Below are 55,860 nucleotides of genomic sequence, written 5' to 3'. Positions count from 1 at the left end.
TGTATTCCAGGTGGTAGGGGTTGGAGATGCGGGCCCGGCGCAGCACCTCCCCCGTCTCCGGCTTCACGAAAAAGACCTCGTTCCCCCCGCTATCCGCGATGACGAGTTCGGACCCGTCCGGCGTCAGCACCAGGTGGTGCGGTTCGCGCAGCACGGGAATCCGCCGCACTTCCTGCCGCGTCACGGCATCGAGCACGGTGATCGAGGCCTCCCCCGAATTGAGGACATAGACCAGGTCGGCCCGCGCGGCGGGCGTGATGGCCAGCAGGATCGGCAGGACCAGGGAGGGAAGGCGCCAGCGCAATGGAAGGGACTTTCGGGTGGCCGTGATCCACCCCAAAATCGGGGCGGGCCACCCGAATGTCCAGCGGGCGTGAGGCTAAACTAAGGTCATTCCGCCGCCGGCTGCCCGGCCGGGACGAAGGCCAGGGACACGCCATTCATGCAGTAGCGTTCCCCGGTCGGCGGCGGCCCATCCGGGAAGACATGGCCGAGGTGCCCGCCGCATTGCGCGCAATGCACCTCCGTCCGCGTCATGAAGAAGCTGCGGTCCGTGGTGGTGGCGATGCCGCCGGGCAGCGGGCGGAAGAAGCTCGGCCAGCCCGTGCCCGATTCGAACTTGGTGCCGGCGTCGAACAGCTCATGCCCGCAACCCGCGCAGGCGAAGATGCCGGGGCGCTTTTCCCCGTTCAGCGGGCTGGTGCCCGGCCGTTCCGTGCCATGGCCGCGCAGCACGCGGAAGGCCTCCGGGGAGAGGACTTCCCGCCATTCGGCGTCCGTCTTCTCCACGGGGAAGTTTTCCGCAGTCTTGGTCTTGCCGAAGATGGACATTTCTTCTGGTTCTCCTTCAGGCCGCGGCCGACTTCAGGCGATCGGCGAAGGTCTTGCGGAACTTCGCGACCTTCGGCGCCACCACCACCCGGCAATAGCCGGACCAGGGGTTGCGCGCGAAGTAGTCCTGGTGCTCGGCCTCCCCGGGCCAATAGTGCTGGAAGGGGAGCAGTTCCGTCACCACCGGGCCGGGATAGAGCCTGGCGGCCTCGATCTCCGCCATCACCTGGCGCGCCGTCGCCTCCTGCTCCGCGGAATGGAACAGGATGATGCTGCGGTACTGGGGGCCGACATCGTTGCCCTGGCGGTCCTTGGTGGTCGGGTCATGCAGGGTGAAGAACATCCGCAGCAGATCGGCGTAGGAGATGACGGCAGGGTCGAAGACCACCTGCACCACCTCCGCATGCCCTGTCTTCTTGCCGCAGACTTCCTCATAGCTCGGGTTGGCGACATGGCCGCCGGAATAGCCGGAATGGACGCTGGCGACGCCGTTGAGGTGCCGCAGCGCGCCCTCGATGCACCAGAAGCAGCCGCCCCCCAGGGTCGCGGTCTCGGTCGCCATGCTCTCTCTCCTCATGTTGCCGACGAATGTGGGCACTTCGCCGCCCGGTGTCAGGGGGTTATGCCGGCCTTCGCCGGGGGGTTCCGCTAACCGCGGCGCGGGGGCACCCTGCGCGGATGACCGAACCGTCCCTGTCCGATGCCGTCGCCTTCGCCGAAGCGAACGAATCCCCCTTCCCGCGCGACCTGCTGGCGCATCTGGAGGCCGGGCATTTCGACCCGCCGCCCCACAACGCCGTCATCGGCCCCGTCTTCCCCCGCGGCGCCCCCAACGGGCTGATCGAACAGGGCGGCCGCCGCCTGGCCGGCTGGGGCGACACGCGCCAGGCAGACATGACCTTCAGCGTGGCGAAATCCTACCTCAGCCTGCTGGCCGGCATCGCCCATGGCGACGGCCTGCTGCCGGACCTCGACGAGCCCGTCCGCCGCCGCGTCCATGATGGCGGGTTCGAGAGCGACCAGAACGGCAACATCACCTGGCGCCACCTGCTGACGAATACCTCGGAATGGGAGGGCGAGCTTTTCGGCAAGTCCGACCTCATCGACCGCGGCCGCGACCTGGCGCGGGAGGGCGCCGGCCCCAAGGGCGTCGCGAGGCCGTTGCAGGCACCCGGCACCCACTGGGAATACAACGACGTCCGCGTGAACCGCCTGTCGCTGTCGCTGCTGCATTTGTTCCGCCGCCCGCTGCCGGAAATCTTCGCGGAGCGGATCATGGACCCGATCGGCGGCAGCCGGGACTGGGTCTGGTACCCCTATGACAATGCCTGGGTGGAGATCGATGGCCGCCGCCTCCCCTCCGTCCCCGGCGGCACCCATTGGGGCGGCGGCATGCGGATCGGCGCGGAGGACCAGGCCCTGGTCGGCCGCCTGGTGCTGAATGACGGGGTCTGGGCGGGGCGCCGCATCCTGCCGGAGGGCTGGGTGAAGCAGTCCCTCGCCCCCTGCCCGCTCAACCCGAGCTACGGCTTCCTGTGGTGGCTGAACGGTGCGGGGCGCTGGCCCGGCGCACCGGCGGACAGCGTCTTCGCCATGGGCGCGGGCGGCAACGTCACCTGGATGTGGCCCGGCGCCGATGTGGTCGCCGTGCTGCGCTGGGTGAACCCGGACAAGGTCGGCGCCTTCTGCGGAATGGTGGCGAGGGCGCTGGCCCGCTGATCAATCGGGCCTGATGCGGGTGATCTTGGTGCCCTCCAGGCTCAGCGTCGCCATCAGCCCCTGCTGCCCGAAGGTCACGGAATAGACGGACTGGCTCATGGTGGAGGAGGTCAGGCTCCCCGCCATGCCCGCATCCAGCGCGACGACGGAGGGTCCGGTCCCGATCTCCCACCCCTCCGTCCGGCGGAAGAAGCTGAAGGCGGCGTCCGTCATGAAGAACATCGCCAGTCCATAGGCCTGCGCGCCGATCTGCAGGCCGAAGCTGGCGCCCGCGAAATTGTAGTAGCCGAGGTGGGACCAGGGCTCCGGCGCCGGGGTCTCCACGCGGGAGGCCGGCGGCACCGGCACGGGGGGCGCGAGCGGCGTGCCCGGCGGCTGCGGCCGCGGCAGGGGCGCGGGCACGCGTTCCACCCGCGCATGGGGCGCGCCACCGGCGAACAGCGCGCCATTGCCATACTGCCCGCCGATCGCGAAGCCCGCCCGGATGATGCGGGGGAAGACCAGGATCGCCCGCGCATTCTCCGACAGCACCCGCGTCGCCTCCCCCTCCCGCATCCGCCGCAGGGCCGGGGTGGCGGCGTCATCGATCTCCCGCCGCGTCACCGCATGGGCAGGACGCGGCGCGAAGGGCAGCGCGGCAAGGGGCAGCAGGTGGCGGCGGCGGATGGTCACGGCGGTGTATCCTTGCGGCTGGCGTCCATTCTCGGGGCGAAGCGTGGCAGCGCGGTGGCGCGTTTCCTCACGAATCAGCGATGATGCGCGTCAGAGATAGTGTGGGGGCACCAGCCCCTTCGCCCGCGCCTCCCGCGCCAGCCCCTCCCGGTAATCCGGATGCGCCAGGCCGATGATCGCCTTCGCCCGCTCCGCCACCGACCGCCCCTTGAGGTTCGCGATCCCGTATTCCGTGACGACAAACATCATGTCCGACCGCGGCGTGGTGACGACATTGCCCGCCGTCAGTTCCAGCACCACCCGGCTCCGCCGCTCCCCCCGCTTCTCATAGGTCGAAGCCAGGCAGATGAAGGATTTCCCGCCGCGGGATGCATAGGCGCCGCGCACGAATTGCAACTGCCCGCCCGTGCCGCTGATGTGGCGGTGGCCGTCGCTTTCGGAACTGGCCTGGCCCTGCAAATCGATCTGCGTGGTGTTGTTGATGGCGATCGCCCGCGGGTTGCGCGCGATCACATCCGGCATGTTGGTGAAGTCCACGGGATGGCAGATGAAATCCGCATTATCCGTGATGGTGTCGTAAAGCTTCTTCGTCCCCAGCGCGAAGCTGTAGGCGATGCGCCCGGGGTCCGTGACCTTCTGCGCCCCCGTCACCAGCCCCGCGCGGTACAGATCGACCAGCCCGTCATTCAGCATCTCGCTATGGATGCCGAGGTCCTTGACCCCCGCCTCCAGCAGCAGCGAACACACCGCGTTCGGCATGCCGCCGATGCCGATCTGCAGGCAGGCCCCATCCTCCACCTCCTGCGCGATCAGCCTGGCCACGGCGCGGTCCACATCGGTCGGCGTGGTGCTCGGCAGTTCCGGCGTCGGCGTGGCGTCGCCCTCGATCAGGTAGTCCACCTCCGTCGCATGGATGCGCACATCGCTGCCGTGCACGCGGGGCAGGCTCGGCGTGATCTCCAGCACGATGGTCTTCGCGCGTTCCATGACCGCGCGATGCCACAGGCTGGTCGGGCCGAGGTTGAAGAACCCGTCGGCATCGGGCGGCGTCGCCTTGATGATGGCGATGTCCACGCGATCGATGAACCGCCGGTAGTAGTCCGGGATTTCCCCCAGATTGCAGGGGATGTAGTGCGTCCGCCCCGCATCATGCTGGCGCCGGTCATAGCCGGAGAAATGCCAGTTGAAGATGGTGAAGACCCGGCCTTCGGGATCGGCATCCAGCACCGCGCGCGGGCGCATGGACAGGCAGTTGCGAATGGTGATGTCGCGGAGTTCGCCGACGCGCTTCGCCAGCGCCCGGTCGAAGGCATCGGGCTGGCTGAAGGTGATGCCGTAATCCAGCACGTCGCCCGGCTTCACCAGCAGGGCGGCCTGTGCGGCGGTGATCATCCGGGCGCCGCCCGGGTTGCTCGATTGCGGCATCTTGGTCCTCCTGATGCCGAAACTAGGCCGCGCGGCCGCGTCGCGCCAAGGGCGCGCCTAAGAGTCGCGCCAAGGGCGCGCCTCGGCGTTATGCCAAGGGCGCGCCTCGGCGTTATGCCAAGGGCGCGCCTCGGCGTTACGCCAAGGGCGGCGGGGTCTCCCCCGCCGCCCCGCGCCCGTCAGTCCTTGAAGGGGTCGAACTCCCCCTCCCCGGCCATGGCCACCGCGAAGGGGCGCAGGCGATGGCGCACCACCACCGTACCCTCGTGATGGGCCAGCACATCCGGCAGGCGGCGATAGGCCATCGGGCTTTCGTCCAGCTCCCCGCCGGAGAGCAGCACGCCGCGTTCCTTCAGCCAGGCCTCCATCTGGGCCTGGCTGAAGCGGCGCTTCGCCTCCTTCCGCCCGAAGACGCGCCCCGCGCCATGGATGGTGGAATAGAGCGCGCGGCGTGACGCCTCGCTCTCCACCCCCTCCACGATCACGGCGTCATCGCCCATGGACCCGCCGACGAAGCCCCGCTGGCCCGGGAAGGCCGGCGTCGCCCCCTTCCGCACCACCCAGACCGACCGGCCGCCATGCTCCTCACGCCAGGCGTAGTTGTGATGGTTGTGGACGCTGTCCGTCACCACGCCGCCGATGATCCGGCGCACGCGTTCCACCACCCATTCGCGCCCGGCATAGGCGTAGCGCCCGGCCAACTCCATCGCGGCGAGATACCGCGCGCCAAGCTCCCCATCCTCCGCCACCACGGTCGGCGGCACATGCATGCCATCCTTCCCGCCCGCGATCTTGAGGAAATGCGTGGCACTGGAATGGCCAAGGCCACGGCTGCCGAAATGCACGCCGATCCAGACGAAGCCCGCCTCGTCCCGCATCAGGTCGACATAATGGTTGCCGCCCCCCACGGTGCCGAGCTGCGCGGCTGCCTTCTGGCGATAGTCGCGCATGCCGGACGCCTCCCACGCCGCGTCGTCATCCAGCACGGCGTGCTCCACCCTTTCCCCATTCGCGCGGCCGACGCCGAAGCTGACGGCGGCGCGGATGTCGGACAGGATCTGCGGCACCCGCGCCTCGATCGCCGTGAAGGGCGTGTCGAGCCGCACGGCCATGTTGCCGCAGCCGATGTCGAAGCCGACGCCGGAGATGCTGACCTGCCCCTCATAGGCAATCACGCCGCCGACGGGCTGCGCGTAGCCGAGATGCCCATCCGCGCAGAGCACGCCCGCCACCGCATGGCCGACGCGCATGCAGTTGCGCATCTGCCCGATGGTCGCTTCCTCATGCTCCCCGAAGATCGCCAGCGGCGAGTCACGGAATCCCTCCGGCTGATGCGCGATATTCGCCGCCGCCTCCGCCATGCGCGCCTGGTTCAGCGCATCGCGCGCGGCATCGCGGAACAGCGTCCATCCCGGCATGGTCTTGTCGGGCTTCAGCGGGTTCGGCACCCGGGCTTCGGGATCCTGCCCGGCTTCGAGGGCCAGGGCGCGGGCGCGTTCCTCCAACGGGTCGGGACGGCGGGTCACGGTGGTGGTTCCTTCGAGGTGATCGCAGGCCAGGCCTGCCATGGCCGCGCCGACAAGACGCGGGGCGCGCGCTCTACACGCGATTTCGCGCGGGATGCAACGAAATTCCGCGCGCATTCCCAGCACCGCGCCGACGTCCTAGCCTGCCGCCAACACCCGGAAGGAAACGCCATGCCCCGCTTCATCGTGCTGCCCGGCGACGGCATCGGGCCGGAAATCACGGACGCCACCCTCCATGTGCTCCGCGCCGCCGATGCGCGCTTCGGCCTCGGCCTGACCTACGACTTCCACGACATCGGCCTGAAGACGCTGGCCGCCCAGGGCACAACCCTGCCGCCTTCCGTCATGGAGGCCGCGAAGTCCTGCGATGGCGTCATCCTCGGCCCCATCAGCCATCTCGACTACCCGACCAAGGACAAGGGCGGCGTCAACGTCTCCGCGGCGTTCAGGGTGGGCATGGACCTCTACGCCAATGTCCGCCCCGCGCGCACGCGCCCCGGCCTCGGTCGCGGCCACCAGCCGCTCGACCTCGTGATCATGCGGGAGGCGACGGAGGGCTTCTACCCCGACCGCAACATGTTCATGGGCAGCGGCGAATTCATGCCCACGCCCGATGTCGCGATCTCCATGCGGAAACTCACACGCCACGCCTGCATCCGCATCGCGGAGCGCGCCTTCGAACTGGCCCGTATCCGCCGCCGCAAGGTGACGGCCGTGCACAAGGCCAACACCTTCATCGTGACGGACGGCTTCTGGCTGCGCTGCGTGCGCGAAGTGGCGGAACGCTTCCCCGATGTGGTGCTGGACGAGATCATCGTCGATGCCTGCGCCGCCATCCTGGTCCGCGACCCCCAGCGCTTCGACGTGCTGGTGGCGACGAATTTCCACGCCGACATCCTCTCCGACCTCGCCTCCGAACTCTCGGGCGGCCTCGGCCTCGCGGGTTCCACCAACGAGAATGAGTTGCTCTGCTGCGCCCAGGCCCAGCATGGCAGCGCGCCGGACATCGCCGGGCAGGACAAGGCCAACCCGGTGTCCCTGATCCTCTCCGCCGCGATGCTTCTCGAATGGCATGAGAAGCGGCGCGGCAACGCGCAGGCTGGCGCCGCCGCACGCGCCATCAACGATACGGTGGATGCGCTGCTGGCGGACCCCGCCACGCGAACCGTGGACCTCGGCGGCCCGATGGGCACGCGGGCCTTCGGCCAGGCCCTGGCCGCCAGGCTGGCCGGCTGAGATGCGCCGCCGCGCCCTCCTCGCCCTGCCCGCGCTGCTCCTCACGCGCTGCACCGGCGCGGCGACGGGCGGCACGGCCTTCACCTTCGCGAACGGCATCGGCACGCGGGCGGGCGGGCCGAACCTCGCCCTCTACGCCCAGGCCGATGGCGGCTTCACCCGCGCCACGGCGCGCAACTGGGTCCAGCCGGCGACGGTGGTGGATGGGCTGTCCCGCGCCGACGAACTCTTCCCCGCCAACCCCATCCCCGCCGGCACGGCCACGCCCTGGCGCCGCGCCCCCTCAGAGCCCTCGATCGGCTATGAAGGCGCCGCCGTGCTGGGCGGCGGGCGCTACGACATCGATGGCTACCTGGACCGCAACCCCGCCACCGGCCTGCTGGTCGCGAGGGGCGACACCATCCTGGTGGAGCGCTACCAGTACGCCCGCACCCCCGCGCACCGCTTCGCCAGCTTCTCCATGGCCAAGACGATGACGGCGCTGCTGGTCGGCATCGCGCAGGCCGAGGGTGCGATCGGCAGCCTCGATGCGCCGGCCTCGGCCCATGTGCCGATGCTCGCCGGCACCGAATACGGCGCGACGCCGCTCCGCCACCTGCTCACCATGTCCTCGGGCGTCCGGTTCCGGGAGGATTATGACGGCACCGACGACAGCGCCATTCTCGGCCGCAACACCATCGGCCGCGCGACGCCAGGTGGCGCCGTCGCCGTGGCCCCCTTCAACGACCGCATCGCGGCCCCCGGCGCGCGCTACTACTATGCCTCCGCCGAGACCTATGTGCTCGCCCTCGTCCTCCGCGCCGCCCTCGCCCGCCCGCTTTCCGCCGTGCTGGCGGAGAAGGTGTGGGGCCCGATGGGCGCGGAGGCCACCGCCACCTGGATGACCGACGCATCCGGCACGGAGCTCGGCTACATGGGCGTGAATGCTGTGCTGCGGGACTATGCGCGGATCGGCCTGCTGATGGCCCGCGGCGGCGCCACCCCTTCCGGCCGCCAGGCGGTGCCGGAGGCCTGGATCGCCGCCATGACCCGCGCCCATGTGGCGCAGGCCGGCCGCTTCTATGGCTATGGCTACCAGACCTGGATCTTCCCGGACCGCGAGAGCTTCGCCCTCCAGGGCGTGCGCGGCCAGGTGATCTTCGTGCATCCCCGCAGCCAGTTGGTCATGGCGCATACCGCTGTGCGGCTGGCGTCGCGCGACCAGGGGGGCGCGGATGCGGTGGCGCTGTGGAACGGGGTGCGCCGCGCGGTGGGGTGAGGCGGGCTTAACGGTCGAAGTCGGTGAAGTTGCTGCGATCCGGCCAGCTATAGGTCGCGCTGGTCACCTTTGCCTTCCGCAGCGCATCCCGCACCTCGACGGAAACCCACAGGCGATACCGGTTCACCTCGTCCCGGAACAGATGCTGTCCGGCCACGACCTCATCCCGCAGGATGATGCGGTCGTAGTCGGGCGGCAGGTAGCGGCTTCCGTATTCGGTGTTTACCACCTCAAGCCCGCTCGCCGCATGGTCATAGGCGGGCAGGATATTGACGACATCCACCATGGCGTAGTCGCCGGCCGGCAGCACGGTGCCGTCGCCCAGTTGCACCTCGACCGGCAGGATGTCGACCGCTTCCGGCTGCAGGCGCGCGAAAACCGCGGCGCAGCGCGCCGAGGCGAGCAGCCACCAACTGCTTTCGAACTCGCAAAGATCTGCCAGGTTGGACGCCTTGCGGCTGCGCGTGCGGAAGCGCGGCGTTGGCGCATCACGCATGGGATCAGCCGTCCAGCCACGGCCCTCGCCAAGCGAGTGGTACCCCTCCGGCCTGTTGATCCACTCGACGCCCGGCCACCGCCGCGCGGGATTGCAGTTGAACCGCAGGAAGCGCCGGTTGGCCGTGCCCGCGAAGGCAGCGTCATCGGCCTGGTTCTGGCGGAAAAGCGCCGAAATGCGTGCGAACCTTTCGGCGGACAGGGATGACGGGGATGGCGTGTCATCTGTTGCCATGTCGCGCCGCCTCCGCTTCGAACGTCCGGGCCTTCATTGCCACTTCGGCATCGCCACCCGCAAGCGATGCGCCCGTCAGGCAGCCCTCCGCCCGAACCGCGCCCGCCAGGCCGTCGGGCTCGTCCCTGTCCTCGCCCGGAAATGCAGCCGCAGCGTCGCCGCCGTGCCGAAGCCCGCCTGCATCGCGAGGGCCTCCATCGGCAGGTCGCTCGTCTCCAGCAATTCCTGCGCGCGCGCCACGCGTTCCGCCAGCAGCCAGGCGCCCGGCGCCATCCCCGTCGCCTCCACGAAGCGGCGATGCAGGCTGCGCAGGCTCATCGCGCCCTCCGCCGCCATCCGTTCCAGCGGCCAATCCTGATCCAGGGTGGCGCGCATCGCATCCAGCAGCGGCGCCAGTCGCGTGCCCGGCCGTGGCGGCACCGGGCGGGGGATGAACTGCGCCTGCCCGCCCTCCCGCTGCGGCGGCACCACAAGCCGCCGGGCCACGCTGTTCGCGGCCTCCGCGCCGAAATCGCGCCGCACCAGGTGCAGGCAAAGATCCAGCCCCGCCGCGCTGCCCGCCGCCGTCAGAACGCTGCCGCCATCCACATACAGCACCGCCGGGTCCACCCGCAGCGCCGGGAAGCGCGCCGCCAGCGCTTGCGCGTAGCGCCAATGGGTCGTGCAGCGCTGGCCATCCAGCAGCCCCGCGGCGGCCAGCACGACGATGCCCGAACACAGCGACATCACCCGCGCGCCCCGCCCATGCGCCGCCCGCAGCGCCGCGCAGACTGCGTCGGGCACCGGCGCCTCGATCCCCCGCCAGCCCGGCACCACCACCGTGCCCGCCTGCGCCAGCAGATCGAGCCCCGCCTCCGCCGTCACGGTCACGCCGCCCGCCGCGCGCAGCGGCCCCGCGCGCTCCCCCGCCACGGCGAAGCGGTACCAGCCCGGCCCCATCTCCGGCCGCGCCAGCCCGAAGACCTCCACCGCCAGGCCGAATTCGAAGGTGCAGAGCCCGTCATAGGCCAGCGCGACGACCAGCGGATTGTGCGGACCATTTGGCATGATCCTGACGATAGCTGGCATCCCTGCCAGTCGCCAGCACGGACCCCAACCGCCACCCTTCGGCCACCCCAACCGCAGGAGGCCCCGATGCCCAACCCCGTCACCGAAACCCAGGCCGCCCCCTCCGACCAGGCCGCCCGCCACTTCGCCGCCAAGCTCTCCTTCGAGACCGATTGCGACGACGTCCACACCGCGATGCGCGGCCCCGATCCCGGCTTCGTCCTGCTCGACGTGCGCGGCCCCAACGCCTTCGCCCGCGGCCATGTCCCAGGCGCGCTGAACCTGCCGCGGCGGGAGATGACGCCCGAACGCCTGGCCGCCTGGCCGCCAGCCACCCTCTTCGTCGTCTATTGCGCCGGCCCCCACTGCAACGGAGCGGACAAGGCGGCGGTGCGCCTGGCCTCCCTGGGTCGCCCCGTGAAGCTCATGATCGGCGGCTGGACGGGCTGGCTGGCTGAGGGGTTCGAGGCCGCCCACTGAAGCGGGGCGCTGAAACGGGGTGGCGAAGCGCGCGGCCACGCGTTACCTCGGCCCCAACAACCACACGGAGGCCGTCCATGCTGCGCCGCGCGCTGCTCGCCACCCCGCTCTTCCTGCCGGCCCTGGCCCACGCCCAGGACAACTGGCCGAACCGCCCCATCACCCTGGTCGTCCCCTGGGCGCCGGGCGGGTCGAACGACGTCACCGCCCGCCTCGTCGCGCCGATGCTGGCGGAACGGCTCGGCCAATCCGTGGTGGTGGAAAACCGCGCTGGCGGCGGCGGCTCCATCGGCATGGGCCAGGTCGTGCGCGCCCGGCCGGATGGCTACACGCTGCTGATCTCCTCCGCCTCCAACCACGTCTTCCACCCCCTCGTCTCGCCCGACCTCGGCTATGATGTGCGCCAGGTGCTGACGGGCATCGCGATGATGGTGGATGTGCCGAACGTGCTGGCGGTGAACCCCGCCACCGGCATCACCAATGTGCCGGAACTGCTGGCCCGCATCCGCGCGACGCCCGGCGGCCTCTCCTTCGGCTCCTCCGGCACCGCCTCCTCCAACCATCTGGCCGGTGAGCTGTTCAGGATGCTGAACAACGTCGAGATGGTGCATGTCCCCTATCGCGGCGGCGGCCCCGTCGCGACGGACCTCATCGCCGGCACCATCCCCATCGCCTTCATGAACCTGCCGACCGTGATCGGGCCCGCGCAGTCCGGGCGCCTTCGCATCATCGGCGTCGGCACCAGCGAAAGGGTGCGCTTCCGCCCGGACATCCCGACCATCGCGGAACAGGGTGTGCCAGGCTACTCCGTCCGCAGCTGGACCGGCCTGTTCGGCCCGCGCGGACTGCCGCGCCCCATCGTGGACCGGCTGTCGGAGGAGATGCGCCGCATCCTCGACAGCGATGCGATGAAGGCCCGCCTCGTGGACCTGGCCAGCGAGCCGATCTGGATGGACCCCGCCCGCACCGATGCCTTCGTGCGGGAGGAATTCGACCGCTGGGGCCCCGTGGTGCGCGCCGCGAAGGTGACGGCCGACTGAAGACCCTTCTCGGTGCCCTCAGGCGCCGGGCGCGGCCTCCGGCCGCTTGGCTCGCCGCACTGGCGGCGGGCCGCATTCGCGGCCTCGGCCGGCGTGACGCCGGCCGCTGACTGGCGCACCATGTCAGCGCCTTCCACGGAGAGCGCCAGCCTTGCCCCGCATCGTGACCATGGCCGCAGCCCAGCTCGGCCCCATCCCCCGCAGCGAAAGCCGCGCGCAGGTCGTCGAACGCCTGCTGGTGCTGATGCGGGACGCCGCCGCGCGCGGCGCCGACATCATCGTCTACCCGGAAGCCGCGCTGACCGCCTTCTTCCCGCATTGGTGGATCGAGGATGAGGCCGAACTCGATTCCTGGTTCGAGACGGCGATGCCGTCGAACGAGACCGCGCCCCTGTTCGCCGAGGCGAAGCGCCTGAGCATCGGCTTCCACCTCGGCTACTGCGAGCTCGTCCATGAAGGCGGCCGCAAGCGCCGCTTCAACACCGCCATCCTGGTCGACAAGTCCGGCGCCATCGTCGGCAAATATCGAAAAATCCACCTGCCCGGCCATGCCGGGCACGAGCCCTGGCGCCCCTTCCAGAACCTGGAGAAGCGCTACTTCGAGATCGGCGACCTCGGCTGGCGCGCCTGGCGGACCATGGGCGGCATCATGGGCCTGATGATCTGCAACGACCGCCGCTGGCCCGAAGCCTGGCGCGTGCTGGGCCTGCAAGGGGCGGAGATGGTGATGCTGGGCTACAACACCCCCCAGCACGACCCCGCCATGCCGCAGACCGACCCGCTGCAGGATTTCCACAACCACCTCTCCATGCAGGCGGGCTGCTACGCCAACGGCACCTGGGCGGTCTGCGTGGCCAAGGCCGGGGTGGAGGAAGGCATCATGCAGATCGGCGGGTCCTGCATCATCGCCCCCTCCGGCCAGATCGTCGCCCAGGCGCTGGGGCGCGGCGATGAACTGGTGATGGCGGCCTGCGACCTCGATGCCTGCACGCCCTACAAGGAAACGATGTTCAACTTCGCCCGGCACCGGCGACCCGAACATTATGGGATGATCGTCGAAAGAACGGGTTCCGTGTCGCCAGACTGAAAATGATCCTGTTCGGCGTGCCCGGTTTTGTGGCACTGCTGCCAGTGCGGTGGACGTTCTGCCGCCGGTGCATGCCGACTCAAGGAAACCTCCCCCAATGACAGATGCAACGGACTTCGTGGAGCTTGCGCGGATATGGCGCGGGCCTGCGGTTGAAAGCGTGCACAGCGGCGCGGTTGTCGTCACCAACATCGACGGCCGCCTGGTCGGCTGCTGGGGCGATGCCGGGACCGTCACCTTCCCGCGCTCCTCGCTCAAGCCCTTCCAGGCCATCGGCCTGATCGAGAGCGGCGCGGCGGATGCGCTGGGCCTCAGCGACGAACACATCGCCATGGCCTGCGCCTCCCACGGCGCGGAACCCTTCCAGGTGGCGCTGGTGCAGGATTGGCTGGGCCGCCTCGGCCTGGATGAATCCGCCCTCGTCTGCGACCCGGCCCTGCCGCGCGCGCAAGGCGACATCGTCGCGGCCTGCCAGGCCGGCGGCCCCCGCCGCATCTTCCACAACTGCTCCGGCAAGCATTGCGGCTTCCTGTCGGTGGCGAAGCAGCTCGGCGCCGGGCTGGACTACGCCAACCCCGCGAACCCCGCCCAGCAACTCTACATGGACGTGCTGAGCGAATACCTCGGCCGCGATGCCCGCAAGCTGCCGATGGGCTATGACCATTGCGGCCTGCCCGCCGCCGCCGTGCCGATGCGGGACATGGCGACCGCCATGGCACGCCTGGCCGTCGGCTGGTCCGCCAACAGCGCACGCCGCGCCGCCGCCAAGCGCGTGGTCCGCGCCATGACGAACCACCCCGACCACCTCTCCGGCATGGATGCCGCCACCTCCCGCCTCGTCCGCGCCGCCAAGGGCAAGGTCGTGCTGAAGGGCGGCGCCGAAGGCTACCTGCTGGCCGCCGCGCCGGAACGCGGCCTCGGCTTCGCGATCAAGGTCGCGGACGGCGGCAGCCGCGTGAAGTGGGGCGTCCTGGCCCGCATGCTCGGCCATTACGACGTCATGCCGGAAGCAGAGGCCGAGGCCCTGATCCAGCTGGTGGAACCGCCGGTGCCCAACAGCAACGGCGCCGGCGGCAACCGCACGGAAATCGTGCTGGAAGCCCCCGTCCCCACCACCCCCACCGAAGCCAGCCTGGCCTTCTGGATGGGCGGCGTGAAGGAAGCGCTCTTCCCGTAAGGGACAGGGCGCGAGGCCCGCACCCCCCCGGCCGTCCCCGTTGGGGAGCGAGGGCCGGACGGCGGGGGCGCGGGCCGTGTCGCGCTGGTGGCTCGCCAGGGGGCTTTGCCCCCCGGCACCCCCCACCAGGAGGCAGCGGCCTCCTGGACCACCGTTTGATGGGAACAGGAGAGAGGGGCTGGAACGCGCGCTGTCACAGCGGTCGCGCCGGCCCCTCTCTCCTGTTCCCATGAAGGGGGTTCAAAGGGGCCGCTGCCCCTTTGCGGGGGTTGGACGCATGCGTCCAACGAGGGGCAGCGCCCCTCGCCGGGCTACCCCATCGCCGGCAATGCGCGCCCCGCGGCCAGCCTCAGGATCCGGTGCGGGCGTTCGACGCCGATCAGGCGGTGCACGATCAGGATGACGCTGCGGCCCTGGGTGGCTTCGCCGAGCGTTTCCAGGAAGGCGCGTTCGGTTTCGGAATCGAGCCCCGCGGCGGGTTCGTCCAGGATCAGCACCGGTGCGTCGGTCAGCAGCGCGCGGGCCAGGGCCAGGCGGCGCGCCTGGCCGCCGGAGAAGCGGGCCCCGGCTTCCCCGCAGCGGGTCCCGAGGCCTTCCGGCAAGGCGCGCACCATCTCCCCGATCCCGGCGCGGTCCAGCGCCTGCCAGAGGTCGGCTTCGGGCGCGTCGGGGCGGGCGAGGCGGAGGTTGTCCTCGATGCTGTCGTCGAACAGTCGGGCGTCCTGCGTCAGGCAGGCGATGCGGGACCGGACGGCATCGGCAGACAGCGTCGCGATATCGACGCCACCCAGCGTGATCCGCCCGCCCTGCGGCGCGGCGAGTTTCAGCAGCAGGGAGGTGAGCGTGGATTTGCCGATGCCGGAGGGGCCGAGAAGTGCGATGCGCGCGCCCTCAGGCACATCGAGGTCGAGGCCGTCGAAGACCGGCGGCCGGTCCGGCGCCCAGGCGAAGGACAGGCCCTCCACCTTGATGGCGTGGCCCTTCGGCAGCGCGGCCGGTTCGGCCGGTTCGGCGACGGGCGCGGCCTGGTCGGCGGCTTCGAACAACCGGCGCGCGCTGGCCCCGGCGGCGGCGAGGGCAGCGCCGGCGCGGGGCAGCAGGCCGAAGGCCTCGGCGGCGGCGGTCGCCAGGAACAGGCCGAGCACCGCGGCGGCCACGCCGCCCTCCCCGGCCGCCAGGCCATAGGCCAGCGCGCCGAGCATCGCGGCCTGGGTCAGCAGCATCCCCGCCGCCCCGCCATAGGCCGCGCGGCGGGACAGCGCGCGCTGCGCGGCGGCCAGCGCCGTGCCTTCCTGGTTGGCGCGGGCGGCGGCGCGCCCTTCGGCGCCGGCGGCCAGCGTATCCTCGATGCCGGTCAGCGGATCGACCACGGCGGCGCGGAGCGACCCCTGCGCCACCGCCACCCGTTCACCGGCCGCGGCGGCGCCGGGCGCCAGCAGCGGCGGCAGCAGCAAGGCGAGGGCGAGTGGCACGCAGACCAGCGCCGCCAGCGGCAGCGACACCGCCCCCAGCACGACGGTGATGGCCAGCACCGCCGCCAGCGCCGCCACGCCCGGCACGATGGCACCGAGATAGACGCGGTCCAGCGCATCGATGTCCGACACCAGCCGCCCCAGCAGGTCGCCTGCCCGCCGGAAGCCGAGCCCGGCCGGCAGCCGTTCCGCCAGGCGCCGGAAGAACCAGACGCGGGTATCCGCCAGCGCCCGGAAGGTCGCGGCATGGGTGACCAGCCGTTCGAGGTAGCGGAACACCGGCCGCAGGATCACCACGGGCCGCAGCCAGAAGAAGGCCGCCGCGCCGCCGGCGAAGATGGCGGCGGGCGTCACGCCCTCCGCCACGCCGCGCCCGGCCAGGCCCAGCAGCGCCAGGCCCGCCAGCGACGCCGCGCAGGCCATGGACAGCCCCGCCACCAGCCACCAGGTCCGGCTGCGCCACAGGCCGAGCACGCGGAACAGGTCGGCGTTCATTCGCCCGCCATCCGGGCGCCCACGGCGCGCCCGCCCTCGATCTCCAGCACCCGGCCCAGCGTGCGCTGCGCCAGGCGGGAATGGGTGGCGATGATGGCGGTGCGCCCGGCACAGAGCCGCCGGATGCTCTCCAGCACCTCCGCTTCCGTCCCCGGGTCCAGATGCGCCGTCGGTTCATCCAGCAGCACGAGGGGCGCGTCGCGCAGGAAGGCGCGGGCGACGGCGACGCGCTGCGCCTGGCCGCCGGACAGGCCGAAGCCGCCCTCCCCCACCAGCGTGTCCAGCCCCTCGGGCAGGCCGCGCGCGAAATCCATCACCCGCGCGGCCTCCGCCGCCGCCTCCACCTCCGCCGGCGTCGCCTCCGGCCGGGCGAGGGCGATGTTCTCCCGCAGCGTGGCGCGGAACAGGTGGGCGCGCTGGCCGACATAGGCGGTCAGGCGCCGGAGTTCGGCGGGGGCGAGCAGCGTCGCGTCCTGCCCGTTGAAGGCGATGCGCCCGCTATCCGGCCGCCGGAAGCCCATGAGCAGCCGCAGGACGGAGGATTTGCCCGCCCCGGACGGCCCCGCCAGCACCAGCGTCTCCCCCGGCATCACGCGGAAGCCCAGCCCATCGAGGGCCGGCGGGCGGGCGGGGTCGTAGGTCAGCTTCACGTCCTGGAAGGTGACGACCAGCTTGTTCGGCACTTCCTCCAGCCGGTAGCCGGGCGACGCGCCATCGTCTTCCAGCAGCGGCGCCAGTTCGGCGGCGGCACCGCGGGCGGCGAGGCGTTCGTGATAGGCCTGGGAGAAGGCGCGCAGCGGCGCGAAGAAGGCCGGCACGAGCAGCAGGCAGAAGATCGCCCCCGCGGGGTCCGGATGCGTCAGGCCGAGGATCGCCCCATGCCGCACCGCGAGGCACGCGATCGCCGCCGCGGCCAGCGCCTCCAGCGACGCGGAGGACAGGAACGCCACCCGCAGCACCCGCATGGTCCGCCCGCGGAGTTCATCCGCCGCGGCCCGCAGCGATGTCGCCTCGGCTTCCTGCTGCCGGAACAGCACCAGCGTCGGCAGCCCCCGCATCCTGTCCAGGAACCTTCCCGAAAGCCGGTCGAGTGCGGAGAACTGCTTCCGGCTGGCTTGTGCCGCGCCGATGCCCGTCACCGCCATGGCGACCGGCACCAGGAGCCCCGCCACCAGCAGGATCGCGCCCGATGTCGCATCGACGGAAAAGGCCGCCGCCGCCACCAGCGCCGGCCCGGCCATGGCGAGCATCGCCGCCGGCAGCCAGCGCGTGAGAAAACCTTCCAGCGCCTCGATCCGGTCCACCACCAGGGCGGCGCGTTCGCCGACCGGGCGCTGGTCCTCCGCCCCCGTCGCCAGCAGCCGGGCGAAGGCCTGGTTGCGCAGGCGGGTCTTCGCGGCCTCACCCGCCGCGATCAGGGCGCGTTCCTGGGCGATGCCGATCGCGGCCGAGAGCAGCGCCAGCGCGCCGGCGGCGGCCAACTCGTTCCATCCGGCGTCGCCGATTCCCAGCAGCCGCGCGATCAGCAGCGCGATCAGCCAGGCCTGGCCGATCCCCACCGCGACCTGCCCGATGCCCAGCACCAGCGGCACGGCCAGATGGGCCCGCGCCGCGCGCGCCTCGCGCCGCAGCAGCGCCCCGGCCGCCCCCTCACCTTGTCTCACCCGTGCCATTGCCGCGGACCATAGGACACAAGCACGGAACGGTCATCCCACCCCCTGGCGCGATCTTCGGGGTTGCCGCCTGTCGCGAAATGACCCACCTCCGCCGCGATCCGCCGGAGTTCCCCGATGCTGCCCACCCATGGACGCTACGACTACGCCGCCTGGCGCGGCCGCACCCCCTATGCCTGGCCCAATGGCGGCAAGCTGGCGGTCTATCTCGGCGTCAACCTGGAGCATTTCGCCTTCGGGGAGGGCCTGGGCGCCGAACTCGCCCCCGGTGGACCGCAGCCCGATATCCTGAACTTCGCCTGGCGGGACTACGGCAACCGCGTCGGCGCCTGGCGGCTGCTGGAGACGCTGGACGAACTGGCCCTCCCCGCCACCCTCCTGCTCAACAGCGCCATGTATGACTACGCGCCGGACCTCATCGCCGCCCATCGCGCGCGGGGCGATGAGATGGCGGGCCATGGCCGCACCAATTCCGAACGCCAATCGGTGCTGCCGGAGGCCGAGGAAGCAACCCTCATCGCCGACTCGACCGCGGCGATCCTGGCCGCCGAGGGCACGGCGCCCCGCGGCTGGCTCAGCCCCTGGATCGCGGAGAGCCGCACCACCCCGGACCTGCTGGCCGAGGCCGGCTACCGCTACACCATGAACTGGTGCGCCGATGACGCGCCGGTCTGGATGCGGACGCGGGGCCGCCCCCTGCTGGCCATGCCCTACCCGCAGGAGGTGAACGACATCCCCTCCATCGTCGGCCGCAAGGATGGCGGCGATGCCTTCGCGCAGATGATCCTGGATGATTTCCACGAACGCCTGCGCCAGACCCGCGATGGGCTGCCCCAGGTGATGGGCATCGCGCTGCACCCCTACATCATCGGCCAGCCCCACCGGATGCGGCACCTGCGCCGCGCGCTGGCCGAGATCGCGCAGCACCGCGACACCGTCTGGATCACGACGGCCGGCGCCATCTTCGACCATGTGGCCGCGCTGCCGCCCGGGATCGTTCCCGGCGATCCCCGCGTTGCCGCTTGAGTCTCCAGGAGCATCGAAGCCCGTGATCCGCCGCCTGCTGCTCGCCCTGCCCCTGCTGCTCGCCGCCTGTGCGACGCCGCCTTCCTCCCCGCCCCCCGCGACGGTCGCCAGCGTGGACCTGGCCCGCTATGCCGGCACCTGGCATGAGGTCGCCCGCTTCCCCAACAGCTTCCAGGACCGCCCCGGCCGCGAATGCCGCGCCACCACCGCCACCTACACGGCGCGGCCCGACGGCACGATCGGCGTGGTCAACCGCTGCCAGGATCTGCGCGGGGAGGAACAGGTCGCCACCGCCAGCGCCTATGCCGTGGACGGCAGCGGCAACGCCAAACTGAGGGTGACCTTCTTCTGGCCCTTCTACGGCGACTACTGGGTGATCGGGCTCGACCCGGATTACCGCTGGGCCGTGGTGGGGGCTCCGGGGCGGAATTTCCTGTGGGTGCTGTCGCGGACGGCGGCGATGAGCGAGGCGGATTACGCGGCGGCGGTGGAGGTGGCTCGGGGGCAGGAATTTGAGGTGGGAAGGTTAAGGCGGGAGGAGAACCAGGCGGGAGCAAGGATGTGGTCGACGCGTAGCCCTTGAAGATCACCCGTCGCTCATCCGTTCAAGCGTCTGATCGTTTGCCTCAATCCATCGCTCAAAATTTTCAATTAGTGGCGGCCAAACCTCGTCATATTCGTGCAGAAACGTCTCCATGCACATTTGCAGTGCATCAAGATGTGTGCCGCCATAGAGCTCCATCCATCTATTAGCAAAAACAGTCTCATATTCAGAATAATTTGTACTTGAGTAACCAGCCATCATACCTTCATAATTTGGGTGGGCGCTCTCCGACATTCGGCCATACATCACCGCTATACCAGGATATCGTTTTTCGCATTTCTCAAGCACTGTCAGAATATTGACGGCTGCAAGGTGAGTGGACCCGTCGCGTGATCCAAGCAGCAATTTTGAAGTCGTTTCACCGAAGGCACTGAACGAAATTGCACCATCGATCACGCGCTGAATAATTTGATTTAGATATATGAGTACCGATAAGGTTTCTAATCCACTCCGCAGAAGAATCCGCGAGCCAAGCCCATGCCCCGCATTATGCAGCGAAAACGACTGCGATGCCAAGTCATGAAATCTCCAAAATGTTACTTCACGTAACATCCAAACACGAAACGGCGCTTTCCACTTATAAACAATAGGATTTCGCGAAATTAACCCAGCAACTGGAATATTTGGCACAAGACATTTTTTCCAGTCGGCGAGATTTATCTCAATTGGGTGCATCGCTAAACGTCTCCCATCGTATGCACCCGTTAGTGCAACTATCGCGCGCGCTCAACGACTTCCGCCCGAGCCCAACATAGCTGTCGTGACCCCCGACAGCCGCCCTGTTCTCAAGCTGGGCGCCAAGCCCGCCGTCATCTGCATAGTATCGAACGCCTCCCTCAACCCCATCCCCATCACGCACCCACGGCTCCCCTCAACCGGGCGCGCTGTCCCTCCCCCGCACCGACGGCAGCGCGCCATCCAGCACCGCATCCGCCATGGCGCGGACGGAGGCATGGCGCCCGCAGACCATGCGTTCCCCGATGTTCCGCCGCAGCCGGTCCAGCCGCCGCCGGATCGGCGCGCCGGACAGCAGATAGCGCAGCGGGCTGCCCGCGGTGGCGACCTGCACGGCCAGCCTTTCCGCCAGCGCGGCATCCGCGCCCAGGGGCGGCGTATCCCCGCCATGGCGGCGGCGCAGCACCATGGACGTGCCCTCCAGCTCCTGTCGGGTCAGCGCGGCGAAGCCCGCCTGCCACGCCACCATGGCCAGCGTCTGCGGCGTGAAGTTCCAGATATGCGCGGTGTGGAAGGTGTTCGCCGCCTGCTTGCGCACGCCCAGCAGGTTCGGCACCTCGATGAACAGCAGGCCGCCCGGCGCCAGCCAACCCTCGATCCGCGCCAGCGCGTCCCAGGGATCGGCCAGGTGCTCCAGCACATGGTTCAGCGTCACCAGGTCGAGGCTGCCGGGCACCACCCCCGCCTCCTCCAGCCCCCCGGTCTGCACCGCCACCCCGTAGGTCCGGCGCGCGAAATCGCCATAGCCGAGGTTGGGTTCGATGCCGCTCGCCGCGAAGCCCGCGCGCTGCATCACATAGGTGAACTCGCCGGAGGATGCGCCCACATCCAGCACCCGCGCGCCCGGCTTCAGCAGCGGCGCAAGGCGCCCGGCCCGCGCGATGGCGCCCCGCAGCGCCCGCAGCGCGTGCTTCCGCTTCGGCTCCCACCCCCCCTTGTAGGCGACGCGGTAGCGCGTGGCGTAGAAGGCGGCGACCTCCGCCGGGTCCGGCAGCGGGTGGTGGCTCACCAGGCCACAGCCGCGGCAGACCACGGTGGTCAGGGGCTCCATCCCCCGCCCGCGCGTCGCCAGCACCTGCCGTTCGGTGCCACCGCACAGCCGGCAGGGGCTTGCCGGGATGCGCGCGGCGATCTTCATGTTCTGGTAGGACATGCGCGTCCGGGTAGCAGTGCATGGCCCCGCGACGCTGACGCGCGCTGTCAGCGTGATGTCAGCCACGATGGGCTACGGCGGCATCACCCGGCCAGCGGCCAAGCGGGGGCGATACTGGTGGAGGGCGGGCGGGCGCGATGCGGGTTCTGGTGGTGGAGGATGAGGCCGGCATCGCGCAGGATCTGCTGCGCGCCCTGGCGGCCGCCGGCTTCGCGGCCGAACACGCGGCCGATGGCGCCACCGCCTGGCAGCGCGGCGGGGTGGAGCCCTTCGACGCCGCCATCCTCGACCTCGGCCTGCCCGGGCTGGACGGGCTGTCGCTGATCCGCCGCTGGCGCGCGGAAGGCGTCGCCTTCCCCATCCTGGTCCTGTCGGCCCGCGGCACCTGGTCCACCCGGGTGGAGGCGATCGACGCCGGCGCCGACGACTACATCGTCAAGCCCTTCGCGATGGAGGAAGTGCTCGCCCGGCTGCGCGCCGTGCTGCGCCGTTCCGCCGGCCGCGCCACCAACATGCTGCGCGCCGGCGACCTCGCCCTCGACCTCCGCGCCCGGCGCCTGACCAGGGGCGGGGAGGAGGTGGAGCTGACGCCCCTGGAATTCCGGCTGCTCGCCTACCTCATGCACCATCCCGGCCGCGCCGTGCATCAGACCGAACTCACCGAGCACCTGTATGCGGAGGAAGCGGATCGCGGCGACAATGCGGTGGAAGCCCTGGTCGCGCGCCTGCGCCGGAAGGTCGGCGCCACCGCCATCCGCACCCGGCGCGGCCATGGCTATGTGATCGGGGACGCGCCGTGACGCAGTCGCGCCGGGAGGGGCCGTGACGCGGTCGCTCCGCGCGCGCTTCGCCATCGTCGCGGTGGTGACGGCGCTGGCCGCCGCCGGCGCCGTCGGCGGCGCCGTGCAGGGGTTGTTCGAGCGGCATGTGGAGCGGGAGTTGCTGGCGGAGCTGGATGCGGATCTCCGCTTCCTCGCCCGCGGCGTGGCGGCGCGGGACGGGGCCGCGACCCTTACGGTGCAGCCGCTGCCCGACCCCCGCTTCCTGGAACCGATGTCCGGCCTCTACTGGCAGGTGCGGAACGAGGATACCGGCGCGGCGCTGCGCTCCCCCTCCCTCGCGGGGTTCGATATCCCGCTGGCGCCGGATGCGCTGCGCGGCGGCGAACGACAGCGCCACATCGTCACCGGGCCGGAGCGCGGCAAGATGATCGTGCTGGCACGATGGGTGGATGACGGGGCAGGCACGCAAGCCCGCTACCGCGTGGCCGTGGCGATGGACCGCAAGGTGATGGAAGCCGCCAACCGGGCCTTCGTGATGGATCTGCTGCCGGTGCTGGCCAGCATCGGCGCGGGGCTGATGGCCGCCTTCGCCCTGCAGGGGGCCATCGCGCTCTGGCCGGTGCGGCGCGCCCGCCGCGCGCTGCGGGACCTGCGGGCGGGGCGGCGGGACCGGCTGGGCGGGGCCCTGCCGGCGGAGCTGGAGGAACTCGCCGCCGATTTCGACGCGCTGCTGGACGCACAGCGCCACAGCACCCGCCTGGCACGCGAACGCGCGGCCGACCTGGCGCATGGGCTGCGCACGCCCCTCGCCTTGCTCGGCGCCCGGACGCGGGAATTGCGCGACCGCGGAGAGGCCGAGGCCGCCGCAGCGATCGAGGAGGTGACGGCCGGCATCGATGCGCGCGTCACGCGCGAATTGGCGCGCGCCCATATACGCGGCCCCGGCCCCCGCAGCGGCCCCACGCCCCTAGCCCCCGCCGTCGCGCGCATCGCCGGGGCGCTGGCCCGGATGCCGGCGGGCGGCGACCTCGCCTGGCGCCAGGACATCCCGGCGGCGCTGCTGGCCCCGGTGGATGAGGGCGACCTGACCGAACTGCTCGGCGCGCTGCTGGAGAATGCGGCGAAATGGGCGCGGTCCGAATTGCGCATCACGGGGGAGGAGGCGGATGGCGCGGTGGTGCTGCTGATCGAGGATGACGGCCCTGGCATCCCCGCGGAGCATCGCGCCGCCGCCCTGGCACGCGGCGTCCGGCTCGACCCCGACCGCAGCGGCACGGGCCTCGGCCTGGCCATCGCGGACGACATCATCCGGGCCTATGGCGGCGAATTGCGGCTGGAGGAAGCGGCGCAGGGCGGGCTGCGCGTGCGGATCACGCTGCCGGTCCCGGCGCGGAGTACCACCTAGGGCCTGTGGACACTTGGCCCGGGATGCGATCGGCGAGTGGATTTTCGTGCATGCCAAGGGGGCGCCGCAGCGGGGTCAGGGCGGCGATGGGGTTCCATCGTCGCCCTGACCCCAACGCCCCAGGCGCGGAAAGACGCCGCCGAGCGCGCCCGCAGCCAAGTGTCCACAGGCCCTAGCGGGCTGTGGAAGAACGCTACCGGCCCACCCGCAGCAACGGCGCCGCCCCCAGCGGCGCCAGGATGCCCGCCAGCGGCGCCTCCACCGAACAGCGCACGCCCTCCGCCTCGAAGTCGATCCGCGTCGTGCCGCCGAGGTCATGCGCCAGGCTGCGCTCGATCAGCCGCGTGCCGAAGCCTTGCCGCGCCGGCGGCGCCACCCGCGGCCCAACCGGCGGCCCGCCGCGTTCCGCCCAATGCAGGCGGAACACCGGTGCCGCGCCCGCATCGACGGACCACCGGATCTCCACCTGCCCGCCCGGCACCGACAGCGCGCCGTATTTCAGCGCATTGGTCGCCAGTTCGTGCAGGGCCATGGACAGCGCCACCGCCACCCGCGGCACCAGCCGCAGGGGCGGGCCGGTGACGCGGAAGCGCGCGCCATCCGCCCCGCCATGCGGCGCCAGCACGCCGGCCACCACCTCCTCCATGCTCGCACCCGTCCAGCCATCCCGCGTCAGCACGTCATGCGCCGCGGCCAGCGCCAGGATGCGCGCCTCCAGCCCCTGGCGGATGGCGGGGTCGGCGCCGCGCAGGCTCTGCGCCGCGATGGATTGCACGGTGGCCAGCGTGTTCTTCACGCGATGGTTCAGCTCATGCACCATCAGCTGCAGCCGGTCGGCATCGGCGCGCCGCGCCGTCACATCCTGCTGCGCGCCCCGCACCGCCGCCACGGCGCCCCCGGCATCGCGGACGAATTCACCGCGGCTGGCGATCCAGCGCGTCTCCCCGTCATCGGCGCGGCGGATGCGGAATTCGAAGGCGAAGTCGCCTGAATCCTGGTTGGCGATCGCCGCCAGGCGCCGGTCCCGCAGCCCGTCCTGGTCCTCGGGATGGATCAGGTCGAGATGCGGCCCCCCCAGCGCCATGGAAGGCGGCGGCAGCGCCGGGTCCAGCCCGTACAGGCGATACATCATCTCGGACCAATGGGTGTCGCCGGTCGCGAGGTCGCAGGAGAAGAAGCCGATGGCCCCGGCCTCGCTCGCCATGCGCAGCCGCGCCTCGCTCTCCCGCAACCTGGCCACGGCCTGGATGCGGGCGGTGATGTCGACCGAGGTGCCGATCAGGCCCACGACCTTCCCCATGGCGTTGCGGAACGGCGCCTTGGTGGACAGCCAGATCGCCGGCGTCCCGTCCGGCAGGCTCACCACTTCCTCCACCTGCTCGGCACTGCCGCTGTCCATGATGCGCTGGTCATTCGCCATCACGACCGCGGCCTGGGCGGGGTCGTCGATGAAGGCCGCATCCGTCCGGCCGAGGATGGCATCCAGCGGCTTGCCGATCAGCACGGCCACGCCTTCATTCGCCACCAGCATCCGCCCGTCCCGGTCCTTGGCGTAGACCACGCCGGGCACGGCGGCGACGAAGGCGCGCAGCAGCGCGGCGGAACGGTCGCGCTCCGCCTCCAGGCTGCGCCGCGCCTCGATGTCCAGCAGCACGCCCGGGAAGCGCAGCGGCGCGCCATCGGCGGCCAGGTCGACGCGGCCATTGGCCTCGATCCACCGCATCACGCCATCGCGGCCGCGGACGCGGTACTGGTGGGCATAGGGGCCTCCACGGCCGATCGCCTCCGCGATCGCGGCGCGCAGGCCTGGCAGGTCATCGGGATGGACGGTGGCGATCACCTGTTCCAGCGACAGCACGCTGCGGGCGGATGGCGTACCGAGGCCGAAATAGAAGGCGAAGCGCTCATCGATGATGAAACGGTCGGTCGTCAGGTCCCAGTCCCAGGTGCCGACGATGGCGCCGGCGGCCAGGGCCAGGTCCACGCGCTCCGCCTCCAGCCGCAGCCGCTCCTCCCGCCCCGCCATGGCGGATTCCAGCGCGACGAAGCCCAGGCGCAGCGCCTCCACCTCCGCCACCCTTGCCGGCGGGATGGCGGCGGCGGATTGATGGGGCATCGGCCCGCCATGTGCCGCCAGGGCGCGGGCATGCGCCTCCAGCCGCCGCAGCGGGCCCAGCACGGCGCGCGCGGCCAGCGCCGCCAGCCCGCAGCCGAGCAGCAGCGCCACCAGCGCGCCCGCGCCGAGGGTCAGCGCCGGAACCCGCCAGGCCGCATCGAAATCCGCGGCGGGCTGCGCGACGGCGACGATCCACCCCGGGGCGGCCCGCAGCCGGTGGAAGCCGAACACATGCTCCGCCCCACCGGAGGCGACGGCACGGTGGAAGCCGGATTCCGCGGTGGCGCTGCGCCGCCGGTTCTCCGGCGGGATCGGCTGGCCGAGGCGCCGTTCATGCAATTCGTCCGACCGCGCGACCACCGCGCCCCGCCCATCGGCGAGGAAGGCGAAGAACCCCGCCGGCAAATCCTGCGCCACCAGCAGCCGCCGGAAGGTGTCCGGCGCCATCCGCACCGCGATCACGAAGGCGATCCGGCCCTCGCGCTCCACGGGCACGCCGACCGCGGCCATGGGGCTGCCATCCGGGCCCACCGCCAGGTCCGCCACGACGGCCTGCCCCGCCTCCGCCGCCGGACGGAAGGCGGCCGTGCCGGTGGCGGGGGAAGGGGTGCCCGGCGCCACGGCCGTGTCGATCACGGGGCGCAGCGTGGCCGCCTCCAGCAGCAGCGCGGTGGTGCCGAAGGCGCCGGCGACGCGCCGCGCCTGTGCGCCAAAGCGCGCGAGGTCGGGATAGGGTCCATCCAGCGCCTCCGCCGCCGCCAGGCCGCGCACGATGCCGAGGTGCCGGTCGATCTCCCGGTCCAGCGCGAAAGACAGGCTGTGCGCCGTATCCAGCAGTCGGGCCGCCGCCGCCTCCTGCCGGTCCCGCACCGCCTGCCAGGCGGCGAAGCCCCCGAAGCCGAGGGAGGGCAGCAGCACCGCCAGCACCAGGCCCGACAGCAACGCGGCGAAGCGAAGCCGCGGCATCACCACCGCCCCCCGATGGCACGCGCGGGCCCCTCGCATCTCACAGCCGCTACTCCAGTACAGGCATGCCCGACACCGGGGGCCGGGGGCTGACTATTCGGCGTGGTGCGGCGGATGTCGCGCCCGGCCCGATCACGAAACCGCGTGGTGGGCGCGGCGCCGGGGCAGGACCGTGCGGCTAACCGAGTTCGAAACTCGTGATCCCGAACAGAAGGGGCAGGGCCAGATCGGGCGCCGGGCCCGTGTACATCCGCGCCGTCTCGAACACCGGCGTGAGGCCCAGCGCCTCCGCCAGCGCCACCGCGTCACGCTGCGGTTCCGCCACATCGAGGAACACCGGCCCGCCGGCCGGCACAAGTTGCGCGATGAGCGCCGCGGCCAGGCGTTCCGCCACGCCGCGATCCTCCGCCACCAGGGGGCCGATCTTGTGCCCCTCCCGCGCCGGGCGGATCACGCCGAAGCCCGCCACCGCCCCGTCCCGCACCACCGCCAGCGCGACATGCGCGGGCGCCGAGAGCCAGGCGCGCAGGAAGTCCTCCCGCGCCGCCGGGAACACGCTCCGGTCCAGCGCCGCCAGCGCCGCGAAGGGCACCGACGCGGCCTCCACCACATCTGCGCCAACGGGCCCCAGGGCCGCGGGCACGCCGCCGAACCGAATGTTGTTCCACGCCAGCGAGAAGCCGGATTTCCGGTAATTCGCCTGCTGCGCCACCACCCCGTCCAGCCCGACCAGCCGGCCCGAGAGCCGCGCCATCGCCGCCTGCCAGACCACCATGCCGAGGCCCTGCCCCCGCACCTCCGGCCTGGCGATGTAGAAGCCGATGAAGCCGAAATCCGCGCCGTAGCGCGTGGCCGCGATGACGGAAGCGAGCCGGCCCCCTTCCGCCACTCCAAGAAACAGCCCGGGATCCTGCGCCAGGAAGCACGGCAGATCCGAAAGCCCCGGATTCCATCCCTCCGCCGCCGCCCATTCGACGGCGGTGGCCGCTTCCTCCGGCGTCAGCCCGCGCACCAGGCTCAATGCATGAGGTCCCCGCCATTGGGGGAGATCGTGGCGCCGACGAAGAAATCCCCGCCCGGCGAGGAGGCCAGCAGCAGCGCCGCCGCCGCGATCTCCGCCGGCTTGCCCACGCGCCCGATCGGCAGCCCCGCCCCCGTGCGTTCCGCCCAGCCTTCCCCCAATTGCGCCGTCAAATCCGTCGTGACGGGGCCGGGCGCGATGGCATTGACCAAAATACCCTTCGGCGCGCCTTCCCGCGCCAGCGCCCGCACGAAGCCGACCAGCGCGGCCTTGGCGGTGACATAGGGCACGATCCCGATGCCACCCTTGAAGGCGAGTTGCGACGCCGTGACGATGATCCGCCCGCGCCCGCGCGCCGCCATCCCGTCCCACACCGCCTTGGCGCTGACCCAGGCCGCCTTCACATGCACGGCGATGACGCGGTCGAAATGCTCGTCCGGCAGGGTCTCGAACGGCCCGCGGAGGTTCATGCCCGCATTGCTGCACAGCACGTCGCAAGGGCCGAGCGCGGCTTCCGCATCCCCGATGAAGCCGCGCAGCCCGTCGCTATCCGCCACATCGACGGAGCGATGAAAGGCCCGCCGCCCGAGCGCCGCGATCCCGCCCGCGACCTCCGCCGCGCCGGCCTCGTCATCCAGATGGCAGAAGGCGATGTCCGCGCCTTCGCGGGCAAACAGCAGCGCCATCTCCCGCCCGATCCCGCGGCTGCCGCCGGTGATGATCGCGACCTGTCCCGCCAACTGCCCACTCATGCCATCAGCCTCCGCATTGCCCGGGAAAACTCTTCCCCGATGCCGATGGCGTCAACATGCCGCCCGGCCTCCACCCGCACGCGCCCGCCGCAGACCACCGTCCGCACCGGGTTGCCCTGCCCGCTGAACACCCAGGCATCCAGCAGCCCATCACCCTGCCGCCCGACCAGCGTGGGATGCGCGGGGTCGAGTTCCACCAGGTCAGCCCGCATCCCCGGCGCGATGGCGCCGATCTTCCGGCCGCTCGCCTGCGCCCCGCCGGCCAGCGCGCCTTCCAGCAGCGTCCGCCCGGGATGCGGGTTGGCCGCCCCCGTCGCCACCGCCCGCGCATGGTCGCGCAGCCGCTGGCTCGTCTCCAGCTGGCGGAGTTCGTCGCGAGGCGCCGTCCCCACATGGCTGTCCGTCCCGATCCCGAACCGCCCGCCCGCCGCGAGGAACCGCGTCAGCGCAAACGTTCCATCCCCCAGCGACGCCTCGGTCGAGGGACAGAGCCCCGCCACCGCCCCCGTCTTCGCCAGGTCTTCCACTTCTCCATCGTCCATGTGGGTCGCGTGGATCAGCACCCAGCGTTCATCCACCGGCAGGCTGTCGAGGATCCAGCGCACCGGCCGCTTGCCCGTCACGGCGATGCATTCCTCCACCTCCCGCGGCTGTTCGGCCGCGTGGATGTGGATGGGCCCGTCATAGCCCGAGATCTTGCGGATCATCGCCGGCGTGCAGGCGCGCAGCGAATGCGGCGCCAGCCCTACCGACATCTGGGGATCACCGGCGCAATCCTCCCGCGTCCCCTCCACGATCCGCGCGAAGCCATCGAGTTCATTGAGGAAGCGCCGCTGCCCCGCATGGGGCTCCTGCCCGAAGATGCCGCCATGGCGATACAGCGACGGCAGCATCGTCATCCCGATGCCCGTCCGCCTGGCCGCGGCGATGTGGCGCTTCGCCATCTCGGCCGGGTCGTCATGCGGCGTGCCGTCGGGTTGGTGATGCAGGTAGTGGAATTCGCAGACACCGGTGAAACCGTGTTCCAGCAATTCGGCGTAGAGCTGCGCGGCGACGGCCCCCGCATCCTCCGGCGTGAACAGCCCGACGAAGCGGTACATCGTCTCCCGCCAGGTCCAGAAACTGTCGCGGCCTTCGGGGCTGCGGCGTTCCGCGCCGCCGGCCATGGCGCGCTGGAAGGCGTGGGAATGCAGGTTGGGCACCCCGGGCACCACATGGCCGGACAGCCGCCGCGCCGTGCCCTGCGCCCCCGCGAAGCCCGGCGTCACGGCGGTGATCCAGCCCGCGCCATCGACCTCGACCAGCACATCCCGCGCCCAGCCGCCGGGCAGCAGCGCGTCGGTGGCGATGAAGCGCCGCGTCACCATGGAACCGTCCCCCCTGAACCCGTCCGGCATGGCGGATTCACGTCAACCGCGCAACGGGCCGCGCGAGGACCGGACCGTCACCTCATGCCGGTCCCCCGGCCAGGTGATGCGCGCCGCCGTCACCGGCTGGTCGCCGCGCCAGGTCCGGCGTTCCATCACCAGGCAGGGTGCGCCCGCCTCCATCCCCAGCGCCGCCGCCATCCCGGCATCGGCGGCGGCCGCGCGGATGCGATGCTCGGCTTCCGTCCAGGGCACGCGTTCCAGCAGCCAGGTGCCGGGGGGCGCCTCGACAAAACTCTGCCCCACCGCTTCCGGCACGGCATCCAGGCTGACCAGCCGGTCCTCCATCGCCGCCGGCACCCCTTGGCTGTCATGCCGCACCAGCAGCGCCAGCACGCGCGCCCCCTTCGGCAGAGCCCCCAGCCGCGCGCGATCCGCCGCATTCGCCACCCGCACCGCCCGCTTCAGCACGGCATGGGCGTGCCCCGGCACCGTCTCCCGCATATCGGGCACGCCGAGCAGCTTCTCCTCCGATGGCGGCGCCGCCACGAAGCTGCCCGCCTTCCGCCGCCGCACCACCAGCCCCGCCGCCACCAGATCGGACAGCGCCCGGCTCACGGTCATCCGCGCCACGCCGTGTTCCGCCACCAGCTCCTGCTCCGACGGCACCCGATCCCCGGGCTTCAGCACGCCCGAGAGGATCAACCCCTCAATCTGCTCGCGGATGGCGGTGTGGCGGGGTTTGGTCATGGCGCATTATGTCTAGACATAATCCAGCCCATCGGCAATGCTGATCCCACGATCACGGAGCCCCGTCATGTCCGACCCGCGCCGCCGCAATGCCCCCGCCATCCGCGCCCCCCGCGGCCTCGACATCACCTGCCGCCACTGGACCACGGAGGCAGCGATGCGGATGCTGATGAACAACCTCGATGACGAGGTCGCGGAAAAGCCCGGCGATCTGGTGGTCTATGGCGGCATCGGCCGCGCCGCCCGCGACTGGGACAGCTATGAGCGCATCATCCACACGCTGAAGCGCCTGTCCGAGGACGAAACGCTGCTGGTCCAGTCAGGCAAGCCCGTCGGCGTCTTCCGCACCCACAGCGACGCGCCGCGCGTCCTGATCGCCAATTCCAATTTGGTCCCCCGCTGGGCGAGCTGGGAGCATTTCAACGAACTCGATCGCAAGGGCCTGATGATGTACGGCCAGATGACGGCCGGTTCCTGGATCTATATCGGTTCCCAGGGCATCGTTCAGGGCACCTACGAGACCTTCGTCGAGGCCGGCCGCCAGCATTTCGGCGGCAGCCTCAAGGGAAAATGGATCCTGACCGCCGGCCTCGGCGGCATGGGCGGCGCGCAGCCGCTGGCCGGCGTCTTCGCCGGCGCCTCGGTCCTCGCCGTCGAATGCCAGCCCAGCCGCATCGAGAAGCGGCTGGAAACCCGCTACCTCGACCACCGCGCGGAAAGCCTGGACGAAGCGCTGGCGATGATCCGCACGGCCTGCGCGGAGGGCCGCGCGATCAGCGTCGGCCTGCTCGGCAACGCCGCCGACGTTTTTCCCCAGCTTGTCGCCCGCGGCGTCGTGCCGGACATCGTCACCGACCAGACCAGCGCCCACGACCCCGCCAATGGCTACCTCCCCGCCGGCTGGACACTGGAGAAGTGGGAGGCGATGCGGGAGAGCGATCCCGCCGCCGTCGCCGCCGCGGCGAAGCGCTCGATGGTCGGCCATGTCCAGGCCATGCTCGACTTCAAGCGGATGGGTGCCGTCGTGATGGATTACGGCAACAACATCCGCCAGATGGCGAAGGAGGAAGGCCTCGCCAACGCCTTTGATTTCCCCGGCTTCGTCCCCGCCTACATCCGCCCTCTTTTCTGCCGCGGCGTCGGCCCCTTCCGCTGGGCCGCGCTGTCCGGCGACCCGGAGGACATCCGCAAGACCGACGCCAAGGTGAAGGAACTGATCCCGGACGACCAGCACCTCCACAACTGGCTCGACATGGCCCAGCAGCGCATCGCCTTCCAAGGGCTGCCCGCGCGCATCTGCTGGGTCGGCCTCGGCCAGCGGGACCGCCTCGGCCTGGCCTTCAACGAGATGGTCGCGAAGGGCGAGATCGGCCCGATCGTGATTGGCCGGGACCACCTCGATTCCGGCAGCGTGGCGTCACCCAACCGGGAGACGGAGGCGATGCGCGACGGATCGGATGCCGTCAGCGACTGGCCTTTGCTCAACGCGCTGCTGAACACGGCGTCGGGCGCCACCTGGGTGTCATTGCATCACGGCGGCGGCGTCGGCATGGGCTTCTCCCAGCATGCCGGCATGGTCATCGTCGCCGATGGTACCGAAGCCGCCGCCCGCCGCCTCGCCCGCGTGCTGTGGAACGACCCAGCGACCGGCGTGATGCGCCACGCCGATGCGGGCTACGACATCGCCATCGACTGCGCCCGCGAACAGGGGCTCGATCTGCCGATGGTGACGCGATGACCGCCCCTCTCGCCACGCTGCGCGCCATCGCCGGCGGCACGCAGCCTGAACTCCCCCAGGATTGGCGCGCCGTCACGCAAGCCTCCGCCGATGCGCTGGCACGCCGGCTGGAGACCGGGGAGGCGCTGTACGGCGTCAATACCGGCTTCGGGAAGCTCGCCTCCACCCGCATCGCACCGGACCGGCTGCGGCAATTGCAGTTGAACCTGCTGCGCAGCCACGCCGCCGGCACCGGCGCCTTCCTGCCCGCCCCCATCGTGCGCCTGGTGCTGGCGCTCAAGGCCATGTCGCTGGCGCGCGGCGCCTCCGGCGTGCGGCCCGTGGTGGTGGACGCGCTGCTCGCCCTGCTGTCGCATGACGTGCTGCCGGCGATCCCCGCCAAGGGTTCCGTCGGCGCCTCCGGGGACCTCGCGCCACTCGCCCACATGTCCCTGGTGTTGATCGGCGAAGGCGAGGCTTTCGCGGGCGACCAGGTGCTGGACGGCACCCAGGCGCTGGCGCTGGCCAATATCGCGCCGCTGGAACTCGGCCCGAAGGAAGGGCTCGCGCTGCTGAACGGCACGCAGGTCTCGACCGCCATCGCACTGGCGGGCCTGTTCGCCGCGCAGGACATGCTGCGCACCGCGCTGATGGCGGGTGCCATGTCCGTGGACGCCGCGCGCGGTTCCGACACGCCCTTCGACGCCCGCATCCACGCGCTTCGCAACCAGCCCGGCCAGATCCGCTGCGCCGCCACGCTGCGCGCCCTGATGGAGGGCAGCGCCATCCGCGACAGCCACCGGGAAGGCGACAGCCGCGTGCAGGACCCCTATTGCCTGCGCTGCCAGCCCCAGGTCGCCGGCGCCTGCCTCGATCTGCTGGACAACGCCGCCACAGTCCTCGTCCGCGAAGCCAACGCCGTCACCGACAATCCGCTGGTCACGGCGGAGGGCGATGTCCTCTCCGGCGGCAATTTCCACGCGGAGCCCGTGGCCTTCGCCGCCGACACCATCGCCCTCGCCATCGCGGAGATCGGCGCCATCAGCGAACGCCGCATCGCCCTCCTGGTCGATCCCGTCCTCTCCGGCCTGCCCGCCTTCCTGGTGGCGGAGGGCGGCATCAATTCCGGTTTCATGATCGCCCAGGTCACGGCGGCCGCGATGGTGGCGGAAAACCGCGCCCTCGCCACGCCCCGCAGCGTGGACAGCCTGCCCACCAGCGCCAACCAGGAAGACCATGTCAGCATGGCGACCAACGCCGCTTTGCGCCTGGCGGAGATGGCCGACAACCTGGCCACCATCCTATCCATCGAACTGCTCTGCGCGGCGCAGGGCCTCGATTTCCACGCGCCGCTCCGATCCTCCGCCGCAATCGAGCAGGCGAAGGGATTGGTGCGTGGCGCGGCGGCGCATTGGGACGCCGATCGCTTCATGGCCCCCGACATGGCGGCGGTGAAGCGCCTGGTGCAGCATGGCGCCTTCGCTGCCCTGGTGGACCTTCCCGCATGAGCTTCGACCGCGTCTGGACCGATGCGCATGTCGCCACGATGGTTCCCCGGGATGGCGACCCGCTCGGCATCATCGAGGATGGTGCCATCGCCGCGAAGGATGGCCGCATCGCCTGGGTCGGCCGCCGCCGCGACATCCCCGCTGGCGCCGCCATCACGACGCGTTGCGACGGCGCCTGGATCCTGCCCGGCCTGATCGACTGCCACACCCATCTGGTCTTCGCCGGCGACCGCGCCCGCGAATTCGAACTGCGCCTTGAAGGCGCGAGCTACGAAGCCATCGCCAAGGCCGGCGGCGGCATCCTCTCCACCGTCGCCGCCACCCGCGCGGCGACGGAGGAAGACCTGATCGCCTCCGCCCTCCCCCGCCTCGATGAATTGCTCGCGCAAGGCGTCACGACGGTGGAGATCAAGTCGGGCTACGGCCTCGACCTCGATACTGAATTGCGGATGCTGAACGCGGCCACCGCGCTGCGGGCGAAGCGGGACGTGACCATCAAGGCGACGCTGCTGGCCGCCCATGCCGTGCCGCCGGAATATGCGGGCCAGCGCGCGAAATTCGCCCGCCATGTCGCCCGCCACATCGTTCCCACCATCGCGGCGGAAGGCCTGGCCCATGCCGTCGACGTCTTCACCGACAGCGTCATCGGCTTCACGCCGGAGGAGACGGAGGAAGTCTTCGCCGCCGCCCGCGCCATGGGCCTGCACGTCAAGCTCCACGCCGACCAGTTGCGCGACGATGGCGGCGCGGCCCTGGCCGCGCGGTATGAGGCGCTGTCCGCCGACCACATCGAATACGCCAATGCGGAGGGCATCGCGGCGATGGCGAAGGCCGGCACCGTCGGCGTGCTGCTGCCCGGCGCCTACTACTTCATCCGCGAAACCCACCTGCCGGACATCGCGGCCATGCGCGCCGCCGGGCTGCGCATGGCGCTGGCGACGGATTGCAACCCGGGCTCCTGTCCCTCCCCCAATTTACTGCTGATGCTCAACCTCGGCTGCACCCTGTTCCGGCTGACGGTGGCGGAGGCGCTGGCGGGCGTCACCACCCATGCCGCGGCGGCGCTGGGCCTTTCGGATCGCGGCGCGCTGGCGCCGGGGCTGCGCTGCGACCTCGCCCTGTTCGCCATCAACCGCCCTGCGGAGCTCTGCTACTGGCTTGGTCGGAATCCCTGTATCGGCCGCGTTGTGGTGGGCCAGTGAACGCCGCCGAGCTGACGGAGCGCGTCCGCACCGGCGTGCCGCTGGCCGGCGCCTGGGGGGTCGAGGTGCTGGAAGCCGCCGATGGGCGCGCTCTGCTCCGCCTGCCCCAGCGCGAGGATCTGCTGCGCCCCGGCGGCACCGTCTCCGGCCCCGCCCTGATGGGGCTGGCGGATGTGGCGATGTGGGCGGCGCTGCTGACCCTGACGGGCGGGCGGGATGAGAGCCTGACCGCAAGCCTTTCCATCACCTTCCTCCGCGCCCCACCCCCCGGCGCGGTGCTGGCGGAGGCGCGTGTCATCAAGAAAGGGCGGACGCTGTCCTACGGGGAGGTCACGCTGCGCGCGGAAGGTTCGGCCGATCCCTGCGCCCATGTGACGACGAGTTGGGCGGCCGTGCCCCGCCTTTCGGGAAGCGTCTGAATCATCCGTGAACTCATTGCAGTTAAACACCAAGCCGTGTCGCATTACGGTCTTGAAATCGACACGAGCCGGGTCCAGCCTTTCATCTGAGGCCCGGGCCCCTCTGGCGGTCTGCCCCCCGGCACCCGCGATGTCGGGCCTCCCACTGAGCCGCCGCGCCCCCGCGCAGCGACGGAACAAGGAGGTCTGGGGATCATGGATGGGAGCATACCGCCCGGCGGCCTGTTGCCAGGAGGCACCCTGCAAGGGGGAACGCTGATGGCGCGCCTGGTGAACCGCCTGGCGGATCTGGAACGGCTGATCGCCGCCGAACGGTCTCGCGGCGTTCCCGATGAAATCGCCATCCGCCGCCTGAGCCGCGAGAAGCTGCTGGCACGGGACCGGATGGCCGCGCTGATGGGCTGCGCCATGCCCCGCTGGGCCCGGCAGGACCCGGAGCCATAAGGCGCTGAACCGCCGGGACTGGCTGGTGGTGGGCGGGCTCTTCGCCGCAGCCCTCCTCGCGGGGTGGCCGCGTATCCGGGAATGGCCGGTGATGCGCTACCTCCGCGGGGATTGCCGATGGGGCCGCCGGAGCTGCGGCTGACCGGCGATTTTGCTTGCCTGGCGAGGTTGTTCTCTTTATGTTCTATATAGTCCTCCAGGAGGACTTCGATTGTGGTGACCCGCATCAACGATTTTGCCAAATTTTCAACAGACTGAGGCTTCTTCGGTGGCGGTGCGATGGACCACCCGACGGATGACGGCGGCAGGCAGATCGATTTCACCCGTCGCCTGAAGCTCGAGTTCCAGGGCAGCCGGATTACTTCCCATGCCGGGCTGCTGCGGCAGGCGGTGTTCGGTCGTGTCGCCGGACATGAGGATATGAACGACGCCGATCGCCTGGCGCATGATCCGACGGGGCGCGCGGTGGTCAATCGCGGTGGGCTGGATAGCCTGGCCGCCTCGACCAGCCAGATGGGCCGGTTACAGACGGGCTGACTGACCAGCAAGGCGAAACTGGCCGATATGGCCGATCTCTCGGGCACCTGGATCGACCGGGTTCATGCCCACAATCCTGGGCCTGTCATCGTTCTCGACCTGGACAGCAGAGTCAGTGAGACCTGCGGCACCCAGGAAGATAGCGCCTGCAACGGCCATGTTGGCTGCATCCGTTACCATCCCCCGTTCGTGTTCAAGCAGTTCGGCGACCGGGAGCGGTGCGCGCTGCGGCCCGGCAGAGCGTGGCCGAGTGGCACGACGCGCCGGCACCCGTAATCGCGCGATACCGGGGCCGGATGCAGCGCCGGAGTTTCCGCGCCGACGCGGCCTTCGCCAAGCCGCACGGCTACAAACTGCTGGAGGCCGAGGGCCAAAAGTACACGATCCGGCTGCCCGCCAATCCCGGCTCCGGCAGAATATCGCCTGGCGGCTCAAGCGTCCGGTCGGACGCCCGGCGCATGGCCGCAATCACGCCAGCTTCAGCTATCGCGCCGTATCCTGGAGTGAAGCCCGCCGCGTTGTAGCGAAGAGCGAACGGCACCCTGGCGACCTGCATCCCCGCGTCGGGTTCGGCGTGACCAACGTGACCCGCCCGGCCGAGCGGGTGTTCGCCTTCTACAACCAGCGCGGCACAGCGGAGCAGCTTATCAGGGAGGGCGAGAGCGCAATCATCTGGACCCGGCTGTCCTGCATGCGCTTTGCCGCCAACGCGGTGCGGCTGCACGCCCTGGCCTACAACCTGGCCCACTTCCTCCGACGCTGGCACTGCGGGCAAAGGTCAAGCACTGGTCGCTGACCACGCTGCGCGATCGGCTGGTCAAGACCGGCGCCAAGATTGTCCGGCATGGCCGCTGGATCGCCTTCCGGATGGCAGAGATCATGGTGCCGCGCGCTGTTCCTGCAGATCGTCGCGGCAATCTCCGCGCTGTGCCCCGGGGCGCCACGCCGATGGTCAGCTTCGCTGTTGGTATCGGTCGCGCAGACCGGCGGCGGGAGAACCGCGTCCAGATTGCACGCGGAAGGACACAACTTCCGCGACAGCGGGGACCACGCACCACTCCGACGCCGCGCAGGCGCCATCCGTGCGCTCTCATCGTCTCCACGGTGGGATTGACCACCCATCCGGGGAATGTTTACTCATTTAGAAAATAGAATTTGCCTGACAGAGGAGCAACGCAGCCTTGATCAAGTGCGCAACCTGGATGGCGGGGGCCTCGATCGGCGCCCTGTTGCTCACGGCCGGATGGGGTGCCGGCGCCGCTTTCGCTCAGGAAGCCGCCGACGCGGCCCCGGTCTTCGAAGTCCATTGTCTCTGCCAGAACGGCCATGACCCCAAGCGCTTCTCAGGCGAAATCGCGGTGAACGATGCGAACAGGGAGGCGCTGCGCGCGCGGATCGAAACCGGCGCGCTGGCGCTGCGGCGCAGCGTCGTGCTGCGCGCTGGCGCCTGCTCCCCGCGGCCTTGGCGGTCCGGCGATACCGGCAGTTGCGGCAGCAGCAGCCGGCAGGTGACGCTGCCGAGCGGCGAGCGCCAGACCACCCGCGCCGACAACGCGGAGGCGACCGGCGATCGTCGCATCCGGATCACCGATACCGGCGGCATCCCAACCCTCCGCGACGTGCCGGAGGGTACGGTCGCTCTCGACCCCGTCCGCTGGGCGCGGGTCAACGTCGTGACGGTCAGCGGGCAGCACCTGCCCTGAAGCCGGGTAGGTCGCGCGCCACGACCCGCTTCCTGTTCGCGTTCCCACAGAGCGAAGACTCGAAGCGCGCTGGCGAGGGGCAGTGCCGGTTCGGGGCGCGCGGGGTCCAGCGGTTCGTGAGAGGTACCGACGATGGGGGCGAGACCTCGTCCTCCAGCAATGTGCGGAAACCTGCGTGCCGCATGCCATCCGGCAGGCGCAGCCCGCTTCGGCGGTAGCGGGCATGGCGGCCTTCGATGCCGCCTTCCTCCGCGTGTTCTCGCGGCGCCCCCGCGAAAGCCAGCAGCAGCTGGATGGCTTGCGTGAAGCGGAACATGTCGGCGCGGCGGCAGATGGCGGCGATGGGTTTGATCGGGTTCAGGATGCCGATCGAGGTCTCGCATTGGGCGACCATCACATGGGTGATGCTGCTTCCAACCATCACGCCCGCGAGCCATGCCCGCAGGCCCACCCGGTGAGAGCCAGAGGCAGCCGCGAAAACGGCACTAAAAGGACTAAAAGGGCTAAATCGGGTTTAGATTTTAGTGACTAAAAAGTCACACCCTCACGGCGCGACGCTCCGCCTGCCCGTGAACAGCACGGCGCCCAGCATGGCCGCGACCGCCAGCGCCACGCCGGCCAGCTTCAGCAGCCCGAGACTCTCCCCCAGCAGGGTGACGGACAGGATGATGGCCGCCACCGGCATCATGGTGGAGACGCAGGCCGCCCGCGTCGCGCCCAGGTATTCCGTGGCCTTGGCATAAAGGCTGATGGCGATGACGGAGGACATGATCCCCTGTCCCCCCATCTGCAGCGCCGCATCCTGCCAGCGCAGGTCAGGCACCGCGCCGAAGCCCAGCAGCACCCAGGGCGGGATGACCACCAGGGCGGAAATCCCGCAGATCGCCGCCGTCGCCGGCAAGGCCGGGATCGACCAGCGGCGCAGCAGCACCGTGAATCCGCCCCAGATCGCGCCCGCGAAGAACAACAGGATATCGCCCCGCCAGGCCCCGGGATGGTCGCCCTGCAACCCGTCCCACCCCAGCAGCAACAAGCCCAGCGCCAGCGCCCCCAGCGCCACCACCCGCCCCCGCGTCGGGACCTCCTTCAAGGCCGGAATGGCCAGCAAAGCCCCGGAAACGGCCGCGGTGATGGGGGCGATGGTGCCGCCATGGGTGGCCGGCGCGAAGACGACGCCGCCGCCGAACAGCAGCGAATTGCCGAACCCCCCGCAACACGCCAGCACCAGCAGCCGCCAGGGCCCGACGCGGGCCAGCGCGTGGCGCCCCCGCCAGGCGAAGGGCAGCAGGATAAGCGCCGCCGTGGAGAAGCGCAGGACCGACAGATCAAGCGGCGAGTACCCCGCCAGCGTCCCCGCCCGCGCCACCACCGCCTGGCTGCCCCAGGTGATGGCGGCCGTCAGGCCGAAGAAAAGCCCGAGGGCAAGGTGGCGTCGGGCTGCTGTCACGCCCCGAAGCTACCCCGTGGCGGCGCGGCTTCCCAGGGGCTCAGTCCAGCACCACCACCGCATCACCCATGCGGATGGCGCCACAGGCCGCCGTGGCCGCGTAGAGGCCGACGCAATTGTCGAAGTGATGCACCACGGTCTTCTGGACGGAGGGATCGCGCAGCGCCCTGTCCGGATCGACCTGCACCATCGCGCAGCGGGGAATACCCTCATTCACCAGCAGCGCCGCGCCACTGCCGAAAGCCAGGCGCCTGCCCTTCAGCGCCTCTTCCGGCTCGCTCGTCTCGATCAGGACGTTCAGCCGGAAGCGCCGCGGGTCCAGCGCCGCCCCATGCATCGCATCCACCAGGCCAAGCCCGCCGGTGGTGCCGAGGGAGACGGGCATCGTGTCGAAGACGCCCCGGCCCACCTGCATCAGCCCGATGGGCTGCCCGGCTTCCGCCGCGAGGCGCGCCAGCAGCGCGGGGTCGTGCAGATCCATCTCCTCGCCCTCCGGAATCCGCACCGTCACGGCGCTGGTCCGGGGGTCGTCGGGGTCCGCGTAGCGGGGCTGGTGCAGCACCATCGCCGCGACGTTGCGCGCCGTCAGCCAGGGAAAGCGCCCGCGCTCCGCCAGCCGGTGGAAGGCGAATTGCCGGTCGCCGAGGATGCCCGGCCAACGCAGTTCCAAGGCGTCGCGCGCCTCGCCGCCCATCGACTTGACGGGAAAGCGGCGGAGGTCGCGGACATGGCCGATGAGGCGGCTCATTCCGGCGTGATCCCGGCGCGGCGGATGACGGGTTCCCAGCGCGCCCGTTCTTCCTGCGTCGCGGCGGCGGTGGCGGCGGCGCCGAGGAAATCGGGCTCGAACCCCCGGTCGCGCAGGCGCTGGGCGAAGCCAGCGTCCGCCACGCTGTCCCTCACCGCGCCCTCCAGCACCGCCACCACCGCGGCCGGCGTCGCGGCGGGGGCGTAGAGGCCGTACCAGAGCTCCGCCACATAGCCCGGCAGCGCCTCCGCCACCGTCGGCACCGCCGGCCAGCCGGGCAGGCGCGCGCGGGTGGTGACGGCAAGTGCGCGCATCCGCCCATCCCGCACCAGCGCCTCCACCGACCCGGCGGAGGTGAAGAGCATCTGCACCTCGCCGCTCACCACCGCGGCGATGGCGGGGCCGCCGCCGCGATAGGGCACGCCGGTGATGCGCGTGCCCGCCATCTCGTTGAACAGTTCGAAGGCCAAATGCTGGCTGGTGCCGGCGCCCGGGACCGCGCAGTTCAGCGCGCCGGGCCGCGCCTTGGCATCGGCGATCAGGCCGGCCACGTCCCGCGCCGCCAGATCCTTGTGTACCACCAGCATCATGGGCGTGGAGGCCGGGCGCGCCACCGCGGCGAAATCGCGCCGGCTGTCATAGCCGGGGCTGCGGAACAGGACCTCGTTCACCGCCAGGCTGCTGCCGGTGAAGAGCACGGCATAGCCATCGGGGGTCGATTGCGCGACGGCGACCGCGGCGATGTTGCCGCCGGCGCCGCCCCGGTTCTCCACCACCACCGGCTGGCCCAGCGCCTCCTGCATCCGTTGCGCCAGCAGGCGCCCCAGGATGTCCGTGCCGCCGCCGGGCGGGAAGGCGACGATCAGGCGCACGGGCCGCGTCGGGAACCTTTCCTGCGCGCCGGCTGGCATCGCCGCCATCGCCAGCCCCGCCGCCAGGGCGCCCCGGCGCGTCATCGCAGTCACGGACATGATTTTTCCTCCCCGGGGCCGATTCCGGAGCATGAACCCGCCCCGAGGCTTGGCCGTGCCCCGGGAGCCATCGTATGGGAAGACATGCTGACACAGAAGGCCAAGTCCGGTCTCAAGGCGCTTTCCGTGCTGGCGGAAGCGGGCGCGGCCGCGCCCTCTCGTCGCGCCACCATGCCGATCCAGGAGATCGCGGAGCGTGTCCAGGCGCCGAGGAAGTTCCTGGAAGCCATCCTGCTCGATCTGCGGCGGCACGGCTTCGTGGACAGCCTGCGCGGCAAGTCCGGCGGCTATGCCCTGGCGCGGCCCGCCACGCAGATCGCACTGTCCGACCTGATCCGCGCCATCGATGGGCCGCTCGCGCCCATCCCCTGCGCCAGCCTCACGGCCTATCGCCCCTGCGTCGATTGCGCGGAGCCCGCGGATTGCGCCATCCGCCGCGTGATGCGCCAGGTGCGGGATGCGACGGCGGCGATCCTGGACGGCACCATGCTGGCCGACATCGCCACGCCCACCCCGCGCCCGGCCATCACCGCCCTGCTGGACGTGGTCGCCGAGGGGAGTTGATCGAGGCCTCCCCAGCCGGACCGTGGTTCGGGGAACCCGATCAGCGTGGGGCAGGCAGCGCGTAGCGCCCGCCCGGAGGATCAGGACACCGGCGGGCCGCAGCGGCGCCAGACGGGCTCGATCGGGCCATTCGCCGCCTGCACGCGGACGGCATTGTCACCCATCAGGCGCAGATCGACCCGGCCGCCGGCGCCAGGCTCCCCGGCCGGCGCGGTGTAGCTGAAGCCGTGGCGGTCATACTCCCCCGCCATCCGCGCCCCGCCGGGGGAGAGCAGGTTCGGCCCCTGGATGGTCAGGCGAAGCCCGCCATCGCTGCACCAATGCCCGTCGATGGCATCGGCGCGCGCCATGCCGGGCGCCATCGCGACGCCTCCTGCCAGCAAAGCGAGAAGGGGAAGGGAATTGCGGGCCATGGCCGTTCCTCCTGAAGCCTTGCGAGGCTAGCGCGACCCGGCGCGGCGCTGCCAGCGTCATGCTGCATACAATGCGACCGTTGCTGCCCAGCAATGGGGCAGCCCTCCCCCATGGCGGGCCGGAGGAGCAAGGAAACACGCCGTGGGCGAGCGCGGCACGGCGGTTGCAACCAATCCGGCAACCCAGGGAGCCTCCTCCATGCGCCGACTGACAGCCAACCCGCTCGACGCGAAGACGCGCCTCAACCGCTGCGGCTGCGGCCAGCATGGCAGCGCGATGGAATGCGCTGGCGCCGCGCCGTCCACCGAGCGGGCGATGGCGGAAGTCGCGGAGGCCGCCGTGCTGCGCGCCACCTTCCGCCACGGCCCGACGCGCCGCGCGCTGGTGGAACGCTTCGGCGCGGCGACGGTGCTGGCGGCGCTGGCCTCCGTCTTCCCGCTGGATGCGGCGAAGGAGGCGATGGCCCAGCCCGCCGGCCCGCCGGAGAAGCGGGACCTCAAGGTCGGCTTCATCCCCATCACCTGCGCCACGCCCATCATCATGGCGCATCCCATGGGCTTCTATCAGCGCCACGGGCTGAATGTGGAAGTCATCCGCGCCGCCGGCTGGGCCGTGATCCGCGACCGCGCCATCGCGCGTGAATTCGATGCCGCGCACATGCTGAGCCCGATGCCACTCGCCATGTCCCTCGGCGTCGGCGTCGCGCAGCCCATCCCCTTCGCCGTCGCGGCGATCGAGAACGTCAACGGCCAGGCGATCACGCTGGCGACCAAGCACCGGGAGCGCCGCAACCCGCGGGACTGGCGCGGCTTCCGCTTCGGCGTGCCCTTCGACTTCTCCATGCACAACTACCTGCTGCGCCACTACCTGGCGGAGAATGGCATCGATCCCGACCGGGACGTGCAAATCCGCTCCGTGCCGCCGCCGGAGATGGTCGCCAATCTCCGCGCCGACAACATCGATGGCTTCCTCGGCCCCGATCCCTTCAACCAGCGCGCCGTCTTCGATGGCGTGGGCTTCATCCATCTGCTGACCAAGGATCTGTGGGACGGCCACCCCTGCTGCGCCTTCGCCGTGCCGCGATCGATGATCACGGAAACGCCCAACACCTTCGCCGCCCTGATGCGCGCGATCGTCGAAGCCACCGCCTATTCCGCCAAGGCGGAAAACCGGCGGGAGGTCGCGACGGCGATCAGCGGACCGAACTACCTGAACCAGCCGGAGACGGTGGTGAACCAGGTGCTGACCGGGACCTATGCGGATGGGTTGGGCCAGGTGCGCCGCGTGCCGGACCGCATCGGCTTCGATCCCTTCCCCTGGCATTCCATGGCGATCTGGATGCTGACGCAGATGCGCCGCTGGGGGCAGTTGCGGCAGGATGTGGACTACGCGCAAGTCGCGAACCAGGTATTCCTGGCGCTGGATGCCGGCCGCGCGATGCGCGAACTGGGCCTGCCGGTCCCCGCCAGCCCCATGCGGACGGAAACCATCATGGGCCGCACCTTCGACCCCGCCAGCCCCGCCGCCTGGACCGAGCGCGCAGTTCGCGCCTGATCCCATGCAGCAACAGGTATCGTTCTGGCGCGCGGCAGCGCTGTCGCTGCTGATCCTCGCCGTCTTCCTGGGGGGGTGGGAGGCGGCGATCCGCGCCGCCACCACGGCATCCGGCCCGCCGGTCGATCCCGAATATGCGGCGCTGATGGGCCAGGCCGCCGCGCAGGGCGGGCAGACCGCCATGCCGGCGCCGAGCGACATCGCGAAGCGGCTGTTCGAGCTGTTGCGCGACCCCTTCTATGTCCGCGGCCCGAACGACCAGGGGATCGGCGTGCAGATCGCCTATTCGCTGCTGCGCGTCGGCGCCGGCTTTCTTCTGGCTGCCGCGGTCGCCATTCCGCTGGGGTTTCTCATCGGCATGTCGCCGCTGCTGAACGCCGCGTTGAACCCCTTCATCCAGGTGCTGCGGCCGGTCTCGCCGCTCGCCTGGATGCCGCTCGCGCTCTACTCCATCAAGGACAGCTCCATCAGCGCCGTCTTCGTGATCTTCATCTGCTCCATCTGGCCGATGCTGCTGAACACGGCCTTCGGCGTGGCCAGCGTCCGGCGCGAATGGATGAATGTGGGGCGGACGCTGGAAGCGGGGCCGTGGCGGACGGCGACGCGCATCATCCTGCCCGCCGCGGCGCCCACCATCGTGACGGGGATGCGCATCTCCATCGGCATCGCCTGGCTGGTGATCGTGGCGGCGGAGATGCTCGTGGGCGGCACGGGGATCGGCTACTGGGTCTGGAACCAGTGGAACAACCTCTCCATCGCCGACATCGTCATCGCCATCCTGATGATCGGGCTGGTCGGGCTGGCGCTGGACCGGCTGCTGGGCCTGCTGGCCCGCGCCGTGGCCTGGACGGAATGAACATGGTGGCCCCCGCAATGATGGAACGGCCGGACGTATCGGTGGAGGGCATCGCCCGGCGCTTCGGCGCGACGGCGGTGTTCGAGGATGTGTGGTTCAGCGTCGGCAAGGGCGAGTTCGTCTGCCTGGTCGGCCATTCCGGCTGCGGCAAGACGACGATCCTGAATATCCTGGCGGGCCTCGACGCGCCGGATGATGGCAGCATCATCGTCAGCGGGAAGGAGATCACGGGCCCGTCGCTGGACCGCGCGGTGATCTTCCAGTCCCACGCGCTGATGCCCTGGATGACGGCGGCGCAGAATGTCGGCTTCGCGCTGTCCTGCCGCAACCCGCATTGGAACCGGCGGATGTGCGAGGATGCGGCGCGGGAGGCGCTGGGCCGCGTCGGCCTCTCCCACGCCGCGGACCGCAAGCCCGCGCAGCTGTCGGGCGGCATGAAGCAGCGCGTCGGCATCGCCCGCGCGCTAGCCATCCAGCCCAAGATCCTGCTGATGGACGAACCCTTCTCCGCCCTGGATGCGCTGACGCGCGGCGCGTTGCAGGAGGAGGTGTCGAGGCTGGTGACAGATTCCGGCCAGACCGGATTCATGATCACGCATGACGTGGATGAGGCGATCCTGCTCGCCGACCGCATCCTGCTGATGTCGAACGGCCCCGGCGCGCGCATCGCGGAGGTGGTGGTGAACACCCTGCCCCGCCCGCGCACCCGCGCCAGCCTGCACCACATGCCCGGCTACCACGCGCTGCGCGACCATGTGCTGGACTTCCTCATCACCCGGTCGCGCGAATTCGTGGCAACCAACCCGCCTGCCGGATGGTCCGCGCGCGCGGTGCCGGAATCGCGACCCGTTGCCTGAACCAGGGAGAGCCCCGTGAACGACGCCAAGGCCGAGCTCGGCAAGAAGATCCTCAAGATCAAGAAGGCGAAGGGCCTGAAATGGGCCGACATCGCCAACCGCATCGCCATGTCCCCGGTCTGGACCTGCGCGCTATGCATGGGGCAGATGAGCGCCGAGCCGCACCACGCCGCGGGCATCGCCGATATCCTGGATCTGGATGAGGAAGACGCCGCGACGCTCTGCGAGATTCCGTATCGCGGCGCCCAGCCCATGCCGCCGACCGACCCGCTGATCTACCGCTTCTACGAACTCGTGCTGGTCTACGGCACGAGCTGGAAGGAGATGATCCATGAGGAGTTCGGCGACGGCATCATGTCCGCCATCGACTACGACATGATCCTGGAACGCCAGCCCGACCAGAAGGGCGATCGCGTGAAGATCACGATGACGGGCAAGTTCCTGAGCTACAAGCGGTATTGATGGCCGGGCGCCGCCGGCACCCGGCGGCGCCGATCACCCGCCCATCGCCACCGCGACGGCATCGCGTTCCGTCGCCGTCATGTGCAGGCCGAGGCGCGAGCGGCGCCACAGCACATCCTCCGCCGTCCGCGCCCATTCCTCCCGCACCAGCCAGTCGATCTCCCGCTGCGTCAGGCCCGCGCCGTAGTCCCGGCCCAGCGCCTGCCAGCCCTCCGCATCGCCGATCAGCGCGGGGACTTCGCTGCCATAGGCGCGCAGCAGCCGGGCGCGGGTGTCGGCAGGCAGCCAGGGGAAGCGATCCGCGAGGTCCGCTTCCATCGCCGCCAGGTCGCGGCCACCGAAATCGCCGCCGGGCAGCGGGGCCGTATCGGTCCAGGATTTCGCGTCACGGCCGATGGCATGGGCCACCTTCTCCACCGCTTCCTCCGCCAGGCGGCGATAGGTGGTGATCTTGCCGCCATAGATGGACAGCAGCGGTGCCGCTTCGGTGTCCAGCTTCAGGACATAGTCGCGCGTGACGGCGGAGGGATTGTCCGCGCCATCGTCATAGAGCGGCCTGACGCCGGCATAGGACCAGACGATATCCGCCGGCGTCACGGGCTTGCGAAACTGGCGCGTGACGGCGGCGCAGAGGTATTCCGCTTCCTCCGCCGTGCAATGCGCCGTCGCCGCATCGCCTTCATGCGGCACGTCGGTGGTGCCGATCAGGGAGAAGCGGCCCTGGTAGGGAATGACGAAGACGACGCGCCGGTCGTCATTCTGCAGGATATAGGCCTGCGGGCCCTCATACAGCGCGGGCACGACGATGTGGCTGCCGCGGATCAGGCGCACGCTGCCGGCGGGCTTGGCATGGGCGGCATCCTGCGCCGACAGCACCCAGGGGCCGGCGGCGTTCACCATGGCGCGGGCGCGCACGGCGCTGTCGCTGCCATCGGCGCCGCGCAGGCGTGCGGTCCAGCCCTCCGCATCGCGCTCCGCGCCGGTGAAGGCGGTGCGGACGCGGATATCGGCGCCACGGCGCGCGGCATCCTTGGCGTTGAGGACCACCAGGCGGCTGTCCTCCACCCAGCAATCGGAATAGGCGAAGCCGGCGGCGATGCTGTCCGACAACGGCGCGCCATAGGCGTGACGGCGGAAATCCAGGCTCTCCGCCGGCGGCAGGCTGACGCGGCGCGCCAGATGGTCATACAGGAACAGCCCCGTGCGGATCAGCCAGCGCGGCCGCATCTCCGGCCGGTGCGGCAGCACGAAGCGCATGGGCCAGACGATGTGCGGCGCGATCTTCAGCATCACCTCGCGCTCCGCCAGCGCCTCCCTCACCAGGCGGAACTCATAGTGTTCGAGGTAGCGGAGACCGCCATGGATGAGCTTGGAGGAGTTCGAGGAGGTGGCGCCCGCGAGGTCGCCCCGCTCCACCAGGCAGACGGAGAGGCCGCGGCCGACCGCATCGCGCGCGATGCCGACGCCATTGATGCCGCCGCCGACGACGAGAAGGTCGAATTGGTCAGCCATGAGGGTCAGATGAGCCTCGTTCGGATGCGCGTGACGACGATCTCCGCGATGACCACCACCGCGAGGATGGCGAGCAGCACGGTCGCGACGCGGTCCCACTGGAAGAAGTTGATGGCGTCATCGAGCACGACGCCGATGCCGCCGGCGCCGACCAGGCCGAGCACGGCGGATTCACGGACGTTGATGTCCCAGCGGAACAGCGCGATGCCCCAGAAGGCCGGCTGCACCTGCGGCCAGACGCCCTTGAGCATGGTACTGCCCCAGGGCGCGCCGGCGGCGGTCAGTGCCTCCAGCGGGCCGGGCGAGGATTCCTCCAGCGCCTCCGCCAGCAGCTTGCCGACGAAGCCGATGCTGCGGAAGGCGATGGCGAAGGTGCCGGCCGCGGGGCCCGGGCCGAAGACGGCGACGAAGATCAGCGCCCAGACCAGGGAATTCACGGAACGGGAGGACACCAGGATCAACTGCGCCGTCACGTTCAGCACGGGAATGCGGCAGATGTTCCGCGCCGCCATCAGCGCGATCGGGATCGCGAGGAACAGCGACAGGATGGTGCCGAGGGTTGCGATGTGCAGCGTCTCCACCAGCGCCACATGGACGCTGGGGTAGTAGTGCGCGACATCCGGCGGCCACATGCGGACCAGCAGGTCCGCCATCTGTTCCGGCGCGTCGATCAGGAATTCCGGGATGATGTCGATGCTGCGCACCGCCCAGACCGTGGCCGCGACGATCGCGAGCCAGACCAGCCAGCGGCCGATCGCCTCCGCCGGCGTCAGGTAGGTCCATTCCCGCATCAGGGGCTTCATTGTCGCGTTCATCGCAGGGCTGCCCGGATACGGCCGGAGACGAGCTCCGCCACGAAGATCAATGCGATGATGGACAGCAGGATGGCGCAGACGAAATCGTAGTCGAAGCGCTTGAAGGCGGCGAAGAGCGTGCCGCCGATGCCGCCCGCGCCGACGATCCCGACCAAGGTGGAGTTACGCAGATTGCTGTCCAGCTGATACAGGGAGAAGCCGATGAAGCGCGACGCCACCTGCGGCAGCACGCCATAGAGCAGCACGGCGCCGGGCCCCGCGCCGGTGGCGCGGATGGCTTCCACCTGCTTCATGCTGATCTCCTCCACCGCTTCCGCGAAGAGCTTGGCGACGAAGCCCATGGAGGCGACGGTCAGCGCCGCCACGCCTGCGAGCGCCCCGAAGCCGAGCGCCTTCACGAAGAGGATCGCGACGATGACGTAGTGCAGGCTGCGGCACACTGCGATGACGCCGCGGATGGGCGCGCTGATCCAGGCCGGCGCCAGGTTGCGCGCCGCCATCAGGCCGAGGGGCAGGGAGATGATGATGCCGAGCACCGTGGACAGCACCGCGATCTGCAGGCTTTCCAGCATGCCTTCCAGCAGCAATTCCCAGCGCTCGAAATTCGGCGGCACCATGCGGGCGAGGAAGCGCCCGGCCTCCCCGAAGCCGACCGACAGCCTGGCCCAGGAGATGTCGAGCTGCCCGATCGCATAGGCGCTGTAGAGCGCGACGGCGATCAGGCCGATGCGCGCCGTCCAGCTGGGCTTGAAGGCCTCCCGCGCCGCGACGGTCGCGCTCACAGCCAATCCTCGCCGCCATAGATCTGGCGCAGGTGGTGGGGCTGGAGGTCGCCGGGGGGCCCGTCAAAGACCACGCGGCCGCCTTCCATGCCGACGATGCGGTTGGCGAAGCGCTTGGCCAGTTCGACGTTGTGGATGTTGATGACCACGGGAACATTGGCGGCCTGCGTCAGGCGCGCGAGGAGTTCCATGATCTCCACCGCCGTCTTGGGGTCGAGCGAGCTGGTCGGTTCATCCGCCAGCAGCAGCGCGGGGCGCTGCATCAGCGCGCGCGCGATGCCGACGCGCTGGCGCTGGCCGCCGGAGAGGGCGTCGGCACGCCGCGTCGCATGGTCCGGCAGCCCCACGGCATCCAGCAGCTCGAAGGCCAGCGCGATGTCCTCGGCCGGGTACTTGCGCAGCCAGGCGCGCCACAGCGGCACGTAGCCGAGGCGGCCGGAGAGCACGTTCTCCATCACCGTCAGGCGTTCGACCAAATTGTATTCCTGGAACACCATGCCGATGCGCCGCCGCGCCAGGCGCAGCTGCCCGCCGCGAATGCCGGTGAGCGGCGCGCCATCGAGCGTGATCTCGCCCTGCGTGGGCTCCACCAGCCGGTTGATGCAGCGGATCAGCGTGGATTTGCCGGTGCCGGAGGGGCCGATGATGGCGGTGATCCCCTCCGGCGCCAGATCGAGGTCGATGCCGCGCAGCACGGGCTTGCCGGGCACGTATTCCTTGACGAGGCCCTTGATGACCAACCCTTGCCGCGCGGACATGGTTACTGCACCCGCGGCGCGGCGGGGGCAGCCGGCGTGGCGGCCGGTGCCTGCTGCTGCTGCTGGCGCTGCTGGTTGCGGCGCTGCTCGGCCTCCAGTTCACGGCGGCTTTCGGCATCGAAGGCGGCGCGGTTGTAGGGGGCGTTCACCGCATCCGCCACGGCGCGAACGGGCGCCCAATGCTCGGCATAGTTCGCCGGCCAGAAGCGGTCATTGCCGCCCATGTCGCGGCGCATCTGCTCGGGGAAGCGGTAGTCGTAGAAGCACTGGCGGATGCGCTGCGCGAGTTCGGGGCGCAGGTCATGGGCCAGCGCGAAGCTGCTGGTGGGGAACGGGTCGCTTTCCCAGATGACGCGGAAATTCTCCCGCCGCACCTGGCCGCGGCCGATCATGCGGTTGTAGACGTCGGACGCCACCGGCGCGGCATCGTAGTCCCCGGCATTCACGCCCATCACGCTGCGGTCATGCCCGCCGGAATAGACGACGCGGTAATCCGTATCCGGCGTCAGGCCGAGGCCCGGGAAGAAGGCGCGCGGCGCGAGATTGCCGGAGTTGGAGGTGGCGGAGGTATGCGCCACGCGCCGGCCCTTGAGGTCCGCCAGCGTCTGGATGTTGCTGTCGGCGCGCACGATGGTGACGACGCGATAGCTCTCGAAGGATTCCGGCCCGCCCTTGATGGCGAAGGGAACGGCGCCGGCCAGGTTCACGGCGAAGGCGGTGGGGCCGGTGGAGAAGCCGGCGATGTGCAGGCGGCCGGATCGCATCGCCTCCACCTGCGCGGCGTTGGACGTCACCTGGAAATAGACGGTGCGCTTGCCCGTGCAGCTGGTCAGGTAGTCCAGCAGCGGCCGGAACTGGCTGGCATAGAGGGCGGGGTCCTCGACCGGCGTATAGGCGAAGACGAGGGTGGACGGATCGCGCTGGCGCGATGCCTCGCGCGGCGCATCGGCGACCATGTCCCGGTTCTCGTCGCAATAGGATTCGTCGAGTGAGCCGCGGAAGCCGCAGGCGGCCGTCTGGGCGGAGGCTGCCCAGGGCATGGACGCCATCAGCGCGACCGCGAAACCCGCGGCGGGGGCGAAAATCTTCATGGGTGGTGCTTCCTCTCCGTGTTGTTGCGGGCCGCGATCACGGCCTCGGTGAATTCGACGAAGCCGGCGCCGCCCTCGGCGCTGGCGATGTAGGCGGGCGGCGTGGCCATGCCCGGCAGGAAGGGGGCGACATTCGCGACGCCCACGGAAAGCGGGATCCTGCCGAACATGGGCGCATCGTTCGGGCTGTCGCCGAGGAAGGCAACCTGGCCGAGCACGTCATCCAGGGGCTGCCACAGCGTGGCAAACAGATTCTCCACCCCCGCGCGCTTGTCCCATTCGCCCATCCAGGCATTCACATGGATGGAGGAGACCTTGGCGGCCGCGCCGCCCGCCTGGAAGATCGCCGCGATGCGCTCCGCGGCGCCAGGCGCCAAGGGCCCGACATCCTCCGCGAAATCCACGGCGACATCGAACAGGCGGAAGGGCTGGTCGGCGGCGATGGCGCTGCCTGGCACCTCGCTCAGCGCCTGCGCTGCCAGGGCATCGAGCGTCGCGCGGCGGGCCAGGCGCTCGGCCTCCGGCTGGGCGGTCCAGCGGCGCATGCGGCGGCCGGCCTGGTCCAGCGAATACCAGAGCGCCCCATTCTCCCCCACCACGGCGGCGACGGGCCAGAAGCGGGCGATCATGTCGCACCAGCCGGCGGGGCGGCCGGTCACGGGCACCACCTGGATGCCGGCGTCGCGCAGCCTCTCCAGCGCGGCATAGGCGCTGGCGTCGAGGCGCCCATGGGTGGTGATGGTGTCGTCGATATCGGCCAGCACCCAGCGCAGCCCGGCCAGCCCCCGGGGCGGGGCCTGGTGCAGCGGGATCGGGGCGGGGTGCCGGGTCTCGGACAGGGCGGGCGCTTTCGTGACGCTTTGATGACTGTGGCAGGTACGATATTCGATGTGGAGGGTCAAATAGGATCTGGGCGATCACGGCCCCGCGACTGTCACCGCCACCCCGGCCTCCGCCAGTGCCCGGGCCAGGGCGCCATCGGGGGCGCGATCGGTGACGAAGTCCGTGAGTTCCGCCATCGGGCAGATGCGTTCCAGCACCTCCCGCCCGAATTTTTCCGAATCCGCCAGCAGGATGCGGCGGGTGGCGCGGGCCAGCATGGCGCGCTTCACCCAGGCGGCGCGGCTATTGGCGTCGCAGGGGCCTTCCGCCGTCAGGCCTGTTGCCCCAACCAGGGCGACATCGGCGTTGAAGCGGGCCAGGAAGTCACCGGTCTCCTGGCCATAGACGCCCTGTTCCGCCCCGCTGACATCGCCGGGGCAGAGGATCACGCGGGCGTGGTCGGCCAAATCCTGCGCCGCGCGCAAGCTGTTGGTGAGCACGGTGACCGCCATGCCCCGCGCCGCCAGCGCCCGTGCGGCATGGCCCGTGGTGCTGCCGGCATCCAGCATCACCACCGCCCCCGGCGCGAGCATCGCGGCCGCCGCCGCGCCGATCCGCGCGCGCTCCGCCACCGCCATGGTTTCGCGGGACGACAATTCGGGCTGCAACCCCGCATGGACGACGCTGGCCCCGCCATAGGTCCGGCGGACGGCGCCCTGGCTGGTCAGTTCCTCGATGTCCCGGCGGACCGTCTCCGCCGCCACGCCGAATTGCGCCGCGAGCGCGGAGATCCGCACCGTCGGATCGGTGGCGAGGGCGGCGAGGATGCTGCGGTGGCGCTCCGCCTTGGACGGGGCGCCGCTCGGGCGGCGGGGCATATGTGGAAGGTGCCACATTCATCGCGGGACGCCAACCGGTCTTCCGGGGTGGAGGGCCCGGTGCCAACCTTCCGGCATGACCGCCCCCCGCATCGCCTGTATTGGCATGGCCGCGCTCGACCGCACCTACCGCATGCCGCGCCTGCCGCCGGCGCCCGGCAAGTATATCGCCGCGGGCTACAGCGATGTCGGCGGGGGCATGGCGGCGACGGCCTCCGTCGCCGTGGCCAGGCTCGGGGGCGATGCGCTCTGGGTCGGGCGCACGGGCGATGATCCCGCAGGCGAGTGGCTGCGCGCGGGGTTAGCGGCGCGGGGCGTGCGGCATCTGCCGGAACTGGTGGCGCCCGGCGGCATCACGCCCAATTCGGCGGTGCTGGTGGACCCGGATGGCGAGCGCATCCTGGCCGTCTTCCCCGGCGCCGGCCTGGTGGAGGCGCCGCGCTTCACGCTGGATGGCGTCGCCGCCGTGATGGCCGATCCCCGCTGGGCGGATGGCGCCGCCCACGCCTTCACGCTCGCCTGCGCCATGGGCATCCCCCGCGTGCTCGATGGGGAAGTCGGCGCCGGCGACATCCTGCACCGCCTGGCGCCGATGGCGGACCACATCCTGTTCTCCGAGCGTGGCCTGCGGGAGTTCACCGGCATCGACCATCCCGCCGAGGCGCTCGCCGCCGTCGCCGCGCGCTTCGATGCCGTGCTGGCCGTCACGCTCGGCGCCGCGGGCAGCCTGTGGTGGCGCGATGGCGAAGCGCGTCTCCTGCCCGCCCCCGTGGTCCAGGCGGTGGACACCACGGGGTGCGGCGATGTCTTCCACGGCGCCTATGCGCTGGCCATTGCGGAGGGTGAAGCGGTGCCGCAGGCCGCCCGCTTCGCCACCGCCGCCGCCGCGCTGAAAGCCGCCAAGGGCAGCGGCTGGGATGCAGCGCCTGGCCGCGCGGCGGTGGAGGCGCTGGTCGCTACCGGCTGGTAGCCACCCCGCCGCCGCATGGCGGGCTTGCAGCGCGCCCCCGGCCCCGCCCATGCTCCCCCCGGAATGACGCGCCGGACCAACCGGTGCCTGTGGGAGGTTGCAGCATGTCCATCATCACTGGTCGCCGCGCATTGCTCGGCACCGCCATCGCCGCCCCCGCCCTGATGGGCCGCGCGGCGCAGGCGCAGACGCGGCTTCGCTGGGCGCATGTGTATGAGACCAATGAGGCCTATCACACGCAGGCACTCTGGGCCGCGCAGCAGATCCAGCAACGCACGCAGAACCGCTGGGCGATCGAGGTTTTCCCGGCCTCGGCGCTGGGCAATGAGCCCACGATCAACCAGGGCCTGGCGCTCGGCACCGTGGACATGATCTACACCGGCGTCGCCTTCGCCGGCGCCACCTTCCGCCCCATCGCGATCACCAACGCGCCCTATGTGCTGCGGGATTTCGAGCACTTCATGGCGTATCGCGAAAGCGACCTGCTGCGCGACATGATGGCCGGCTACAACCGCCAGACCAACCACCAGTCCCTCGCGCTGACCTATTACGGCGAACGCCATGTCACCGCGAACCGGTCCGTCATGCGGCCGGAGGATATGCGCGGCATGAAGCTGCGCGTGCCGCAGGCGCCCCTCTTCCTCATGTTCACGCGCAGCGTCGGCGCCAACGCCACGCCGATCGCCTTCGCGGAGGTCTATCTCGCGCTCCAGCAGGGCACGGTGGACGGGCAGGAGAATCCGCTGCCGACCATCCAGGCGAAGAAATTCCATGAGGTGCAAACGCATATCTCGCTGACCGCGCACATCACGGAAAGCCTACTGACGATCGTGTCCGGCAACACCTGGCGCCGCCTGAACGATGCCGACAAGGCCGTGTTCACGGAGGTACTGAGGGAGGGCGCGACGCGCGCGACGAATGAGATCCGCGCAGCGGAGCTCGCATTGCCGGCGTGGTTCACCACCCAGGGCAAGACCGTGCAGCGCCCGGACCGCGCCGCCTTCCGCGCCGTGGCGCAGCCGCTGCACAATGACGCCGCCGCGGGCGCGGGCTGGACGCGGGAGCATTACGACCGCCTGCAGGCCATCGCATCCCGCGCCGGCTGAACGGGGCGCCGGGCCTCGCGGCCCGGCTTTCCCTAGCGGAGCACGATCGGTGTGAAGGCTTGCCGCCGCGCGATCTCCGCCTCGTCCCACTCGATGCCATTGCCCGGCGCCTCCGGCGGCGTGGCGAAGCCATCCTTCACCACCACGCGGCTCGCCGCGATGTCATCGAGTTGCGGAATGTGTTCCAGCCACGCCCCGTTCGGCACCGCGCAGACCAGCGGCAGGTGAAGCTCCATCAGGAAATGCGGGCAGACCGGGACGTTGAAGGCCTCCGCCAGATGCGCGGTCTTCAGCCAGGGCGTGATGCCGCCGATGCGCGCGACATCCACCTGCACGATGGAGCACGCGCCACGCGCCAGGTAGTCACGGAACTGCGCGGGGTGATACAGGCTTTCGCCGACGGCGACAGGGATGCGCGTCGCGGCGGAGAGCCGGACATGGCCTTCCACATCCTCCGCCGGCAGCGGTTCCTCATACCAGGCGAGGTCGAGCCCGGCCTGTTCGAAGGCACCGGCACGGCGGATGGCTTCCGCCACCGTGAAGCCCTGATTCGCATCGGTCATGACCTGGAAGCCATCACCGACGACGCGGCGCACGGCGGAAAGCCGCGTGATGTCTTCCTGCACCGTGGCACGGCCGACCTTGATCTTGGTGCCGGCAAAGCCGTTGGCGAGTGCTGCTTCCGCTTCGGCCACGATCTCCGCCTGGCTCATGTGCAGCCAGCCGCCTTCGGTGGTGTAGACGGGGATGCGCGGCTTGGCGCCGCCGGCCAGCTTGTGCAGCGGCAGGCCGGTCTTCTTCCCCCGCAGATCCCACAGCGCCGTGTCGATGGCGGCGAGGCTGAGTGCCACCAGCGGGCCGACGCTAAGCGCGTGCGTCTTCATGAAAAGATCGTGCCAGATCGCATCGATGCAGTCGGCGTCTCGCCCCAGCAGCATCGGGCCGAGGTGGTCGCGCAGCAGGGCCACGATGGACGATCCGCCCTGGCCGATGGTGTAGCTGTAGCCGATGCCCGTCGCGCCATCGCTGTCGGTGATACGCATCATCGGCGTCTCCTGCGTCGCGAAGGACTGGATCGCGTCGCTGCGGACCACCTTCGGCGGCAGATCCACCTGCAGGATTTCCAATCGTTCGATCCTGGACATGCTATCATTCCTCCCTTTGCTGGCCGGAATGAT

General features: G+C 70.6%; 54 protein-coding genes and 1 pseudogene (1 of these 55 running past the window's edge). 25 read left to right on the top strand and 30 right to left on the bottom strand.

All coding sequences use genetic code 11. From position 1 onward, the window contains the following. The 3 genes from ACTIE5_RS01700 to msrA all read right to left on the bottom strand — a co-directional run. A protein-coding gene (locus ACTIE5_RS01700; protein ID WP_439547959.1) for a YncE family protein crosses the window boundary here: on the bottom strand, positions 1–304 show its start. It extends 806 nt beyond the left edge of the window; the window shows 304 of its 1,110 coding nt (coding positions 1–304); its start codon is at positions 302–304; its stop codon lies beyond the left edge, outside the window. A gap of 86 nt (positions 305–390) precedes the next feature. Further along, complete coding sequence (gene msrB / locus ACTIE5_RS01695) at positions 391–831, bottom strand: peptide-methionine (R)-S-oxide reductase MsrB (RefSeq protein ID WP_439547958.1); 441 nt, start codon at positions 829–831, stop codon at positions 391–393. Positions 832–847: 16 nt separating this feature from the next. Continuing rightward, positions 848–1,393 carry a peptide-methionine (S)-S-oxide reductase MsrA gene (gene msrA / locus ACTIE5_RS01690; RefSeq protein WP_439547957.1) on the bottom strand — a complete coding sequence of 182 codons (546 nt, stop codon included), beginning with the start codon at positions 1,391–1,393 and terminating at the stop codon, positions 848–850. A 116-nt stretch (positions 1,394–1,509) separates the two neighbouring features. Here msrA and ACTIE5_RS01685 point away from each other — a divergent pair, with 116 nt between their 5' ends. Next, complete coding sequence (locus ACTIE5_RS01685; protein WP_439547956.1) at positions 1,510–2,550, top strand: serine hydrolase domain-containing protein; 1,041 nt, start codon at positions 1,510–1,512, stop codon at positions 2,548–2,550. Here ACTIE5_RS01685 and ACTIE5_RS01680 read toward each other — a convergent pair whose 3' ends face one another. The 3 genes from ACTIE5_RS01680 to ACTIE5_RS01670 all read right to left on the bottom strand — a co-directional run bounded on the left by ACTIE5_RS01680 (position 2,551) and on the right by ACTIE5_RS01670 (position 6,173). Continuing rightward, entirely contained in the window at positions 2,551–3,222 is a 672-nt protein-coding gene (locus ACTIE5_RS01680; protein ID WP_439547955.1) for a YSC84-related protein, read from the bottom strand. It abuts the gene before it with no gap. A gap of 90 nt (positions 3,223–3,312) precedes the next feature. Further along, the gene (locus ACTIE5_RS01675; RefSeq protein WP_439547954.1) at positions 3,313–4,647 is read right to left on the bottom strand and encodes an acetyl-CoA hydrolase/transferase family protein; all 1,335 of its coding nucleotides are present in this window, start codon (positions 4,645–4,647) and stop codon (positions 3,313–3,315) included. 179 nt (positions 4,648–4,826) lie between these two features. Continuing rightward, the gene (locus ACTIE5_RS01670; protein WP_439547953.1) at positions 4,827–6,173 is read right to left on the bottom strand and encodes an RtcB family protein; all 1,347 of its coding nucleotides are present in this window, start codon (positions 6,171–6,173) and stop codon (positions 4,827–4,829) included. A 171-nt stretch (positions 6,174–6,344) separates the two neighbouring features. On the opposite strand from ACTIE5_RS01670, the gene ACTIE5_RS01665 reads away from it, so the two are divergent. Next, a complete protein-coding gene (locus tag ACTIE5_RS01665) occupies positions 6,345–7,409 on the top strand; it encodes an isocitrate/isopropylmalate dehydrogenase family protein (protein ID WP_439547952.1) in 1,065 nt (354 codons plus the stop codon). 1 nt (position 7,410) lies between these two features. Beyond that, complete coding sequence (locus tag ACTIE5_RS01660) at positions 7,411–8,667, top strand: serine hydrolase domain-containing protein (RefSeq protein WP_439547951.1); 1,257 nt, start codon at positions 7,411–7,413, stop codon at positions 8,665–8,667. A gap of 7 nt (positions 8,668–8,674) precedes the next feature. Here the strand turns inward: ACTIE5_RS01660 and ACTIE5_RS01655 are convergent, their stop codons facing one another. Both ACTIE5_RS01655 and ftrA read right to left on the bottom strand, forming a co-directional pair. Then, positions 8,675–9,163: an imm11 family protein gene (locus tag ACTIE5_RS01655; protein ID WP_439547950.1), complete on the bottom strand. Its 489-nt coding sequence runs from the start codon at positions 9,161–9,163 to the stop codon at positions 8,675–8,677. Positions 9,164–9,472: 309 nt separating this feature from the next. Next, positions 9,473–10,444 (bottom strand): transcriptional regulator FtrA, encoded by a 972-nt coding sequence (ftrA, locus tag ACTIE5_RS01650; protein ID WP_439547949.1) that lies wholly within the window; start codon positions 10,442–10,444, stop codon positions 9,473–9,475. 87 nt (positions 10,445–10,531) lie between these two features. On the opposite strand from ftrA, the gene ACTIE5_RS01645 reads away from it, so the two are divergent. The 4 genes from ACTIE5_RS01645 (at position 10,532) to ACTIE5_RS01630 (ending at position 14,228) form a co-directional block, all read left to right on the top strand. Beyond that, the gene (locus ACTIE5_RS01645) at positions 10,532–10,924 is read left to right on the top strand and encodes a rhodanese-like domain-containing protein (RefSeq protein ID WP_439547948.1); all 393 of its coding nucleotides are present in this window, start codon (positions 10,532–10,534) and stop codon (positions 10,922–10,924) included. A gap of 77 nt (positions 10,925–11,001) precedes the next feature. Then, positions 11,002–11,964, top strand: coding sequence for a Bug family tripartite tricarboxylate transporter substrate binding protein (locus tag ACTIE5_RS01640; protein WP_439547947.1), 963 nt, complete (start codon positions 11,002–11,004; stop codon positions 11,962–11,964). Positions 11,965–12,115: 151 nt separating this feature from the next. Further along, positions 12,116–13,051: an N-carbamoyl-D-amino-acid hydrolase gene (locus tag ACTIE5_RS01635; RefSeq protein WP_439547946.1), complete on the top strand. Its 936-nt coding sequence runs from the start codon at positions 12,116–12,118 to the stop codon at positions 13,049–13,051. Between the two features lie 97 nt (positions 13,052–13,148). Further along, the gene (locus tag ACTIE5_RS01630; protein ID WP_439547945.1) at positions 13,149–14,228 is read left to right on the top strand and encodes an asparaginase; all 1,080 of its coding nucleotides are present in this window, start codon (positions 13,149–13,151) and stop codon (positions 14,226–14,228) included. Positions 14,229–14,539: 311 nt separating this feature from the next. On the opposite strand, the gene cydC is transcribed toward ACTIE5_RS01630, so the two are convergent. Then, a complete protein-coding gene (gene cydC, locus ACTIE5_RS01625) occupies positions 14,540–16,195 on the bottom strand; it encodes a thiol reductant ABC exporter subunit CydC (protein WP_439547944.1) in 1,656 nt (551 codons plus the stop codon). Further along, positions 16,192–17,868 (bottom strand): thiol reductant ABC exporter subunit CydD, encoded by a 1,677-nt coding sequence (gene cydD / locus ACTIE5_RS01620; RefSeq protein WP_439547943.1) that lies wholly within the window; start codon positions 17,866–17,868, stop codon positions 16,192–16,194. Before cydD ends, cydC begins: the two co-directional genes overlap by 4 nt. Positions 17,869–17,985: 117 nt before the next feature. Here cydD and ACTIE5_RS01615 point away from each other — a divergent pair, with 117 nt between their 5' ends. Together ACTIE5_RS01615 and ACTIE5_RS01610 are read left to right on the top strand one after the other, a co-directional pair. After that, positions 17,986–18,894 carry a polysaccharide deacetylase family protein gene (locus ACTIE5_RS01615; RefSeq protein WP_439547942.1) on the top strand — a complete coding sequence of 303 codons (909 nt, stop codon included), beginning with the start codon at positions 17,986–17,988 and terminating at the stop codon, positions 18,892–18,894. 22 nt (positions 18,895–18,916) lie between these two features. Further along, complete coding sequence (locus tag ACTIE5_RS01610) at positions 18,917–19,477, top strand: lipocalin family protein (protein WP_439547941.1); 561 nt, start codon at positions 18,917–18,919, stop codon at positions 19,475–19,477. Between the two features lie 3 nt (positions 19,478–19,480). Here the strand turns inward: ACTIE5_RS01610 and ACTIE5_RS01605 are convergent, their stop codons facing one another. Next, positions 19,481–20,173: a hypothetical protein gene (locus ACTIE5_RS01605; RefSeq protein WP_439547940.1), complete on the bottom strand. Its 693-nt coding sequence runs from the start codon at positions 20,171–20,173 to the stop codon at positions 19,481–19,483. 196 nt (positions 20,174–20,369) lie between these two features. Further along, positions 20,370–21,386, bottom strand: coding sequence for a class I SAM-dependent methyltransferase (locus tag ACTIE5_RS01600; protein ID WP_439547939.1), 1,017 nt, complete (start codon positions 21,384–21,386; stop codon positions 20,370–20,372). Positions 21,387–21,523: 137 nt separating this feature from the next. Here ACTIE5_RS01600 and ACTIE5_RS01595 point away from each other — a divergent pair, with 137 nt between their 5' ends. Together ACTIE5_RS01595 and ACTIE5_RS01590 are read left to right on the top strand one after the other, a co-directional pair. Next, positions 21,524–22,186: a response regulator transcription factor gene (locus ACTIE5_RS01595; protein WP_439547938.1), complete on the top strand. Its 663-nt coding sequence runs from the start codon at positions 21,524–21,526 to the stop codon at positions 22,184–22,186. Positions 22,187–22,208: 22 nt separating this feature from the next. Continuing rightward, positions 22,209–23,573, top strand: a complete 1,365-nt coding sequence (locus ACTIE5_RS01590) for a sensor histidine kinase (protein WP_439547937.1) — start codon at positions 22,209–22,211, stop codon at positions 23,571–23,573. A gap of 193 nt (positions 23,574–23,766) precedes the next feature. Here the strand turns inward: ACTIE5_RS01590 and ACTIE5_RS01585 are convergent, their stop codons facing one another. From ACTIE5_RS01585 to ACTIE5_RS01565, 5 genes are all read right to left on the bottom strand, one after another. After that, complete coding sequence (locus ACTIE5_RS01585) at positions 23,767–26,655, bottom strand: PAS domain-containing protein (RefSeq protein WP_439547936.1); 2,889 nt, start codon at positions 26,653–26,655, stop codon at positions 23,767–23,769. A 178-nt stretch (positions 26,656–26,833) separates the two neighbouring features. After that, positions 26,834–27,667 (bottom strand): GNAT family N-acetyltransferase, encoded by an 834-nt coding sequence (locus tag ACTIE5_RS01580; protein WP_439548639.1) that lies wholly within the window; start codon positions 27,665–27,667, stop codon positions 26,834–26,836. 5 nt (positions 27,668–27,672) lie between these two features. Then, entirely contained in the window at positions 27,673–28,428 is a 756-nt protein-coding gene (locus ACTIE5_RS01575; protein WP_439547935.1) for an SDR family NAD(P)-dependent oxidoreductase, read from the bottom strand. Then, on the bottom strand, positions 28,425–29,825 hold the full coding sequence (locus ACTIE5_RS01570; RefSeq protein WP_439547934.1) for a formimidoylglutamate deiminase: 1,401 nt from the start codon (positions 29,823–29,825) through the stop codon (positions 28,425–28,427). Before ACTIE5_RS01570 ends, ACTIE5_RS01575 begins: the two co-directional genes overlap by 4 nt. 12 nt (positions 29,826–29,837) lie before the next feature. Further along, positions 29,838–30,545 (bottom strand): UTRA domain-containing protein, encoded by a 708-nt coding sequence (locus tag ACTIE5_RS01565; RefSeq protein WP_439547933.1) that lies wholly within the window; start codon positions 30,543–30,545, stop codon positions 29,838–29,840. A 67-nt stretch (positions 30,546–30,612) separates the two neighbouring features. Between ACTIE5_RS01565 and hutU the strand changes: the two genes are divergently transcribed. The 7 genes and pseudogenes from hutU to ACTIE5_RS01530 all read left to right on the top strand — a co-directional run bounded on the left by hutU (position 30,613) and on the right by ACTIE5_RS01530 (position 38,075). Then, complete coding sequence (gene hutU / locus ACTIE5_RS01560; protein WP_439547932.1) at positions 30,613–32,283, top strand: urocanate hydratase; 1,671 nt, start codon at positions 30,613–30,615, stop codon at positions 32,281–32,283. Further along, on the top strand, positions 32,280–33,770 hold the full coding sequence (gene hutH, locus ACTIE5_RS01555; RefSeq protein WP_439547931.1) for a histidine ammonia-lyase: 1,491 nt from the start codon (positions 32,280–32,282) through the stop codon (positions 33,768–33,770). The genes hutU and hutH overlap by 4 nt, the downstream gene beginning before the upstream one ends. Continuing rightward, complete coding sequence (gene hutI, locus ACTIE5_RS01550; protein ID WP_439547930.1) at positions 33,767–34,972, top strand: imidazolonepropionase; 1,206 nt, start codon at positions 33,767–33,769, stop codon at positions 34,970–34,972. The genes hutH and hutI overlap by 4 nt, the downstream gene beginning before the upstream one ends. Then, on the top strand, positions 34,969–35,391 hold the full coding sequence (locus ACTIE5_RS01545) for a PaaI family thioesterase (protein WP_439547929.1): 423 nt from the start codon (positions 34,969–34,971) through the stop codon (positions 35,389–35,391). The genes hutI and ACTIE5_RS01545 overlap by 4 nt, the downstream gene beginning before the upstream one ends. 258 nt (positions 35,392–35,649) lie before the next feature. Continuing rightward, a complete protein-coding gene (locus ACTIE5_RS01540; protein ID WP_439547928.1) occupies positions 35,650–35,835 on the top strand; it encodes a DUF465 domain-containing protein in 186 nt (61 codons plus the stop codon). A 279-nt stretch (positions 35,836–36,114) separates the two neighbouring features. Next, positions 36,115–37,305 (top strand): annotated as a pseudogene (locus ACTIE5_RS01535) (IS1380 family transposase); the annotation flags it as partial. 248 nt (positions 37,306–37,553) lie between these two features. Then, positions 37,554–38,075, top strand: a complete 522-nt coding sequence (locus ACTIE5_RS01530) for a hypothetical protein (protein ID WP_439547927.1) — start codon at positions 37,554–37,556, stop codon at positions 38,073–38,075. Here the strand turns inward: ACTIE5_RS01530 and ACTIE5_RS01525 are convergent. The 4 genes from ACTIE5_RS01525 to ACTIE5_RS01510 form a co-directional block, all read right to left on the bottom strand. Next, positions 38,053–38,472 carry a hypothetical protein gene (locus ACTIE5_RS01525; RefSeq protein ID WP_439547926.1) on the bottom strand — a complete coding sequence of 140 codons (420 nt, stop codon included), beginning with the start codon at positions 38,470–38,472 and terminating at the stop codon, positions 38,053–38,055. The genes ACTIE5_RS01530 and ACTIE5_RS01525 overlap by 23 nt on opposite strands. Positions 38,473–38,619: 147 nt before the next feature. After that, positions 38,620–39,522 (bottom strand): DMT family transporter, encoded by a 903-nt coding sequence (locus ACTIE5_RS01520; RefSeq protein WP_439547925.1) that lies wholly within the window; start codon positions 39,520–39,522, stop codon positions 38,620–38,622. A gap of 40 nt (positions 39,523–39,562) precedes the next feature. Next, on the bottom strand, positions 39,563–40,270 hold the full coding sequence (locus ACTIE5_RS01515; protein WP_439547924.1) for an MOSC domain-containing protein: 708 nt from the start codon (positions 40,268–40,270) through the stop codon (positions 39,563–39,565). Continuing rightward, positions 40,267–41,241: a Bug family tripartite tricarboxylate transporter substrate binding protein gene (locus ACTIE5_RS01510; protein WP_439547923.1), complete on the bottom strand. Its 975-nt coding sequence runs from the start codon at positions 41,239–41,241 to the stop codon at positions 40,267–40,269. Before ACTIE5_RS01510 ends, ACTIE5_RS01515 begins: the two co-directional genes overlap by 4 nt. An 84-nt stretch (positions 41,242–41,325) precedes the next feature. Here ACTIE5_RS01510 and ACTIE5_RS01505 point away from each other — a divergent pair, with 84 nt between their 5' ends. After that, complete coding sequence (locus ACTIE5_RS01505; protein WP_439547922.1) at positions 41,326–41,805, top strand: RrF2 family transcriptional regulator; 480 nt, start codon at positions 41,326–41,328, stop codon at positions 41,803–41,805. Between the two features lie 80 nt (positions 41,806–41,885). Here ACTIE5_RS01505 and ACTIE5_RS01500 read toward each other — a convergent pair whose 3' ends face one another. After that, on the bottom strand, positions 41,886–42,218 hold the full coding sequence (locus ACTIE5_RS01500) for a hypothetical protein (protein WP_439547921.1): 333 nt from the start codon (positions 42,216–42,218) through the stop codon (positions 41,886–41,888). Positions 42,219–42,417: 199 nt separating this feature from the next. On the opposite strand from ACTIE5_RS01500, the gene ACTIE5_RS01495 reads away from it, so the two are divergent. The 4 genes from ACTIE5_RS01495 to cynS are packed head-to-tail and all read left to right on the top strand — an operon-like array spanning position 42,418 to position 45,948. Then, complete coding sequence (locus tag ACTIE5_RS01495; protein WP_439547920.1) at positions 42,418–43,773, top strand: CmpA/NrtA family ABC transporter substrate-binding protein; 1,356 nt, start codon at positions 42,418–42,420, stop codon at positions 43,771–43,773. 4 nt (positions 43,774–43,777) lie between these two features. Further along, a complete protein-coding gene (ntrB, locus tag ACTIE5_RS01490; protein WP_439547919.1) occupies positions 43,778–44,629 on the top strand; it encodes a nitrate ABC transporter permease in 852 nt (283 codons plus the stop codon). Positions 44,630–44,631: 2 nt separating this feature from the next. After that, positions 44,632–45,486 (top strand): ABC transporter ATP-binding protein, encoded by an 855-nt coding sequence (locus ACTIE5_RS01485; protein ID WP_439547918.1) that lies wholly within the window; start codon positions 44,632–44,634, stop codon positions 45,484–45,486. Positions 45,487–45,501: 15 nt separating this feature from the next. Continuing rightward, entirely contained in the window at positions 45,502–45,948 is a 447-nt protein-coding gene (gene cynS / locus ACTIE5_RS01480; protein WP_439547917.1) for a cyanase, read from the top strand. A gap of 33 nt (positions 45,949–45,981) precedes the next feature. On the opposite strand, the gene glpD is transcribed toward cynS, so the two are convergent. From glpD to ACTIE5_RS01445, 7 genes are read right to left on the bottom strand one after another with little or no spacing between them, the layout of a single operon-like run. Further along, positions 45,982–47,460: a glycerol-3-phosphate dehydrogenase gene (glpD, locus tag ACTIE5_RS01475; protein ID WP_439547916.1), complete on the bottom strand. Its 1,479-nt coding sequence runs from the start codon at positions 47,458–47,460 to the stop codon at positions 45,982–45,984. A gap of 5 nt (positions 47,461–47,465) precedes the next feature. Beyond that, complete coding sequence (phnE, locus tag ACTIE5_RS01470; RefSeq protein WP_439547915.1) at positions 47,466–48,263, bottom strand: phosphonate ABC transporter, permease protein PhnE; 798 nt, start codon at positions 48,261–48,263, stop codon at positions 47,466–47,468. 8 nt (positions 48,264–48,271) lie between these two features. Further along, positions 48,272–49,057, bottom strand: coding sequence for a phosphonate ABC transporter, permease protein PhnE (gene phnE / locus ACTIE5_RS01465; RefSeq protein WP_439547914.1), 786 nt, complete (start codon positions 49,055–49,057; stop codon positions 48,272–48,274). Continuing rightward, positions 49,054–49,815, bottom strand: coding sequence for a phosphonate ABC transporter ATP-binding protein (gene phnC / locus ACTIE5_RS01460; protein ID WP_439547913.1), 762 nt, complete (start codon positions 49,813–49,815; stop codon positions 49,054–49,056). Before phnC ends, phnE (ACTIE5_RS01465) begins: the two co-directional genes overlap by 4 nt. A 2-nt stretch (positions 49,816–49,817) precedes the next feature. After that, positions 49,818–50,906, bottom strand: coding sequence for a phosphate/phosphite/phosphonate ABC transporter substrate-binding protein (gene phnD, locus ACTIE5_RS01455; protein WP_439547912.1), 1,089 nt, complete (start codon positions 50,904–50,906; stop codon positions 49,818–49,820). Beyond that, complete coding sequence (locus tag ACTIE5_RS01450) at positions 50,903–51,808, bottom strand: HAD-IIB family hydrolase (protein WP_439547911.1); 906 nt, start codon at positions 51,806–51,808, stop codon at positions 50,903–50,905. Before ACTIE5_RS01450 ends, phnD begins: the two co-directional genes overlap by 4 nt. Before the next feature lie 15 nt (positions 51,809–51,823). Then, the gene (locus tag ACTIE5_RS01445; RefSeq protein ID WP_439547910.1) at positions 51,824–52,606 is read right to left on the bottom strand and encodes a DeoR/GlpR family DNA-binding transcription regulator; all 783 of its coding nucleotides are present in this window, start codon (positions 52,604–52,606) and stop codon (positions 51,824–51,826) included. Between the two features lie 76 nt (positions 52,607–52,682). Here ACTIE5_RS01445 and ACTIE5_RS01440 point away from each other — a divergent pair, with 76 nt between their 5' ends. Both ACTIE5_RS01440 and ACTIE5_RS01435 read left to right on the top strand, forming a co-directional pair. Then, positions 52,683–53,576 (top strand): PfkB family carbohydrate kinase, encoded by an 894-nt coding sequence (locus ACTIE5_RS01440; RefSeq protein ID WP_439547909.1) that lies wholly within the window; start codon positions 52,683–52,685, stop codon positions 53,574–53,576. Positions 53,577–53,680: 104 nt separating this feature from the next. Beyond that, complete coding sequence (locus ACTIE5_RS01435; RefSeq protein ID WP_439547908.1) at positions 53,681–54,682, top strand: sialic acid TRAP transporter substrate-binding protein SiaP; 1,002 nt, start codon at positions 53,681–53,683, stop codon at positions 54,680–54,682. 32 nt (positions 54,683–54,714) lie between these two features. Here the strand turns inward: ACTIE5_RS01435 and ACTIE5_RS01430 are convergent, their stop codons facing one another. Then, the gene (locus ACTIE5_RS01430) at positions 54,715–55,827 is read right to left on the bottom strand and encodes a mandelate racemase/muconate lactonizing enzyme family protein (RefSeq protein WP_439547907.1); all 1,113 of its coding nucleotides are present in this window, start codon (positions 55,825–55,827) and stop codon (positions 54,715–54,717) included. Positions 55,828–55,860: the final 33 nt, after the last annotated feature.

This window comes from Falsiroseomonas sp. (genome assembly GCF_051859025.1).
Classification (GTDB): domain Bacteria; phylum Pseudomonadota; class Alphaproteobacteria; order Acetobacterales; family Acetobacteraceae; genus Falsiroseomonas.
This window is presented reverse-complemented; position numbering and strand designations above follow the sequence as displayed.

Excerpts from the sequence above, each read along its gene's own strand:
- ftrA (WP_439547949.1), bottom strand. The coding sequence starts at position 10,444 with ATGCCAAATGGTCCGCACAATCCGCTGGTCGTCGCGCTGGCCTATGAC.
- ACTIE5_RS01660 (WP_439547951.1), top strand. The coding sequence starts at position 7,411 with ATGCGCCGCCGCGCCCTCCTCGCCCTGCCCGCGCTGCTCCTCACGCGC.
- ACTIE5_RS01570 (WP_439547934.1), bottom strand. The coding sequence starts at position 29,825 with ATGCCGGACGGGTTCAGGGGGGACGGTTCCATGGTGACGCGGCGCTTC.
- msrA (WP_439547957.1), bottom strand. The coding sequence starts at position 1,393 with ATGGCGACCGAGACCGCGACCCTGGGGGGCGGCTGCTTCTGGTGCATC.
- hutU (WP_439547932.1), top strand. The coding sequence starts at position 30,613 with ATGTCCGACCCGCGCCGCCGCAATGCCCCCGCCATCCGCGCCCCCCGC.
- ACTIE5_RS01500 (WP_439547921.1), bottom strand. The coding sequence starts at position 42,218 with ATGGCCCGCAATTCCCTTCCCCTTCTCGCTTTGCTGGCAGGAGGCGTC.
- ACTIE5_RS01640 (WP_439547947.1), top strand. The coding sequence starts at position 11,002 with ATGCTGCGCCGCGCGCTGCTCGCCACCCCGCTCTTCCTGCCGGCCCTG.
- ACTIE5_RS01505 (WP_439547922.1), top strand. The coding sequence starts at position 41,326 with ATGCTGACACAGAAGGCCAAGTCCGGTCTCAAGGCGCTTTCCGTGCTG.
- ACTIE5_RS01605 (WP_439547940.1), bottom strand. The coding sequence starts at position 20,173 with ATGCACCCAATTGAGATAAATCTCGCCGACTGGAAAAAATGTCTTGTG.
- hutH (WP_439547931.1), top strand. The coding sequence starts at position 32,280 with ATGACCGCCCCTCTCGCCACGCTGCGCGCCATCGCCGGCGGCACGCAG.
- phnD (WP_439547912.1), bottom strand. The coding sequence starts at position 50,906 with ATGAAGATTTTCGCCCCCGCCGCGGGTTTCGCGGTCGCGCTGATGGCG.
- ACTIE5_RS01510 (WP_439547923.1), bottom strand. The coding sequence starts at position 41,241 with ATGTCCGTGACTGCGATGACGCGCCGGGGCGCCCTGGCGGCGGGGCTG.
- ACTIE5_RS01435 (WP_439547908.1), top strand. The coding sequence starts at position 53,681 with ATGTCCATCATCACTGGTCGCCGCGCATTGCTCGGCACCGCCATCGCC.
- ACTIE5_RS01600 (WP_439547939.1), bottom strand. The coding sequence starts at position 21,386 with ATGTCCTACCAGAACATGAAGATCGCCGCGCGCATCCCGGCAAGCCCC.
- ACTIE5_RS01615 (WP_439547942.1), top strand. The coding sequence starts at position 17,986 with ATGCTGCCCACCCATGGACGCTACGACTACGCCGCCTGGCGCGGCCGC.
- ACTIE5_RS01645 (WP_439547948.1), top strand. The coding sequence starts at position 10,532 with ATGCCCAACCCCGTCACCGAAACCCAGGCCGCCCCCTCCGACCAGGCC.
- ACTIE5_RS01515 (WP_439547924.1), bottom strand. The coding sequence starts at position 40,270 with ATGAGCCGCCTCATCGGCCATGTCCGCGACCTCCGCCGCTTTCCCGTC.
- ACTIE5_RS01440 (WP_439547909.1), top strand. The coding sequence starts at position 52,683 with ATGACCGCCCCCCGCATCGCCTGTATTGGCATGGCCGCGCTCGACCGC.
- ACTIE5_RS01585 (WP_439547936.1), bottom strand. The coding sequence starts at position 26,655 with ATGCCGCGGCTTCGCTTCGCCGCGTTGCTGTCGGGCCTGGTGCTGGCG.
- ACTIE5_RS01665 (WP_439547952.1), top strand. The coding sequence starts at position 6,345 with ATGCCCCGCTTCATCGTGCTGCCCGGCGACGGCATCGGGCCGGAAATC.
- ACTIE5_RS01595 (WP_439547938.1), top strand. The coding sequence starts at position 21,524 with ATGCGGGTTCTGGTGGTGGAGGATGAGGCCGGCATCGCGCAGGATCTG.
- ntrB (WP_439547919.1), top strand. The coding sequence starts at position 43,778 with ATGCAGCAACAGGTATCGTTCTGGCGCGCGGCAGCGCTGTCGCTGCTG.
- ACTIE5_RS01675 (WP_439547954.1), bottom strand. The coding sequence starts at position 4,647 with ATGCCGCAATCGAGCAACCCGGGCGGCGCCCGGATGATCACCGCCGCA.
- ACTIE5_RS01495 (WP_439547920.1), top strand. The coding sequence starts at position 42,418 with ATGCGCCGACTGACAGCCAACCCGCTCGACGCGAAGACGCGCCTCAAC.
- ACTIE5_RS01655 (WP_439547950.1), bottom strand. The coding sequence starts at position 9,163 with ATGCGTGATGCGCCAACGCCGCGCTTCCGCACGCGCAGCCGCAAGGCG.
- ACTIE5_RS01685 (WP_439547956.1), top strand. The coding sequence starts at position 1,510 with ATGACCGAACCGTCCCTGTCCGATGCCGTCGCCTTCGCCGAAGCGAAC.
- ACTIE5_RS01540 (WP_439547928.1), top strand. The coding sequence starts at position 35,650 with ATGGCGCGCCTGGTGAACCGCCTGGCGGATCTGGAACGGCTGATCGCC.
- ACTIE5_RS01445 (WP_439547910.1), bottom strand. The coding sequence starts at position 52,606 with ATGCCCCGCCGCCCGAGCGGCGCCCCGTCCAAGGCGGAGCGCCACCGC.
- cydC (WP_439547944.1), bottom strand. The coding sequence starts at position 16,195 with ATGAACGCCGACCTGTTCCGCGTGCTCGGCCTGTGGCGCAGCCGGACC.
- ACTIE5_RS01630 (WP_439547945.1), top strand. The coding sequence starts at position 13,149 with ATGACAGATGCAACGGACTTCGTGGAGCTTGCGCGGATATGGCGCGGG.
- hutI (WP_439547930.1), top strand. The coding sequence starts at position 33,767 with ATGAGCTTCGACCGCGTCTGGACCGATGCGCATGTCGCCACGATGGTT.
- phnE (WP_439547915.1), bottom strand. The coding sequence starts at position 48,263 with ATGAAGCCCCTGATGCGGGAATGGACCTACCTGACGCCGGCGGAGGCG.
- ACTIE5_RS01575 (WP_439547935.1), bottom strand. The coding sequence starts at position 28,428 with ATGAGTGGGCAGTTGGCGGGACAGGTCGCGATCATCACCGGCGGCAGC.
- msrB (WP_439547958.1), bottom strand. The coding sequence starts at position 831 with ATGTCCATCTTCGGCAAGACCAAGACTGCGGAAAACTTCCCCGTGGAG.
- ACTIE5_RS01485 (WP_439547918.1), top strand. The coding sequence starts at position 44,632 with ATGGTGGCCCCCGCAATGATGGAACGGCCGGACGTATCGGTGGAGGGC.
- phnC (WP_439547913.1), bottom strand. The coding sequence starts at position 49,815 with ATGTCCGCGCGGCAAGGGTTGGTCATCAAGGGCCTCGTCAAGGAATAC.
- ACTIE5_RS01430 (WP_439547907.1), bottom strand. The coding sequence starts at position 55,827 with ATGTCCAGGATCGAACGATTGGAAATCCTGCAGGTGGATCTGCCGCCG.
- glpD (WP_439547916.1), bottom strand. The coding sequence starts at position 47,460 with ATGGCTGACCAATTCGACCTTCTCGTCGTCGGCGGCGGCATCAATGGC.
- ACTIE5_RS01565 (WP_439547933.1), bottom strand. The coding sequence starts at position 30,545 with ATGACCAAACCCCGCCACACCGCCATCCGCGAGCAGATTGAGGGGTTG.
- cydD (WP_439547943.1), bottom strand. The coding sequence starts at position 17,868 with ATGGCACGGGTGAGACAAGGTGAGGGGGCGGCCGGGGCGCTGCTGCGG.